This is a genomic window from Streptomyces sp. 11x1 (assembly GCF_032598905.1).
Classification (GTDB): domain Bacteria; phylum Actinomycetota; class Actinomycetes; order Streptomycetales; family Streptomycetaceae; genus Streptomyces.
Genome location: NZ_CP122459.1, coordinates 1 through 52,530, shown reverse-complemented (window position 1 = coordinate 52,530; position 52,530 = coordinate 1). Strand labels below are relative to the sequence as shown.

Here is a 52,530-nt window from a genome sequence, read left to right as displayed (position 1 = left end):
GGCGCCGAGGCCTACGGCACCAACCGGCCGAAGGTGTTCGGGTCGGCGCACGACCTGGCGGACTGGCTCGACGCCCACCCGATCAAGTAGCCGCGGTCACGCGGCTGAGGCGTCGGAGTACACCGCCACGTTCGTCTCGTTGCCCAGCCGGCCCCGGAACCTTGTCACCACGTCCGGGCCCACGGTGTCGCGCAGGTACTCGACGGTCTCTTCCGTGGCCGTACGTCCGTACAGCGTGCCCAGGATGACGGTGACGAGCCGCACCGACTCCAGGGCCGCGCGCGCCTCTCCGTCATACTCGGCGACCACGTCTCGCCAGGCGTTCGCGGCCGCCGGATAGACGTCCGGCGTCTTGGCTGCGACGAGCGGCCAGGCGTACCCAGGCCCCTTCTTCCGCGCGACCCGGAACGCCTGCCACATGTCGCTGCCGGCGTCGCCCTCCGGGAAGCCCATAGCCTTGGCCAGCGCCGCCCAGCCGTTGCCCTTGATGTAGCGGTGGCAGCGCGCGCACGCGTACCAAAGGCCGGCCTGGATCGGGAAGTCGACCGTGGCGCCGAACTCGCCCAACGGCACCTTGCGCACGGCCTCCCCGCACGGGTATGCCCACACGGCTGGCTCGTGCGTCGCTCCCACCAACCCCTCGATGCAGAAGTCACAGCTCTTACCGACCGATTCGAAGTGCATGGGCTCCGCCCGGACGTCCGCAGAGGGCGCGGGGGCGCCGAAGAGGGCTTCGAACGGAGTGCTGGGCGTCTGATCCATGCACACGAGTATGGCGGCCGCCGCAGGCGCGCACGGCCGCCATGGCTCGTTCAGACGGTTCCCGCCGGAACCAGCAGGTCCCAGTCGGGGCAGTCCCCGCCTGCGAACGGGACGGGCGGCTTGCGCTCCAGGTGGAAGGACCGACCCCAGGCGGGTCCGAAGAGGCTTACGCAGCCCGAACCGATGTCCTGGAGGCTCAGGGCGACCCTGTGCAGCCACACCTCCCGGTGGCCACTGAACGGCGGTACCGGGGACGGATCCCACAGCAGCACATCGTGCCCCCATCCCTCGTCGGTGCGGGGGAGCGCGGGGGACTCGGCGAGGGCCAGGAGGAGAGTGAACCGCTCGCCGCAGTGCGATGCGGAGTCCGGTGCAACCTGGGCGAGACCATGCACGGGAAGGTCGAGCACCGAGCCCGGCAAGGGATCGCCGGCGGCGTCGTGGCCCGTGATGCGTGCTGCGGCGAAGGTGAAGAAGCGTGTGGCCATCCGTAGGACCCCCTCTCAGGCGAGACCGGTGACGGTCATGACCGCACCGAACAGCAGGTCCTTCTGGCCGACGGCGAGCAGGTCCACCAGGTTGCTGCCCGCGCCCGCTTCGAACTTCGCCACGGGCACCGAGCCAGCCGGGGCCGTCAGAAAGATCGCTTTGCCGTGGAAGTGCGCGGCGGCCAGCCACTCGGGCGGCGGAGCCCATGGGGTCGGCGGCTGGTACCAGCGTCCGGTTCCCTGCCGCTCGATGTAGAGCAGCCCCGTACGGTCGGCCGCGATCGACCACTCCTCCAGCGGGCGGGGCGCCTCCCGGGAGAGGTCGAGCGCGGGCAGGCCGTCGGACAGCCGGTCGGCACGGAAGCCGAGCACCCCACAGCGGTGGTCGTCGCCAGGCTGCAGGTAGAACACCGGCGGGCTGTCCTCCGGCATCGTGAACACGTAGTAGTCCTCGATCGGCGTCCGGCCGCGCCGGTGTTGCCTGGGCGGCAGGTCGGCCGTGTGGACCGGCAGGTTGCGCCGGCGTCGCGCGAGGGTGAGCTGAGACCACGACCAGACGCGAGTGTGGCCGCACTGGTCGTGAGTCCAGACGGGGAACTGCAGCTCGGTGGGCTTCGGCGTGCCGGGCCGCTGGACTTCCCGGAGGGCGATGCCCACGTGCACCACTTCCTCACGGGTGACGTCGATGGGCCGGTCGCACAGGTGGCAGGTGATCGGATCGGGGGCGTCCGGCTGGCCGTCCTTCTCGGCGTGCTGAACGAGCTGCTGGACCTGGTCCAGGCCGAGGAGTTCCTGCACGCCCCACGCGATGAAGTAGCCGGTGCCCGTCACCCGAGGACGGTGCTCGTACTCGTCAGCGTAAGGGGCCTCGTCGAAGCCCATGCGCTCCTGGTCGTCGCTCGCGTCGTCGTCGCGCTGACCCTGCTCGTACTCGCGGCGAACGTGCCGCATGGCGGCCTGCAGCGACGTCTCGCCGGACTCTTCCATGTACTTGCGGGCGGCAGCCTTCAGCGCCCGGTTCTTGTCTCCCACGGTCGTCCCCTCGCAGCGCACACGGTCCCGTGACCCGGGCACGCCTGGCGTACAGGGCGAACCGGAAGCGGACTGGCCGTTCAGCGCTGGGATCCCCGCTGCGCGGGTTCAGGCGTCTTCGCCGTCCGGTCACGGGCCGGACTACTCAGCCGAGGTCGTCCACAGCACGGGCGACCAACTCAGAGCGTAGCGCAAGCAGTCGGGACCCCGGGGCCGTCCAGAGACGCGCGTCGGCAGCAGTACGCGACGCAAGCACGCGAGGACCCGCAATCTTCCCCGGCTCGCCACTCGGGCGGGCTTCTCCCCCTACGGAAGGACGTGCACCCGCATGACCAACTGGACCCCCAAGCTGACCAACGTCGCTGGCACCGATGGCACCTCCGGCTCCGGCCGGTACGTCTCCGCGAACGGCGTCTGTACCTTCACCGCGCAGATCGTCGCGAAGAAGGAGACCGTCGCGGCCGACTCCCTTGGCTTCGGCCTGACCCTGCCCGTCCCGGCCGCGGCCGGCTGCCGCTACGTCTTCCAGGCCAGCCTCGACGGGCGCAACGCGGACAACGGCGTGTGGACCGGCGAGGCGCAGGTCTACGCCGGTTCGGACGGCACGAAGATCGACCGCATCCGGGTCACCGGCACCTCGAACGGTGCCGCGCTGCAGAACATCAACCACCTGTACGGCGACGTCGAGGGGGCCACCGAGGCGGAGATCATCACGGTCACCGGCTCGTACCCGACCGCCTGATCCCAGGCACACCGCGGGGCCGACGGAGAACCTTCCGTCGGCCCCGTCGGCATGTAGGGGCCGGATACGCTGCCCTCATGAGCACCACCACAGCAAACGTCGCGGCCGAGGCCGCCCGCACGTTGGACTGCAGCACATGCGACGCCAGCGCGCCCCGGCCGCCGGTCGCGCAGTGGGCGCCCCTGTGGGACGCGGGATGGCGCTGGCTCGGCACGTGGAACCTGTACTCCTGCCCGGACTGCCCGCAGGTCATCGTCGTCGACGAGCAGGGCCGTCACAAGCTCGGCCCCGGCGCCGTCCGTGCTGAGGCTACGAAGCCTGCGCCTCTCCTGTGACCCGGGCGTTCAGCCCCTCTGCCGCATTGTCGACGGACTGATGCACCTCCGGCACCAGGGCGAGCGCCGCGGCCGCCACACTCGGCTCCGGCTGCTGATCCGCGAGAACCGCCAGGAAGGCCTCCAGCGGCTTCAACGGGACGAGCCGACGCTTCCATGCCTTCAGCGCCTCGCCGGTGGCGTAGCGGTCCGTCAGGACCTCCACGGGAGTCAACAGAGCCTCTCCGGGGTCCTTGTCACGCAGTAGCGCGGCAACTCCGTTGTCACGGACGAAGTCGGCCATCAACGTGTCCGGCGAGTGGAAGGCGCTGCTGTCGTCGTCGTACATGGCCCCGAGACGCTCGGCCATCACTTGCTCGCGCTTGTTGCGCGGCCGCGGTGCCCTCCGCCCTTGCAACCACTCCCTGATGTGCCAGGAGTTGGGGTAGTACCCCTGCTCCGGAGGCAACTCCTCGGTGGACATCGTCAGCCGGATGGTGGCCAGGGCCCACACGAAGTTGCTGTACTTGCGGAACAGCGTCGCCTCCGCCAGGACCTCAGCGTCGATGTCCTTCGCGGTCTTGGTGAGCTGGGCGACCGTGGGGCCATCCGTCCACCGGAGATACCACTTCCCTGGCCGGGTGTACTCGTCGAACTCGGCGAGCACTGTGTCCGGCGTCAGCTCGAAGTGCTCGTTGAGTGCCCGCGCCAGGGCGCGCAGCCGTTTGGCGCGGTCAGCTACCGCCATCGCCGGTCATCCCGTCCACGATCCGCACAGTTCCGCCTGCGAGTTCGGACGCGGTGTTCGTGTCACCGGCGTCAAGGGCGGCGTGGAAGTCCGCGACCCACTTCTTGGACCGGGCGATCTTCTCCTTCGCACGCTCGTTCTCCAGCTCCGCGACGGGATAGAGCTTGGGACCGATGTGCCCGCCGTACTGCTGTGCGAAGGCGATGATGAGCTGACGGGTGCGGTGGGCGTCGGCCTCGGGACGGTCGAAGACGCGCTCGGTGCCGTCGGCGGACGGGTTGCTGATGCGCCGCTCCAGATCAGTGAGGGCCCGACGTACGGACTCGATCTTCTCGAAGGCGTAGTACCAGTTGCCGTCCTCGGCAGCGCCCGCCAAGGCGGAGAGCTTGTCGAGAAGTGCCACGTAGTCCTCGGCGAGGTTCTTCTCTGTGCTGGTGCCGTCCATCAGCTCGTACACCGAGGGATCGTCGGACATATTCCGCCCTTCACGCCGGATTGCTGTGGCTGCCCAGTCTGGCAGGACTACGCTGGCCAGTAGGTCCGGATGCCGCATCCCCCGTCGGCATCCGGACCTCTACTGCGTGCGGCGCCGGGTCAGCCGCGCCCACACGGACGGCGGCGGCTGCAGCGCAGTCCGGGCGGCTTGTCCGAAGGCGGTCAGGGCCTGTTCAAAGCGAGCGTGATCGTCGATGGCGCTGGCGGCGGCCATGACCTCTTCGACGGCTTCGACCAGCCGCGCGTCTTGATGCCGCATCAGCGGAGTGGCGGCGGCGCCGAGCTGGACGGTGGACGCCTGCAGGTTGGCCAGTGCGACCTTGCGCGCGTGGATCTCGCGGCTGATGAGCTGGGCGGCATCCCGCAGGCCAGCCGCGTAGCGCCAGTTGCCCTGTGCCTCCGAGTTGGCGATCCCGCCAACGGCACCCAGGAGCACGACGGCCGTCGCGCGCCACTTCTCCTTGGGCCCCTCCCAAATCGTGTCGCTGATGTTGGCGGCAGCCCGGACGGCAACCGCTCCGGTGACGAAGGCGTCCACTTGGGCCTGCAGCGTGGCCCGATCCGCGGCGCGTTCCTGCCGGTCGCGGCCGCGGTTGGTCAGCCAGTTCGTCAGGAGAGCGACCAGGAACGCCGCGAGGATCGGCAGGAGGAGGTCGGCGTGGCGTGTGAGGGTGTCGAAGGCTCTGTGCACGTCGGCAGCTTCGGGTGCCGGGGAGGCTGCGCGGGGCGCTGTGGCGGTTCTGCAGCAGAACGAAGACCTGCCCGCGACCGGTCAGCCGGCGGCGGCCGCGCGGGTGGCGACGGTGAAGTGCGCGCCGACGAGTGCGTCCTCGAGGTTCTCGGCGTCCAGCCGTTCCCGTACGACTTGGCGCAGCCACGCGGCCGGCTCCTGGCCGTCGCGGTCGGCGGCCGCGGTGATGCGGTCCCGCTCGGCGTCGGTGAACAGCTCCATCATGGGCGCGACGGTAGCAGCGTCACCGGCGGGGGAGGAGGGCGTACGGGCGTAGAGGCACGCCGATCACCTGCATGACGAGGCTGCGGTGCGCGGCGTGCAGGGTGCGGACGGCGGCCCGGGTCAGGCCAGGCTTCGGCGGCTGGACGCCGGCGCGCTCGCGGCCGGGCTTCGTCGGGATCCACAGGTAGCCGGGGTCGGTGCCTTCCAGGGCCTTGGTGATGCCGGCGCGGACGTCGAGCCAGCGGCTCAGGATCTCCACGGTGTGCCTGTCGAGCGGGTGGTCGAATTCGGCGATCGTCACGACGGGGACCGGGCGGCGCTCCAGGTCGACGTCGGTCACGTTGAGTTCGTGGAGCCGGGGCACGGAGCGGCCTGTGGCGGCGACGAGGGCGGCCACCGCGGCGGTGCGGATGGCGGTGGCGGCGTTGGCGCCGGTGGGCCGCCGTACGGCGAGGGTGCGCAGCAGCTTGTAGGCCTGCTCGGGCTCCAGGCGGTCGCCGTGCCCGGTGAGCGGGTAGGCGCGTTGCAGCCCGGATAGGCCGAGGTGGTCGACGAAGGTGTTGTACGTCTGGATGCGGGCGCGCTGGGAGTCGTACGCCGCGGCGGCGTCCGGGCCGGTGAGGGTGTTCCGGCGCCTGGTCTCGCCGGCGTCGGCCGCGTCGAGCCAGGAGTCCGTGCGCTCGGGCTCGACGAGCTCTTCGGCGGTGAGGGAGGCGGTCTTCTCCTCATTGAGGACGTGCTCCAGGAACTCGGTGAGCAGCGTGCCGCGCAGCCGTACGGTCTCGTCGGCGTACCCGGCATTCTGCTGCGCCGTCATGAAGGCGCCGATCGCGGCGAGAGCGTCGGTGGTGCGCGGGTTCGGCTGGGGCATGGCAGACAGCGTACGTAACCCGGTTCCTGTCACTCGCCTGTTAACTCTTCCCCGAGATGGTTGCCGCCCGGTCCCGGGACGGGGAATCTGGTGAACGGCCCGAGACGAGAGCACCTCTCGAACGGGAGATCCGTTTCACACATCCCCCAAGCCGGGGTGAAGTGGTGTACGGAAATCTAGGAGCGGCTCCAAAGCGCGCGGTGAGCGCAGTGAGCTTCCTCTTCCACCAACCACTCCCGACAAGGGGCTACTTCGTCATGCCTGTGAAGCACCGTGTCTGTGTCGTCGCCTTGATTGCCGCCATCGTTCTCGGGCTCATCCTTGCCGGTTGTTCGCCCCAGGTCGCGGTGACGGTGGCGTCCGGGATCGTTCTGGTGGCACGGGAGGTGTGGTCATTCGGCGGATCGCCCCGTGAGCGAAGGCCCGAGGCACCTGCTGCGGGCAACGGAAAGGAGTCGGACCATTCTGGATAACAGCAAGAAGCGCAGCTTCTCCCCTCCCCCGGCCAGCTACAGGTCTCGTCTCGGTCCGTGTCGGACCAAATCGGTACGTGCAGGCCCGATACGGTCCTTGTGCGACCCCCGGGCGACCCGGGACGGGGCCTGAGCCCCGCGGAGACCTTCCGTGCTTCTTGCTGTTATCCGGGGTGCGTGCTTGGTCGGCGCCCGCGGGAAGCTGTCCACCAGACCCCCGGGGGCGCGTCACCCCCTACAGACGGGCCCCCTCGGCAGGCGTTACACCTCGCCTGCCGAGGGGGCCGGGCCACGACGGCGCCGGTCGTCAGCCCTGCGCTTGGGGACGGCAGTGGCTGCACGGGCTCCATCGTGGCGGTACGGCGTCGGCCGGGTAGGACAGGACGGGCGCCCCCTGCCATCCCTGGCGGAACATCTCACAGGTAGGCGAGTGGAAGAAGTCACTGGTCACGGTGGTGATGACCTCGTTCTCGTCGATGGCCCATGTGCCGGGACGCATCATCCGGCCGTACTGGTCCTTCCGGAGGCCGGCGTCGATACCGCCGTCTTTGCGTCCCCACCTCGTGGTGGTGCTGATTCCGCAGGCTTCGGCGAACTCGTAGACGTCGAAGTTGGGATCCATGTAGCCGAGCACCTGCGCGGTCACCCACATGACGTTGGTCTTCAACGTCATGGTCTCCTCCGGCTTCAGCTCCCCGACGTTGTGACTCTTGGGGTCCGTAGTCCGGTTGTGGCCTGCGCGGTCAGCCCTCCATGGGGCATCGCGCCAGTCGTGATTGCGGATCTCCGCAGCGAAATCTCGGGCGATACGAGAAAGCGGCACTTCATGTCCTTCCGTCGGACTTGATGCCCCGCCCCCCGGTTTGGGGCGGAGACATGCATTCCGACACTGTACGCCCCTTTTCTCCCCTAGGCAAGGCCCTGGCTCACTGGCTCTGCAGCTTGGCGCGGGCCTGCTCCAACTGCTCCACCGTGATGGCCCCCGTGTCCGGCAGGCCTGCTTCCGACCATGCGGCCTGCGCCCGGGGGATGGCGCCGCTGGCGTCGTCGGTGAGGATCTTCTTCGCGAGGTTCACGGCGATGGCGCCATCGCCCAGGTCCATGAGGTGGGCGAGCATACGGACCTGCTTGGTCGGGGAGGCCTTCTCGTTGTACCGGAAGACCAGCACCCAGCGGCCCTGCAGGACGCGGGCCCGCTCGATCAAGTCGCGGCCGCGGTCGGTCTCCTGCTGCTCGGTGCGGATGTGCTCGGTGTCCCCTGCCGGGTTGCGCAGGGTCAGCAGGCCTCGCCGGCTGGACTCCTCGATCTCTACCTTCTCCAGGAAGGCGACGAACCGGGATGCGCTCTCCAGGCGGCTGATGTCCTGTGCGGCCTGCTGAGCGATCAGGTGCAGGTCGACGGTGAGGGCGTGCACGCGGCGACCCCAGACGGGTTCCTCGCCGGGCGGGCAGGGGCCGGCAGCGTGCGCGGCGGCAATGACGAGGCTGTAGTCCACGCCCCCATCATGGCCGCCGCCGCTGACAGGGCTCGGTCAGCCCAGCGCCTTCAGGATTCGCCGGAACCGCAGGATCCGCAGGAGGCCGCCGCTGATGTACCAGGTGAAGGAGTCACGGGTGGGGGAAGGCGTGTTCTGCCACAGGCCGATCACGACCTTGCTCTTCTCGGAGAGCTCGTACAAGGCGGCGATCTGCGCGTCTGTGAGCGCTTTGGGGGTTGAGGAACAACCGAGTCGGATCGTGCGGCTACGGGCCCAGCGGCGCGATACCGCGGATAACAGGGCTGCTTCACGTGCCGTCCGCGGCTCGTCTCGGCAGGTGGCGCCCCGCGCTCCCGCAGATAACAGCGCATTATCTGCGGTGCGGTGATCACGGAGCGTACAGGCGCACGATCTGACGCCGATGTTCCTCAACCCCCGCTTTGTTCACCGTGTAGATGAGGCGAGGCATGGGCCAGTCCCTCCTTGTGGTCGTAGCAGCGTACGGGCGACGGACGACCAACTGGCCTTCCTGTGGCCGCGCCCGGCCCGATGAGGGTGTCGAGACCTTGCCGCCGCGGTTTCGCTTCAGGTGGTTGCTGATCTTGCTGTCGCGCGCGTACGGAAGGGGGCCCACCCGCTTCGGGTGAACCCCCTTCCACTGAGCGGAGGAGCTATCGGGACTGGGCCAGCCAGATCAGGTAGGCGGTGACGAAGCCGCCCACACCGGATCCGGCCCCGTAGGCCACCCCGAGTACGAAGCGCCGACGGATGGCCTTGCGGCTCCGGCGCCAGGAGGCTTCGGCGCGGTCCCGCTTCCGCCGCCACCAGACCACGAGGCGGTTACAGCCTCGGGCGGGGCCGCCATCCCCCTGCGACATGGGCTTAGCATGCATGGTGGTACTCCATTCATTCCGCGAGTGTCTGGAGATCGCTGGAAGGGCCCCGCCGTCAGCACGGTTTCTCAGGCCAGGTGCTGACTTTGGGGCTCTTCTGCTCTTCGAGCCTACTCGGCCTTCAGGGCGTCGAAGGTGCACGTCAAAGGAAGTTGAGGGACCGTCAGATACCTCCTCCTTCAACCTGAGCTTCTGCGAACCACATTGAGCTATGTAACGACTTCATTACAATGGCCGGAGTCCTCGACTCCGGTCGCCCGAACGGCCAATTGCCCCGTTTCGCGTTTGGTCGCACGCCCTGGCACCTCTCAACGCCCGTTGCCCGGACGACCTGTTGGGCGCGTTTCGCGTTTGATCGCATGCCCGGTAGACGGTCGACTCCCCGGAGGCGTTACACCAGCAGGCCGCCGCCGCGGCGGATGATCGGGTCCGGCTCGTACACGGCCAGGAGAACGGCCTCGGCCCGGTCGGGGCTCTTCATGCCGCGGGCGCGCATCGCCTTCTTCGACTCGATGACCGTGTGTCCGCCGCTGTTGTACTGCAGCTTCGGGGTGGTGAGCTGGATTGCGGCGTTGCGGTCGGTGCGCAGCCGGAGCCGGCCGACGCCGGTGCCCGGGTCGGGCTGCAGGAGCGCGCGGGTGGCGAGCCACATCTCGTCGCGCTTCTTGAAGGGCCGCATGACGGCGCCCGGGTCGTCGTGGCCGGGGGACTCGGAGACCATGACGCCAACGATCTCGGCGCGGTGCCGACCGTTCTCCGCCCAGGTCTTGAGCATGCCGACGGCACCGTGGCCCAGGCCGTTCTGGTCGATCTTGACGCGGACGGGGGCGGTGGAGCCGAGGGCGTCGGCCAGGCGCTGCGCCTGCTCGATCTCCTCCAAGATCCGCTGGGCGACCTTGACCTGATTGTCGTTCTCGCTGCCGCTGGAGTGATGGCGGTGTTCGATCGCGTCGCCGACGCACCGGTAGATCGTGAACTCGTCACCACCGTCGGCGGCGACGTCGACACCGAGGCGGACCCAGGCGCCCCGCTTGACGGTGTGGGTGGCGGTCTCGCCCTTCAGACCGAGGTCGCACAGGCGGACGTAGCCGGGGCCGGTGGGGTCTTCGACCTGCTGGGCGTACTCGACCCACAGCGTTGGTATCGCCTTGCCTCCGCCGCCCTTGGGGAACTTGGCGTGGACCTTGGCGATCACGTACGGATGATCTTCGCCGTACTCGCGCAGGGTGCGGTCCACCCAGTCCTGATCGGGGAGGTGGATGGCGAGGGAGTGCTTGGGAACGCCGTCGGGGCAGTCCCGGCAGTACGGGACGCGTTCGCCGGTGATGGCGGGGCTGTCGAAGGTCGCGATGGGGATGGTGATGGTGGTCGGCTCCTCGGGGTCCTCGCCTTCCTCGCACAGCAGCTCGAACCAGCTGCGCGGGTCGTCCATGGCGGGGTTGCCGATCGCCAGCATCTTCGCGTCGCCGGTCAAGAGGTTGTTGGTGCCGTTGCCCACGGTGCGGGCGATACCGCCGGCCTCGTCGACGATGATCAAGAGCTTGGGCGTGCCGTGGATGCCCTGCATGGCCGCCTCGTCGTGCTCCGGGGCGGAGAATCCGTAGGCGACCAGGACCTCGTTGCCGTAGGCGTCGGGGATCTTCCACTGGGTCGTGTCCGCGCGCCCGGGGAGCCCGGCGCGGGCGATCGTCTTTCGGATGTGTGGCCAGAGCTGGTTTCTGACCTGGCGGAATCGTGTCGCCGTGGTGACGATGACCATGGTCCCGGCGGGGTTCACGCACCCGGCCCACGCGCACAATCTCGCTGCGATCCACGTCTTGCCGACGCCGAAGCCTGCGGGGACGGCGATGCGTTTGGCGTCGAGGACCGAGTCGACGATCTGCCGCTGTTTCGACCAGATCGTTTCGCCGAGAACGTCCTCAATGAAGCCGCTGGGGGTGTCGGCCCACAGTCCGAACCGTGAGCCGACGGCCCGTTCCACTTCGCGCAGCAGGTGAGGGAGTTCAGCGACGCCGACGTGCTCTTTGAGGGCTTGGCGGCGCAGGCCGGCGGGGGCGCGAAGGAGATCGTCGGCGAGCCGGGCGGCGAGATTCGACTTCACCCCGGGTCGGCCGCCCACTGCGGCGGCCTGTGTCACGGCGGTGGGCCGGGACGGTCGGCGCGGGGCGGCGGTTCGCATGTGGCGCACCGTGCAGGCCGGAGGGGGTTTGTGTCCCGGCCCGCACGGTGCGCGACGCCCGGCGGTACGGACGGGGGAGCCGACCGGGCGGCCGGCGGGGTGTGCCGCTGCGCTCGACCAGGGGGGAGGGGTCGGGCGCCGGGCGGGTTACCGCCGGAGATTAGGCGTTCGCCGACCGGTTGGAGCGGACCGGTCGGCGAACAAGCTGGGCACTCGACGGGAGCAGTGCAGGCTCCCATGGAGATCGGTCGAGTGCTTCACATCTGGGGAGACGTGCCAGGGGCCCGGAGTGTTACACGGCCGAAGGCTCGAAATTCTCAGGAAGAATCTCGTTTCTGCACAGCGCGGACCTTGGCCCGGATCGAGTCGATGTGCAGGCCGGTCTCGTCGGCAATCCTGCGCATGTCCCAGCCGGGCCGGCCGTCGAGCTCGGCTGCGGTCTTGTTGCGGATGGCGGCCGCGGTCAGGTGGCGGGAGCGTGCGGCCGCGGCCCTGCGGGCAAGGTCGGGCAGGCGCTCGGCGGCGTCCTCGACGAAGTCGATGTCCGCGGCCTCCGCGGCGGCCTTCTTCTCGTCCTCCGCGGGCAGGCGTCCGGTCTTGCGGTCCAGGCCGAGCGCGACACGGCGCAGTTCGTCGAAGGCGTTGCGGGCGACGCCCATCGCCTTATCGACGGCGCGGGCCCGTGTGTAGAACTCCAGTGACAGGGCGCAGCGGTCGCGTTCGGCGGCGACGACAACGTGCTCCGCGTCGGCGTCCCGGGCGATGCGGGAGGCCTTCTTCAGGCGGGCGCCCAGGTCCTTGATCTCGTCGAGCGCGGCGCGGACCTCCGCGACGGCCTCGTCCTTGACGGTCTTGAAGTCGAGCCGTTCGATCTTGACGCTGTCGCCGGGGAAGAGCAGGTCGCGGACGACGCGGCGCCTCCCGAGGAGGATCGCGTGCTGGGTGGCGACCTTCGGGAGCTTGGTGGCGGCGTCCGGAACGAACGGCACGTTGGCGGCCCGGCCGTGGTCTGCCCACTCCCGCGCCGGTGGAAGGGGCGTGGCGTCGTCGAGTCCGAAGGCGGTGCGGACGGTACGCCGCTGGACGTCGCGGGTGCAGCCGGCGGCCTCGTGTACGGCCCGCGGCCGCTGGTAGATGGCGAGGGAGATCATCAGCCGGTCGCGTTCCGGCCGGACGACGGCGAGCTCATCGAGGATCTGCCGGTACAGCTCGTGGGCGTGGGCGCGGCGCTCCTGCAGGGTGGGGATGGCGTCGAGTTCGGCCTTGAGGGCGTCGGCGGCATCCTGGCGGATCTTGTCGAAGTCCGGGCGCTGAAGCTCGGGCGCGTCGGGTGCCACGGTGTTGGGCATCACGGTCTCCTTGCCTGCTGTCCCAGTAGCCGCCGGCGGGCGGGCTGGAGTCGGAGGCTGGGGAAACCCCACGCCGTACGTTTCGGTGAACCGTACAGTACGAATGCCCGGGGTGCAACGGCGGGTCAGCGCCAGCGCAGAGAGATCACCCGGGCGCCGGTTCGTACGACGATGCCGCAGCGGTGCGGATGCTGCTGTGTGCCGGTCATGAGCCATCCGGTCCGTGCCCCGCCCGAGGTCATCCACCAGGAAAAGCCGAAGGCTCGTCGGGCGCGCTCCCTGGTCTCCTGCATCCTGCGGGGCCGCTGGTCGGCCCCGGACTGCGGTGCCCGCGACGGCGCGGGCTCGAGAACGCGGACACGCCAAGTCTTCGGATGGATGTGGTTGGTATTGATCTTGTTTCCCTTCTTCTAGTTCCGTTGCGGCCTGAGGGACATCGCGAGTGCGGGTCTGGCGTGCACTGCGTCTTCGGGTACAGCGCAACTCCGGAGTGCGGCTTCACCGCAACTCCGGACTTACGCTCTACCGCAACTCCGGTGCGACCTGCGGAAACGTGGCAACTTCACGCGTTGGATGACTCGTTGAGCGGGCTACGGATGCTGCGGTCACCGCGGTTCTGGTGCCGTCGGGGAACAGGGCGTACTGGCGGCCGTCGGGGTAGAGCACGGTCATCTCCGTGGGCAGCATCGGCCGGCGAACCTTCCACCCCTCGCTGTACGACTCGCGCGGGTGGTCTTCGAACCACATGTTGCAGTCGTGGCAGGCCGTGAGCAGGTTCTGGGGGCGGTTGATCCACTCCTCGCGTGACGAGCCCATCCCGCGGTTCACCCGGTGGTGGATCGTCAGGCGGCGACCGGATCCGCAACGCACGCAGCGGTGCTTGTCCCGATCGAACACGGTGGCGCGGACGTCGTCGCTGGGACCGGTACGGCGGCGGGATGCCACGGCAGGTCTCCGTTCTGCCCGGACACGCGGCCCCGGCGGGACCTTGGGAACGGCGGGCGTGGCGGGATGCTGTGCGCGGCTGACTGCTTGCGTCACTCGCTGTCAGAACAGCGCCGTCTGGCTGTCGACCTCCGCGACCCAGGCCAGGCACTTGGGGAGGTTCTTGTCGGGCCCGAACGCCACGTAGGTGCCGTCGGCGCTGTCGCACCCGATGGACGCCGCGTACCGCAGGCGCTTCAGGGAGTTCACCCGGCCCATGTGAACGCCCATGCCCCGTCGCTTCGCCTCGGCGGCCATCTGCCGCGCCCCGGGGCCGAGTTTCCAGTCCGTGGAACCGGCCAAAAACAGCACGTCGAAGTCGTCCCAGGGGATCGGCAGGTCTTCGGCGCCGTCCTGGGCTGCAAATGCGGCCGGATAGCCGAGAGCGCGGATCCGGGGGAACCAGGGCGGCGACTCGGCGAGAGTGGCAGCCGCGTCCATCGGCACATCGGGAGCGACCGCGAACAGGCAGTCACCTGCCCGGTCGGCGAGACCGGCCAGCCAGCGGATCCACGCGGCGTGACCTGGCCAGCCCTTCCCAAAGCGGCCATTGTCCGCCGCCCATATCTGCCCCGGCGGGAGGATGTGCCCGGACGCCGGCGTGTTCATCCAGGCCAGGCCCACCCTGTCCGCCATGGCCGCCCGGACCTGGGGCCCTGACGGCGTGGTCAGGTACAGCACCGTCGCTCAGCGGGCAGCGATGAGCCGCCGGGCCCGGATGGCGCGCATGGTGAGCACCGCGGCGACCGGGACGGCGACGGCCCACGCCTTGCCAACGAGCTGTCCGGGCACCTGTGGCCACACCGGGAACCCGGCCAGGTGCAGGAACACCACGGTGTCGAGGAGGGCGCCGAACAGGGTCGCGGGTACGACCGCGCGGACCCAGCCCCGTTTACGCAGGGGGGTGTAGACGGCGGTGTCAGCGAGCTCGGAGATCAGCACGGCGCAGCCGGAGGCGAGCGCGACGGCCGGAGCACTGGTGAGCGCGGACAGCAGCGATCCGAACAGCACGGCCACGACGACGGCGTACCGGCCGAGCTGGTCTTGTACGACGTTGCGCAGCATGAGCGCGCCGCCTGCGGCGACGGTGCCGGCGGTGGCTGTCTGCCCGAAGCCGACAGGGACGAGCCCGTAGTGGGAGGTCGCCCAGTTCGCAGCGATCAGGGCGGCGACGTACCCGACGATCGCGAGGACGGCGCGGTGTAGCGCGGTCACGGTGCAGTTCTCCGTTCTGCCCGCCGCGCCGGGCCCGGGTGGGCCGTTGGGGTGCGCGGCGGGCGAGCGGGACGATGCACTCGGGCCGTGGCTTACGTCGCCGCGTCCGCCTCGTCCTCGTCCTCGTCGTCGTCCGGGGCCGGGTCCTCGTACGCGGTGCGCAGGGCGTCGAGCAGCGTCGCGATGTCGGGGGCGCTGGTGTACTCGATGCTCAGGGTGGCCAGGCCACCCGGGAGAACGGAGACTTCCCACTCGGCGGCGTTGGTCTCGTCGGTCCAGTAGTAGACGCCCTCGTCGGCCTTACGGACGCCCAGCTCAGCGCCGTCGAACCAGCCCAGTCCGAACACCTCGTCGAGAGCCTGGCCGGCGACGGACTGTGGGACGTTCTCGAACTGCAGGGTCGCCTGCATGAAGTCGTCGATGCACACGTAGCCGGAGGCCTTGCTGTCCTCGTCCTGCCAGTGCAAGCGGGTCTCGCAGCAGCCGGTGGGGCTCTGCATGACTTTCAGCGACGGGAACGCGACCTGCATCATGTCCGCGGCCGACGTCTGCAGGTCCTCGAACTCCTGCTGCCAGTCCTTGATGGCCTGTTCTACGTGGGGCAACACGGTCTCCTCCGATCCGTCCGCCCCGCTGGTGCGGGAGTGCAACCGGGAGAGCGGGGCGGAACCGGGGGAGGCTGCCGGCGGCCGCAGCCTTGCGTCGCCTCCTACCTGCGGCGCAGCATCCGCCGCAGGGTGCGGGCGGGCCTGTCGTTCGTCCGGGTGCAGGACGGGACGTTAAGCGGTCCGCCCGCCGACAGTGCGCGGCGTCCGGGGCGCAGCAAGGCGCCCCCGCCGTGAAGGAGCCCCTCTGTGGCCGCGTACCCGCCCGTCGAGCCGAAGCAGGCCCACCCGTTGAACCTGGGCTTCACGATGACGCTGATCGCGTTCTCCGTGCAGGTCATGTTCAACTGGGCTGGCGTCCCCCAGGAGCACGGGATCGGCTACTGGGCGGTGGCTTCCCTGCTCCAGTGGGGCACGTTCACGCTGGCCGGATACGGCAACAAGGCGCTGATCGTGTTCGTCCTCGTCCCGTTCTTGGCCAACTGGGCGCTGTGGGCGGCGCTGCTCCCCGCGGCCGTAATCGTCCTCGTGCGGGTCGTACGGCGTGCGCGGATGCTCGCGCAGACGGACAAGACCGCGCCGCGGCGCGGCCCCCGCCCGGGTCTGTGGACTGGGCTGCAGGCGTGGGCGGGATGGAGCCGGTGAGCGACCCGGTCCGGCTGCACCTGGTGCCCGTGCGGCAGCGGGACGCGAAGGCTTTCGTCACCGCCTGGCACCGGCACCATCGGCCGCCCGCGGGCAGCGTGTTCTGCGTCGGTGCGGCAGACGACGCCGGCGTTCTCCGCGCGGTCGCGATGGTCGGGCGGCCCGTGGCCCGCATGTACGACAACGGGCAGACCCTCGAAGTCACCCGCACCGCCACTGACGGCGTCCGCAACGCCAACAGCCTCCTGTACGGGGCCGCATGGCGCGCAGCGAAGGCGTTGGGCTACTCCCGGCTCATCACGTACACGCAGGACGGGGAGAGCGGCGCGAGCCTGCGCGGAGCGGGCTGGCAGGTCATAGCTCAGCGGCCCCCGCGCCGGGGCTGGAACTGCCCGAGCCGGCCCCGCACGTCGAACGGCAATGACCTGGTGGCCCGGACGCTGTGGGAGGCCCCAGACGCGCCGTGAGGCCGCACGCGCCGCCTACCGCCTGAACTCGTAGCGCCACGCTCCATCGTCGACGGCCCGCGCGAAGAACCCGTGCCTGTCCGTCATGGGGCCGTACGTGGCCATCGGCAGCGGCTCCAGGGGTGCCTCCTGCAGGTCCCGGTAGACCAACTCGGCTGACCAGTCGAGCGGCGGCACCAGGCGCAGCACCGGCGGCGGCTCGCTGCCCTTCGTGGTGACGCGCGCGCCGTCCAGGGGGCCGCCCACGCACTCGACAGTGCACTTTCCGGGCTGCTCAACCCACACAGGGACGTCGTCGAAGCTACGGCCGGCCATCGGGCGGCGGCCGCGGGAGGTCACGGCGTGCCGGAGCTCGGCGCGGGCACGGTCCCGGAAGCGCTCGCGGAGCTCCTCGGGGGCCGTCTCCCACAGGTCCGGCGTCACCGGCACCTGCACGAAGGCCAACTCGCGCAGGTCGGTGAGGATCTCGCAGTGCAGTGTCAGCAGGTCGCCCCAGCCCTGGCTCATGCGGCGGTGCCGCCGAAGAGCCCGCCGTTGCCCGATCCGGACGTCCCTCCGTCGCCGTCACTCGGCACGGCGGTGGGGGTGGGCATGGTGCCCCCGGTGGTGCTGCCGCTGTCGCACTCGGGGTCGAAGATGCTGCAGGCCGTACCGGTCGGGTCCGGGGGCATGGGCGGCGTCGACACCGGCGGGGTGCTCGGGTCGGCCGACTGCTCCGACGTCGGCGGGGTGTCCGGCGCCGTGGTGCTGCTGTCACTGCCGCCGAAGACCGTGAACGCGGCCAGGACGGAGCCGATGACGACCAGGGCGACGCCGACGACCAGGGCGACGGTGCGGCGGGAGGGGGCGGACTCGGCCATGGTGCGGGGTTCCTTCCGTTGGGTGATGGGGCTGCGGACCGTCTCGGGTGCGGGAGCAGGGTCGGCTGAGCGCGGCTGGGGGTTGGGGCACAGCTCGCAGCCTGCGCACAGGCCGAGGCGCCACCGGCACTCGCGGGCGGTCACCGCTTGCTCAGGGAGACCCGGGGCGGCGCGGCCGGCGCCTTCGGGACGCTGGGCGCCTTCGCAGCGGGCGCCTTCGGCTTGCTCGGGGCCTTCGGCGCGGACGGCTGCTTCGTGGCCGTCGACGAGCCGGAGTGTCCGGCGGGCGGGGTCGCGACACCATCAGCGGCGGGGGCGTGGCCCCGGGACGTCGACGTCGAGCAGCGGTGCGCCCTGTCGTCATCGTGCTCTGCGCCGATGAGGAACCCGAACAGACCGACCAGGCCCAGGAGCAGGAGGAACAGCACGAACAGCCCGACCAGGAACTGAGGGGTCGGGCGGTCGTCGTACGAGGAGCGGAACACGGCGGAGCCTTCCGTCGGCGGAGTCAGGTCGCCGGATGCTGGAGGGCCCTCACGCCTTACGTCGCGCGCTGCCTACCCTCGTAGGCGTGAGCAGCAGTGATGAGCCGGAGCAGGCGCCGCCGTGGCGGCCCGAGCACGGGCCGAAGCCGACGGTGTGGACGTGGCCGCCCGGGGACCGTCCGGGGCTGCTCGTGTGGGCGAACGGGAACTGGCGCTACGTGGCAGTGACCGCGCGCCACGACTACGCGGACGGCCGGTTCGCCTACCACATGGAGATCGACGTGGACGGGTCGACGTCGGTGAAGCACCGGGCCTACTGGTGGGACCCGGAGGGCGGCCGGATGAAGCCATTGCACGGCACGCGCGGCGCGCAGCCGAGTACCGAAGCGCAGGGGCACGGGGGTTTCCCCCGCGCCCTTCACCGGTCGGTCAAGCCGCCTGCACAAGCTCGGGAGCTGGCACGGCGCCCTTCGCGTGCTTGAGTGCCATGCGCGCCTTCACGGGGTCCGGGCACTGCGCCCAGTGCTTGTGGCATGAGACGGCGGCCGCCGCTTCCCGCAGCTCCGCCCACAGCCGGTCGTACTTGGCGGAGTCGGCCGCATCCCAGCCGTCCGTGGCCGGACGGCCGGGATGCGGCGGCCGCCCCCGATCGTCGACAGGCTCCCAACCGGGATGAGGTTCCCGGGACCACGGCAGTCGGGCCTGATGGGCGCGTAGCTGGTCCTGCAGCGTGGCGAGGCGCAACTGGGCGGCGATCAGGTCCGGCGGGAACTGCAGCGGGTCGAACGGCTCGGGCTCGGGCTGCGCGGGCGTAGCGGCGGGGTCGGGGGCGTCGGTCATGCGATCGAGCGTAATCGGCCACACCGACAGTCCCGGCGGTCACATGAGGCGCTGGTGAGGCGCGTCGTCGTGGTGCATGTCGCCGGGGAAGCGGCCCCACCGATCGGGCCATAGGACCTGCCAGACGGGCGGCTGCTCGCCCAGTGAGGCGCGCATGCCCGGGAAGTCGCTGGTGTCGCTCACGGGCCGCAGACGGACCGTGTAGCCGATCAGGACGTCGTCGAGCTCCAGGCCGTCGACGGGGTCGAGGAGATCGGTCACGAGCTGCGCGGCGGCGTTGTTCAGGACGCTGCAGGCGAGTTCGGCGGGCAGGGCGGTGCAGGCGAGTTCGTACGCGCGGCCGGGCCGGACGCCGAGCCCGACGGTGTACGCGAACGGCGGGTCGTCGCCGTCGGCGTCGAACACCCACAGCACGTCGTGACTCTGTGCGGGCACGGCGGTGCGGATGTCTTCGGGCCGGGCGTCGGGCGTGATGCGGTCCATGGGGCGTTCCTCGGGCCAGGGGGACGGGTCGGGGGCAAGACAGCCGGCCGTCGCGGCTACCGTCCACGGCTGGCCCGGGGCGCACCTACAGCAGGCGCTGCCCGTTGATGCCGTTCGAGTACGCGGGATCGTCCGGGAAAAAGCCGTTGGGGTCGGCGATGAGGACCTGCAGGGCGGGCGCCTTGTGCTCGTACAGGGCGTGCGACAGGACCAGGAACGACGAGTCGTCGGCGGGGCGCAGCTTCGCCGTGTAGCCCTGGACGTCGAGGAGGATCATGTCCGGCTGGAGAAAGGCGCCGGGGATGGACCACAGCCGGTCGGAGACGTCGTTGAGAGCTCGGGCCGCCGCGCGGGGCGGCATGCCGATGATGGCGAGTTCGTAGCCGCTGGAGCGTTCTTCGGCGTGGAAGCCGACGGTGTAGGCGGTCGTCGGGTCGACCATCAGCGGGTCGCAGTCGGCGTAGACGGCGTGCCCGCACCGCTGGATCGTGACGGCCAGGGCGGCGAGGAGACGGTCATCGACGGGCGCGGCGGTGGTCATACGGCGCACCTCCGGGGTGTGAGCGGGAGCGGGAGGGCCTACAGAAGGGGCTGTTCGTCGTCGTGCTGGTATCGCGGGTCGCCGGGGAACCGGCCGAACGCGTCCGGCAGGAGGATCTGCCAGTACGGGCAGGTGGGGGCGGCGCCGTTGCTGCTGAAGCGGCGGGCGTCCCGCACGCGGTGCAGGCGCACCAAGTCGCCGTTCACCACCTGGTCCAACTCCAGGTGCTCGGCGGGGTCTGCGAGGTCGCGTCGGAGCTGCTCGGCCGCGCGACGGATGATGACCTGGGCGAGCGGGCCGGCCACCCCGACGCAGGCGAGTTCGTAGGCGCGGCCGGGCCGGTGGGCCAGGCCGACGCTGTACGCGTGGTAGGGCCCCTTGCCGTCCATGTCGTGAACGGCGACGACGGTGAAGTCCATCACGGGCACGCTGGGGCGGTTGTCGAAGTCGAGCGGGCTCATGCGGCTTGCCTCCGGTGCTGGGCGGGGCGCGGGTGGGGAACGGACTGCAGACGCCGGGCCGGGGATGCGGGGAGCTGGCCGGCCGCCTGGTCGAGCCAGGACCGGAGCGCAGCGACGTCGCCGAGTCCGGCGGCAGCGAGAACCTGGCACGCCTCGTCGGTGGTGGCGATGCCGGGCAGGATCGTGGGCTGTCCGGGCGCCGGGCGGGTCCCGGTGGCGGCGGCCAGGTCCCGCAGGAACCAGACGGCACGGCCGTCCATGACGCGGGCGCGCACGGGGGCGTGCTGGTAGTGGAAGACGCGGGTGACCGGGAACGGCGCGGACGGCGCCGGGCGGGCCGTCACCGGGCCTGCTCGTACGGCATGGGGTGCTCCTCGGGTGCTCTCACTGCGGAAGACGTGACAGGCCGGTGATCCGCTACGCCCCGGGCGGGCCGGGAGGGGTCAGACCAGGGACCACTTGCCGGTGTGCTCGAACTCGCCGGTGGACAGATCGACGACCAAGTGGTCACCACCTGCCGGGTGGTCGGAGCGGGAGTAGTCGGCGAGCAGCGCCCGGTACCGGTCGGCCTTGGCTCGCCAGTCGTCGTCTTGGTGGTCGTCCTCCGGCCACTCGTACGGCTCGACCGTGCCGTCCGCGCGGTGAATGAAGATCTCGTCGTCGTGCCAATACACGCCGTCCTCGTATGCATCGGTGACGAACTCGACCTTCACGGCGCGCGGCTCGGGGTCGTCCGGGCCGCCGGGCTCGCACAGCCAGCGCAGCAGCTCCAGCAGTTCGGCCTTGCCCCGCCGGTCCCCCTCGTCCATGAGCACGTTGGCGAGCGCGTACAGCTGGTCCTGAGTCCAGTGGGCGACCATCGCGAGGGCGCGGCCCGGGTCGGCGAAGAACTCGGCGTCCAGACGGCCGGCCGTCGCCGTGGTGCTGGGGGCCAGGTCCATGCCGGACAGGGTGACGGCGTCGCCGGGCTGAAGCGGCGGTGTGGGGGCGGGCACTGCGGCCGGGGCGCTGCGGGTGACGGTGAAGCGCTGGACGCCGACGTCGACGGTGTTCACGGGTACCTCCGAGAGGGGGAGCGGGGCCCGGCCCGGGAGTAGGCCGGGCCGGGCGGAGCGGGAAGGGATCAGACGGACGGGCGGAGGGCGATACGCAGCGTGTCCCCGTCCTGGGGGTGCTCGAAGTCGCCGATCTCGACCAGGGCGTCAGCGACGGCCGTGCGGTCGAAGTCGACGTCGGGCAACTGGTCGACGGGGATGTCGCGGCGCTCCTCCCGCTCGGGGTCCTGGTCGTAGTGGAAGGTCGGGCCGTACGTGCTCCAGGCCGGGCCGTCGTCGAAGTCGTGCGTGATGCGGAAGCTGACCGCGCTGGGGCGGGTGTGGTCCGGGTTGTCGTCGAACCACTCGGTGAGGGCGTCCCGTAGGTCGTCGATCAGGTTCTTCGGGTACACGTACCGGCCGGGCGTGACGTCGTCGTACTGGGCTTCCGTCGGGATGAGCGCGCGGTCGGTGTGCCCGTCCTCGTCGCCGTCTGCGACCTGGCGGCGGGCCAGGTCGGCGGCCTCGTCGGCGGTCGCCGTGGGGAAGGTGGCGGCCCACCGGCCGAAGTGGTCTTCGTCGGTCTTCAGCTCGACGACGACCGCGTCGGCGTGCTCGCCGGGGAGGACTCCGGCGACGTACAGCGCGTCGCTGTGGTCGCAGCTCAGGCCGAACACGGTGAAGACGTGCTGGCCGGCCGCCACCTCGACCTGCGACGCCGGGCCGCCGACGTCCAAGCCGAGCCCCTCGAACATCTCGCCGACGGCCGTGACGAGGTCGCCGCCGTCCACCTCCCACTCCGGGTCGTCGCCGCGCAGGCGGCACCAGGTACGGAACAGGTCGGCGAGGGCGCGGCCGCTGGTGGAGATGGTCGGGTCGAAGGTGCGCATGGTCAGGGTCCTTCCTGGGGGCCGCGCCCCGTGGGTTGGGGCGCGGCGGTGCGGGAGTGGAGCGGCGCGCGGCGCCCCGGGCTGGCTGCCCCGGGGCGCGGCGGCGGTTAGGTGAGGGCGATGACGGCGATGTCGGCGGCCCGCGCTGGGGTGCCGAAGACGGTGATGGACAGGCCCGCCGGGATGTCCGCCTCGGTGGTGTCGCCCGGGATGATGCGCACGTTGTGGCTGATCACCTGGTCGGCCCACTTGGGAGGAACGTCGTCCCCGGTGACGCGGAAGCGCACGGTGCGGCGGTACGGGTCGGCGTCCTCCGGCACTGCGGGGAACAGGGCGTAGCGGGCCCGGCCGCCCGCGTCGGTCAGGGGCAGGGAGGTAAACGACTTCAGGGCCACGTCCGCCCACTTGCGGCGGGAGTCGGGCACGGAGGCGATGAGCACGTTCTCGCTGTCGCGTACGACCAGCGCGGCGTCGAAACCGGCGGCGTTGAGGCTGGACAGGGCAGCGCGGGCAAGGGTGTCGATGGCGTCGGACATGGGTTTCCCTCCGGTCGATGTGGTGGGGGCAGCCGGCCGTTCCGGGCCGGGCGGGAGCGCCCCGGGCGGTGGGGCGCTCCCGGGCGGGCGCTACTCGGCGCGCTCCTCGGCGTAGCGGTCCTCGGCGTCCCACACGGGGTACTCCCAGGCCCAGCCATAGGCCGTGGCCAGGGCGAGCAGGTCACCGACGAGGAACACCAGGGCGCGGACGTCGTCGACGACGTACGGGGGGAAGCGGCCTTCCGTGCGGGCGTGGTGCAGTTCGATCACGTCGCCCGGCTGCATGCCGTGCGCGTCGGTCGCGTGGTGGAACGCGTCGGCGATGGCGTCCGCCACGGCGGTGTGGATCATGGCGGCGGCCGTGGGAGCGTCCCAGCGATCGGCGCGGGTGAGGCGGCCGACGGCGCGCAGCGCGGCGCGGCCCGCCTTCGCGGACGGCTTCGGGGCGCGGCCCCCGGCGGGGTGGGCGCGGTTCGCGGCGATGGCGTTGACGGTGCGGGTGCCGGGGTTGTCGGCGAGGGAGTCGGCGACGTCGGCGGCGGCGTTGTACCGGCGCCACGGCTCGGCGTCGCCGATGAATCCGTGCTCCCAGATGTCGAGGTAGGCGGCGCGCGCGGCCTCTTCGGCGGCGACGGCTTGGGCGTGGGTGATGACAGGGCTCATGGTGTGCTGCTCCGTGCGCATGTCGTGGTCGTGAGGGTGTGGAGGGTGCGGGGCGGGAGCGGCTTGTGGCGCGCGCTCCCGCCCGGCGGCACGGGTCAGCGGTAGGCGCGGGGGACGTACTGAACGGTCATCGAGCCGGGGAAGGCGGGGACGCCCGGTGCGAGGGTCACGTAGCCATCCGGGTGGATCTGCGGGGTGGTGACGTCGAGCGTTGCCCGGTACCAGAGGGCGTAGGTGAAGGCGGTTGCGGTGGGGTTGGTGCAGATGGCCTTGGCGCTCGCGTACGTGATGGCGGAGTGACCGCCGACGATCAGGTCCCCGTGGGCCATCTCGGCGAGGGTGCTGAAGCGAACGGTGGAGGGGTCAACGCCGGTGGGGATCGGCGGGTTGGAGTCGTCGTCGTGGGTGACGATGACCGGGATGAACGCGGCAGCAATGCGCATGGGTGTGCTCCTTGTTCGTGTGTGGTGATCGGCGATTCGCTGTGTTCGCCTCATAAGGAAAACCATACAGCACGAACGGGCGAGGGTGGAATACCCCCGGACAACTTCCTGCACCCCCGCCCGTCCTGCTGGCCCGTCAGCCCGTCACGTCCCGGCCGGCCGCCTCCTCGCGTGCCCGCAGCCGGGCTTCCGCCCAGTCCCGGATGAGCGCGGCCCCCGCCTGCCCGGCGGCCTCCCCCGGCTGCGCCCCGTCCTCCAGCGCCTTCAGGTACCGGGCGGCGGTCACCTCCACGGCCACGGGCCGAGTGAACGCCTCCACTTTCATGGCGGGGTGGTGCCTTTCTGGTGTTGGGGCGGGAGGGGCTAGAAGAGGCCGTCCTGGTCGACGGGGGCGGCCGGGCGGCGCTCCGGTCCCCGGTGGCGGGGTACGGCCGTCTCGTCGCCGAACAGCGGCGCCGTGCCGAACTCGTCGGGCACGGCCGGGATGACGGCCGGCCCGGCGTCTACGTCCAGGCGCAGTGCGGCGTTCCGGTCGAAGTCGTCGGGGGTCATGCGCGTCCAGTCGCGCCCGTGCTGCTCGCTCATGAGCGGGTGGCTCCTCGGTGCGGGCCCGGGGCGCGGCGGCCCCGGGCGGGCTCTACAGGGGCAGGAGAGGGACGGTCAGGACGTCACCGGGCTCCGGGTGTTCGTCGCTGCCCTGGACCAGCTCCATCAGCTCGTCGTCGACGGTGGTCCCCGCGAAGTCGACGGTCTGCTCGAAGCCGTCGGCGTACCGGATCGTGGCGGTGGTCTCGTCCCACCCCGGGCCGTCGGGGTGCTTGGTGGTGACGGTGAACGTCGCGGCGACGGCCGGCTGTCCGTCGTGGTCGTACAGGCCGGACTCGCGCAGATGCCAGCGCAGTGCGTCGGTGAGCGCGATGTACGCGCGCGCCTGCAACTCCCGGTCGATGTCCTCGCGCAACTCCCACAAGGCGTGATCGGCGAGCGGGCGAAGGGCGTCGGCCGGGGTGAGGTACTGGGGGACATCCGTACCGGGCGGGTCCGGTAGCCGGGATCGGGCGAGGCGCAGCGCGGCGCGGGTGTGGGCGGTCATGCGGGGCTACTTCCTGGTGCGTGACGTACGGGCGGGCGCGCTGAGGATGGGAGGCCAGGCGGGCTTGCGTCCGCCCGGCGGAGGAATGGCCAGCTGCGACGTCAGCCGCTCGCGCACGGGCAGCGGGTCAAGCGCTCCCAGGGCACGCGCGGGTGCCAGTCGACGGTCCTCCCGTCGGCCAGGGCGTGAAGGTCTACCGGAGCGATCCACGAGAGGTCTTGGTACGCCAGCAGGGCAACGCGCAGACCGCCAATCACGTCGTAGCCGAAGGTGATCACTCGTTCGTTGAGAGTGTGCCGATTCTCGGGGGTGTCCGGCATGTAGGCCGTGGGCGCGAACAATCCACGGATCTCCAGGAAAGTGCCGTTCAGGAACCCCTCGTTCAGGCCCTGATGCTCGGCGAGCTTTGCCAGCATGGCGGCCCGGTCGCGGGCTATCTCGGCGTCGATGTCTCGCAGAATCTTCCGGTGCTGCTCGGGTGACATGGCTGAGGCCCTTCGGTGCTGGGGCCGGGGAGCGGCGGGCGCTCCCCGGCGGCGGGAGCGGGTATCAGGCGGCGGCAGGGAGCGGCGCGACGGGGCGCAGGTCGCGGACGCGCACGTCACTGGGCGGCTCGGTCTCCCACACGACGTAGGCCGTCAGCACGTTGCCCAGGTCGCGCCACAGGTCGACGACCGTCCCTCGGACTGCCGGCCGCCACGGCAGGGTCACCGTGTCGCCGTGGGCGAAGCCGTACGCCTTGCGGTCGTCCTCCACAAACTCGGCTTCAACGTGCCGGACGTGCGTGGCGGGGAGGGTGGTGGGCAGCCACTCGGCATCGAACCGCACGGTCACGGTGCCGTCGTCGGCGTCGATCACGGCCCCGTGGTGCGCGTAGCGGCGGGGCGCTGCCGAACCGTCGAGGATGCGTTCGGCGATCCGCTCGACGCGGTCACCGGGCCTGTACGTCTCCGGCGCCAGCCCTGCGGGGACGATGAGCACCAGGTCGTGGGGCGACCACTGGAACAGTTCGCCGTCGAGGCTGAGCACCTCCCAGCCCTGCGGGTGCGTTGCGGGCAGAGCGCGGTAGCAGACCTCTCCGACGTACCCCTTCGGCATCCAGCGGCCGCCGGGGTGCCCGTCGACGTAGCCGACGACGAGATCACCGGCGCGCACGTCGGCGGCAGGGGCGACGCGGACACGACCCGGGTCGACGCCGTTGGGTAGGGGGCCGAGGGGCTTGCCGGTGACGATGACGTCCCACAGGGGGAGGCTGACGGCGGTGGTCATGGGGGGCAGGGCGACGCCCATGGCGAGGTGTTCCTCTCGGGTCTGGGGCGGGGCGCAGCGCGCGGGGTGGCTGCGCCCCAGTGGGGTGGCCGGCCGTCCGGCCGGGGGCGGTGCGGTCAGCGGTGCGCGCGGGCGGGCGCAGACCCGTACGCCCCGACGGTGTCGTCCCGGTCGGCGTTGACGCGGACGGTCACGGCGGGTCGCTGCTGCGGGGCGGGGGCCGAACGGAGCGCGCCGAGAGACGCGGCGAGCGCGAGGAAGGTGAGGGCGAGCAGGCCGGCCAGCACGGCGGCGGCCTGTACGCGGGCGAGGATGCGGCGGGCGCGGGTGCGGTAGTGAGACATCACGGTTGGCTCCTGTCGCGGGAACGCGGGTGTGTGGTGCCGGGCGATTCGCTGTGATCGCCCAACACGGAAAACCATACAGTGCGAACGGAGCTGAGGGAAGGGCGCAGAGAAGTGCCGCCGCGCCCTGGGCCCGTGTCGGTCCGTCAGTCGATCTCGTCCGCCGGGACGCCGTCGACGCTGACCAGCTCCGCCCCGTCGGCCTCCCCGAGCGTGATGTGCCCGATGACGTGACCGTCGCGGGTGCGCAGGTCCACGTCGAAGTCCTCGTACTCGATCACCTCCAGCGCGTCACGCGCGGCGCTCTCGTCGGCGGCGTCCACGTGCACGGTGACTGTGCCGTCCAGGCGCAGCGCGAACCGGTGCCTGGCGGCCGGCCGCTCCGGCTCCCCGTGCGCCGTGACGACTGCCTTGACGTCGTCGCTGAGGGCAGTGGCAGACAGACCCTCGGCGCTCGTGTCGACCAGCGGTTGAGGCCCTTTGAGGGTGACCCACGGCTGTTCCGCGCCGAGCAGTTCGACGTGGTCGGGGAACAGCGAGGAGGCCGCGCTGGCGGGCAGGGGGTCACCGGTGTCGATGAACCACGCCCAGCCGTGCGCCGACTCGCCTTCGTCGTCGCGATCGGCGGTGACCGCGATGACCGTGCGCCCGTCGGCGGCCACGGCCCGGGTGAGCCAGTCTAGGGCGGCGGACACCTCCGCCGGGCTGAAGTGCATGTGGTAGTCGTCGCCGAGTCGGCCGGTGACGGCCAGGCTGGATCCGGTGGTCAGGTGCACGGCGATCGTCATGCGCGGGTCGTCCTCGAACACGGAGTTGAACGCGCCGACGAACAGGGCTGCGGCAACGGTCTCGGGCGCGACGGTGGGAGCGGGGGCGGTGGTCATGGCGGGGCCTTTCACAGTGCGGGAATCGGGCGGGGCGCGGCGAAGAGTGCCGCGCCCCGGGGGTTAGGGGCGAGCCGGCCGTTTCGTGGCCGGGCGGGGCCTACAGGTGGCCGACGGTGCGCAGCCGCTCGCACAGGTCGTGGGCCTGCGCGCGGGCGCCCTCCCACGTGTCCGCGAGCACGGGCAGCACGTAGTAGGTGCGCGGGGCCTCCAGCCGGTGCCGGGAGTCCTCCCAGTAGCCGACCTGGTTCCAGGCGTGCGCCTGAGCGCCCTTGCACGTCACGTAGTTGCGTCGGGCGGGGTCCAGGGGCGTGTCGGCGCAGCGCTCGCAGTCGGCGCTCTCCTGGTAGCCGTTGGCGCCGTCGAAGCGGCCCCGGTCGTCCAGGATGGCGGCGACCCACCAGCGGCGCGCGTCCGGCTCGGGTGCCTCCACGGTGGCGTCCTGGGTGCGGGCGAAGTCGACGGACAGCCCCATCGTGTAGGGCTTGAGGATGCCCCGGGCGTCAGCGTGGGAGAGGGCGGCGACGGTGAGGGACTGCCGGAGCCAGCAGTGCGGGGCGTCGCCGTATCGGGCGTTGAGGACGAGGTAGCGCGCGCCGCCGTTGTGGAAGACGTCGCCGGGCTTCACAGCCAGGCGCTGAACGGTCATCGGGGCGGTGCGGGAGGCGAGGACGGTCGACGCGAAGTCGGTGCAGGTGGCGGTGGCGGTCATGGGAAGTCTCCGTTCGTGCGTGCGGTGAAGGGTGCGGGCCGGGCGGGCGGCGGGGGGAGGCCGACCCGCCCGGCGACCTGAGGGCCGGACGGCCGCGCCCCGGGGGAGGGGGCGGGCGCGACCGTCCGGCCGGACCGTGGGGCGTAGCGGTGGCTTGTGGCTACGCGGCGGGGGCGTAGAGCCCCTGCACGAACGGGGCGGTGCGCTTGTAGGACGCGCACCCGGTGATCAGGGCGGGGTCGGTGATCCGGTAGACGTTCACCTTGATCCAGCGACCCTCGGGGTAGCCCTTACACGGCTTGGTGCGCTTGCGGGTCTTGCGCGGGTCGTGGCCGAAGTTGGCGGCCCGGTACGCGTTCACGATGTGCTTCCCGGCCCAAGAGCCGTAGCGGTCAATGTCCGTCTCCTCCATGCCGAGCACGGTCAGGTAGTCGCTCACCTTCACGCGCTGCGTCATGTCGCGGTGCGCCCGGTTCTCGCGACGCCGGTCACGGAGAACGGCGGCGGTGCGGCGGGCGCGGTGCGTACGGGCCTTGGGCATTCGGATGCTCCCTGATGTGTGTGGGCAAGGGAGGCGTTCGCTGTGCCGCTTCCCTCGCGGTGTGCCACCACCGTATCACGCGATCCAGAAAATCGTACAGAGCGAACGCCCTGAGATTCGATCACCCCTGATTCGAGCGGGGGGGGGTTGACAGGGTGGGACATCCGCACTGTACGTTTCTCGTGTTCCAACCGAACGGCGGAACGCAACGGCCCGGCATGCACACAGCGAGGCAGCCGGCCACCACACACACCCAGGGAGCACCCCATGGCCGAAACGGTCGTCACCCCGCTGCGCCTGTTCCACGTTGTCGCCATCGCAGGCAGCAAGAGCACCATCCCGGTCGTCATCCGCACCGACCGCGCCGGAGCGCACACCATCGAGCGGCTGCACGCGTTCGCCGCCCGGCGCGGCGGGTTCGTCACCACCGTCTACGCCACCGGCACCGCCGCCGCCCGCCGCTCCGTCCGGACGCACGCGGACACCGCATACGCCACGCTGCACGGACGGCACGCCACCCTGGCGAAGGACACCGCAGAGCGCGCCGTCGTCTTCCGCAAGACGTCGTTCGACACCACCGGGGACCTGGACGTCGTCACCGTCACCCGCGAGCCCGCGTGCATGTACGCCGGACGCGTCTGGACCGACTACCTCAGCTCCCTGGGCTACGACCGGTACGCCATCAGCGCCCCGTCCGACGGCGCAGCGCTGTGCACCGCCCGGGAACTGTTCCTGGACGAGCTGTACGCGTCCTTCACCGCCTGACGCACCCCGCGCCCCGGTCGCCCCGCACTCCCCCGGCGGGGCGGCCGGCCCACCCCGCGCCATTACCCGCGCCCGCGCGTGAACCTGCGCAAGTCGCGCAACAACCCGTCGTTTCCGCCCGTTTTGCATGCCTCTTTGGGAGTCCAGCCGTGACCCTGTCGTCTCGCCCGTCCACCCGCTTCCCCGCCATACCCGCGCAGGAGCTGATGCGCCTGTACGCCGCCTTCTGCGCGTCCGAGGACAGTAAGGCCGCGTTCATGGACGCCGTTCGGGACAAGGCGGTGCCCGACCCGCACGGCCCGGCACTCCCGGCCGTCCGGAAGCCGTTCCGTCCCACGCGGCACGACGTCCTTCGGGCCCACGAGATGGAACAGATGGCGTGGCGGGCGCTGCTGCTGCACTTCGGCGACATGGCCGACATGCACGTCCTGTCGAGCGGCGGAGACATGCTCTTTCGTCAGCCGGGCGTGGCGTACGCCGTGCACGACCTTCGGCACTGTGGCCGTGTCGTCGCCATGTGGGACGAGGGTGCCGACCGTCCGGTGTTCCAGCTGCGCGCCGCGTGCCTAGAGCCGCTGGTCGCCCGCCGGATCATCAACGCCGTTCAGCTCTTGGGCGGCCCCAGCATCCTGCGCCCGCTTCACGTTGTCGACCGCTGGTCCGGCGGGTGGGCGCGCGACGCGGCCCTGTACCGGCCGGAGCGCTGCGCCGCATTCCGCCGGGACCGTGACGGCTACTTGCGGCTCTACACGCGCCCCCTGACCGCTGCTGAGTTGGCGTTGGTGCTGGAGTCCGCTGCGCCGGAGGTCCGCAAGTTCCTGGCGGTGCGCCGCAAGGGCCTGGAGCGCCTGTACGGCACCGCCGGCCGTTCCTGACCCCGGTTCCGCTCCCCGGCCATGACGACCGCGCACCGGCCGGGGAGCGGGCCGGCCATCCCCCCCATCTGTCGTGCCCGCATCGGGCCGCGCCCGCTCTTGTCGCGGCCCGATGCGGGGATGCACGAGCGCCCCACCCATCTACGACCCCCATGGAGGTCAGCTCATGAAGGACAACGCCGAGCCGAAGAAGACGGTTTCGATCGAAGAGCGCTGGTTGAGGATGGCGACCCCGATCACCATCCTCCTCATGCTGTCGCTCATCATCCACGGCATGTTGGTCGTGGTCGCCGCGACGGTCATCGCAAGGGGCTAGCGACCTCTTCGGGCCGGGGCGTTCGCTCTCTCGCCGCCCCGGCCCCCGCCCCCTGCCGCTTCCCGCACTCGCCCGTGCCGCCCGTCTGCTGCGGCCGTGTGCAGGACGCGCCATACCCGGGCGGCCCTTTCACTTCGCCCACTCTTGGAGGCACCACATGTCCATGTCCGCCCCGACCACCAGCCACATCCGCGACGCGGAGGCCGTACTGTCCGCTGCCGGGCTGACCGTCATCGACGACGCCATGACGTCGCTCACCGGCGTGATCGTCTACCCCGCGAAGTACGCCATGGACGCCGTACGGGTCGTTCCCGTCGTGCACGGTCAGGAGAGGCGCCCCGACGACCGTCCAGGGTTCTACGAGCAGCGTGTTGAGTGGGGGCGCCTCATGGCGGCCGCCCGTGACGCGCTGGTGGCCGCTGGGTGGGAGCGTCACGGGCAAGGCCCGACCGGCGGTGAGTTCGTCGCGCACACTCCGGCAGTGCGGATGGCGCGCACCGTGTTGGCGGCCGCCGGTATCCCGCTTCTGCCTAGGGGCTACCCGGACGGTCGGGGGGTCCACGTTCACCCGGCCGACGGCAAGCACCGCAACGCGCGCATCGTCGTCCACGCGGGAGGCCACCGGCATAAGCCGTACGACCCCAAGGCGGAGGGTGCGGGGGAGTGGCGCGCGCTCGCAGGGAAGTGCCTTGAGGTCATGGAGGCGTCCGGCTGGACGCTCACCCACACGTACATCCACGACGAGGCGGAGTTCAGCGCTCACCCTGACGTCTTCGTCCCGGAGCGGCCGGCCATCCCCGTCGTTCTCGGGTGCGACCCGGAAGCCGACGAGTTCGTTCAGCACGTGGCGAAGATCCTTCGGGAGCGCGGCTACATCCCTCGCGCGGCGGTCCAGGGCCGGGCGGAAAAGGTGTGGGGTTTCGCGGTGTCTGCGCCAACGCTCGCGTCCGACCACGTGATGGTGACGTACGACCACAACCAGCCGGGCCCCGCGGGTGTGGTCGCCCCGCGCAAGCCGGAGGAGCGGCGCACGTTCTTCGGCGTGCTGGCGGCGATCGAGCGGACGCTGACCCGTCACGGGCTGACCATCACCAGCACCGAGCGGGGCCGGACCACAGTGTGGGTGCAGCGGCCGGAGCGCAGCCTGCGGGCCCGCATCGTACTCGCCGACGATTCCGGGTTCGCGTGGGTGCCCGAGCTGGCCGCCACGTACCGGGCGGAGTGCCGCACGGCGCTCGACGAGGAGTGGGAGGAGGGGCCGCGGGAGACGCAGGACCAAGTGCTGTGGGCCGTTGAGTTCCTGCTGCGGCGGGGTCTCGCGACGGCGGAGGCGGAGGGCCGCACCATCTACGTCTCCGCCACCGGCGAGCCGGAGCACATGGCGCGTTACTCCCGCTACACCCCGCTCGACGAGGCCTGACCCTAGCCGCGGGGGCCCGTCACGCTGGCCGGCCCCCGCACCCTGCCCGTTCGCCGTCTCCGCACGCGCCCGTGCCGCCCCCACCCCGTCACGGCCGTGTGCCGGGCCTGCGACCGCAGCGCCCCGCCCGCCCACGCAACACCGGAGTCACCCCATGCAGATCAGCCAGCCCCTGGCCGACGAGTTCAACCGTGCCGCCAGCTTCCTGCCCCAGGTCGACGACGACACGAAGCCGTGCATCGTGATCGGCGGCGCGCAGGTCTACGCGTACGTCGAGCCGGGCGTCGGCATCGTCGTCTCGCTCCACGTGGACACGGGCGAGATCCCCGCCGCGCTCCTCAGCCCGCAGGAGACCGTGCCCGTCCGCATCACCGTCAACGGCAGCGACGTCTACAGCGCGGCCTGACCACCCACACACCCCTGGAGCGATCACCATGAGCCAGACCCGCCGCCACTACCTCCCGATCGCCGCACCGTGGCGAGAGTTCACCCCCGACGACCGTGACACGCTGCGCTCCCCCGCGTACCTCATGGTCGGGCACGGAGAGACCCGCGCGCCGATCGGCGTCCTGTCCCGCGCCGCCGTGCTCGCCACCACCAGGCACTACGCGTTCGCCCTCGGAGGTGAGGCGGTCTACGACGAGGAGACCGACACGCTGCGCCAGCGCGCGCCGGGACGGCAGAGCGACACCTTCGACCACATCCCGGTACCGCTCCCGGCCTGGGAAGCCGAGTGCACGACGTGCGGCATGTGGGCGCGCGAGCACCGGTGGCCGCTGAACATGTCGTGCCGGAACTACCAGCACCCGGCCGTGGCCAAGGCCGTTGCTGCTCTGTCCGAGGCGTTCCCCGAGCACGTGGAGGGCGAGCGGGACGGCTGGCGGATCATCTACCGCAACGACGCCCCGGCCGTGGTGTGGGACCTGGCCGTGAAGATCGCCGCCGACACCCCGCAGCAGGAGGCCAAGCGGCACGAGCTGGGTGCAGCTCTCGCAGCGGCCGGCATCGCCGTGACGTTCCCGGGGGACATGTTCATGGTGTTCTTCGCCGAGCGGCCCGCGGACTGGTCGGGCCCGCGCTACTCGGTGGTGGGGCAGGACTCCGCCATCGGTGCTCTGTTCGGCGGTTCGCAGTTGGTGATGGACGGGTTCACGGGCGTGCACGTGTTGGGCGTACAGACCCCTACTGAGGCGGGGCGACTGTGCCAGCGGCTCAACGAGGTGTACGAGCAGCAGAAGGCGCGCATCGCCGCCGGTGAGGAGCAGGCCGGCGCGGTGATGCGGGTCGACCTGGCCGAGCCCGCATAGCCGGTCCGCTCGGCGGCCGGGCCCCCTGGACTCTCGACCGTTCGCACTGTAGGATTTTCCGTGTGGGGCGATCACAGCGAATCGCCCCACACCCCACACGTTTGGAGGAGCACCACCATGCCCGCAGCACCCGCCACGACGGTCCGTAAGCCGTCCGCCCCCTACGCGTCCCGACTGCTCAGCGACTACCCCGACTTGGGCATCACCCGAGCGCTCAACGCCCGTTCCATCGGCTACGTCGTCAAGGGCGTGGCCAAAGAGCAGGAGCAGCACGGCGGCCCGGTCACCGTGCGCTGGAACCAGCCGGACCGCGACCCGGCCGAGGCCCGGCTGATCGCCCACGGGCGGCAGACGCTCATGCGGCAACTCCTCGAAGACTCCGGTCTCGCGGTCGCCGTGCACCACGGCGGCTACCTCGTCCTGCTCGACCCGGAGGACGTCGACGCGCACCGGGAGGCAGAGCAGGCGGCCGGCATGCTGCTCGGCGACGGCGCCGAGTTCTGGCGGGAGGAGTCGGGCGCGCTGCTCGGCGACGACGTCCCCGTGACGACCGTGCCCCGCGCCACCGCCGTGGCGGAGGTGGCGTTGGCGCTGCGCACCGGCCGCGCCCCGTACGAGCAACTCAGCACCGTGTTCATGGACGGCGACATCACTGTGACGCTCACGCCCGTCCCCGACGACGAGCGGGAGGAGCGGCCGGAGTCCCCGTTGGGGGAAGCTCGGCGCATCTTCCGGCAGTCGGGCGAAACGGTGCTCGACGACCAGGACGCGCAGAAGGGCACCGGTGTGTGGGTGCGGGCGTCCCTGGTGCCCGGTGAGGTCCTGGTGCTGCGCAAGGACGACGGCATGCGTGCGTCCGGCTTCGGCCCGGCCGCGCGTCGCTGGGAGCGCTGCATGGAGTTCTACCGCCGTCTCCTGGAAGACGCCGGGTGGGCCATGACCGGGCGGGGCGACCTCGGTTGGAGCTTCCGACGGCCGACGGCCGACGACGCACTGACCCGCGCGGAGAAGGTGTTGGGGGCTCTGTGGCCGCACCACAGGCTCGGGGAGCGGTCCGGATGGGTCACCGGCCGGCACGAGGGGGAGCACTGGCAGGTGCGTTGGCGCAGCGAGAACGAGGACGCCGAGCGGTGCGAGGCTGCCGAGACGGCGATGCTGCCGTACCTGGCCGATGCGCTGCGCCGGGTCGGACTGTCGACGACCATGCCCGACTACCTTCCCCGTCTGCCCGACGAGCCGCCCTACGCGCCCGGCGTGTACTTCGCGGAGCCGCCAGCCGACCGGTCGAAGCCGCGGTTCCAGACCGGTTGGCTTCGGGAGGGGTGGACGATGGACACCCACACCGGATGCTTCCGGCGCCACGGGGAGACCGATGAGCACGCCGAACGCCTCGCACTCTTCGACAACCAGGACGACGAGACGAACCGTCGGCTCGGCCGCGTCAGTCACGGCCTGCCCGGTCTGACGTCGGACCTGGCCGAGGTGCCGGAGTTCCGCATGGTCGCGGCCGAACTCGCGGCGGCCGGGTTCCTGCCCGCCCACCGCTGGGAGGACCGCAGCCGCCGCCAGGACGGGTTCCTCATGTGCCTGGACGACAAGGGCATCCAGGTCAACCACCTGAGCACGCAGCCGGACGGCATGCACCGGATCACCCGCCCCGTCGACGAGGAGCAGGCGCACGAGTTCGAGAGCTACCTGCTCGGCTACGCGGAAGCGTTGGATGCCCCCGGGCGGATCGTGACGCTCAGGGCTGATCACCTGGTGGTGTACGCGGCAGAGGAGCGGCGCCGCAGGCCGCAGATCCCGGACGGTCAGCTCTTCGACGCGGCCGTGACGTACCGAGTGGACCATGGGGCGCCGCGCACGTCGATGTTCGTGCTGTCGTCGTGGGCGGTCGACCCGTACGGGGACGGCGAGCCGCAGCGTCACCGAGTGGCCGAGTCGGTGGCGGCCGGCCGGGACGTCGACCGCATCGTGATCGACGATGTGCACCCGTTCGCGGAGCGCGGGACGCGGCGGCACCGGGCGCAGATGGCGGCCGCCGAGATGCTGGCGAGGGTACTGGGGCCGGACGCGGTGTGGTGCGTCGAAATCGACTGGCTTGCCGCGACGCATCCGGAGGTGCCGCGCACCCCGGAGGAGGGCGTGTTGCTGCTCTCCGTGCCGGACAACGCCCCGGCGGGAAGCGTCGAGCGGATCCGGGGCGCGGCGGAAGAGCTGGGCTGGTCGTCGGCTGTGCTGTCACCGTCGGTGGCGTGGGTGCAGGTGCCGGCGGGGGGTGAGGCGATGGTGTAGCCGGTGATCGTGGGGCGGGTGCGAAGTGTGGCGCACCCGCCCCTTTCGCATGTCTGGGCGGGAGTTGGTGGGCGAGACCCTATGGACTCAGAGCCGTTCGTCCTGTATTCTTTTCTGTGTAAGGCGAACATAGCGAATCGCCGAACACCACACTGACCAGGGAGTTTCCGTGTCTCTCATGACCACGCGCCGTGACGCGTTCGCCGAGATGGTGACCGCGACAGCGAAGCTGCTGCCCGAGTGGCAGACCTACCTCCACCGTGCCGGCGAACCCGAAGCCCACTTCTCCGACGAGATCGGCCGAGACGTCGACGTCCGCTTGGTGGACGGCGGCCACACGACCGTCACCAACTGGCTCCCCGACGGCACCCAGCGGGATGAACCGCTCGCCGACGTGTCGCCCAACGGTCTCGTGACCGCGATCGGCCGGGCCGCGCAGGCGTACGACGCCGCCGACCCCGCTGGCGCATTCCTCACCCAGACTCTGAACGTCATCGCCGAGCCGCGCACCGCCCGGTGGCGCGACCGATCCGCGTGTGTCGACTGGCCCCTTGCCGGTAATGGGTACGGCTCCCTGTCGATCGGCCGCACGCGCACCGGGCAGCACGTGCGAGCCCTGGTGCACCTGCGCTTCCGGAACCTGTCGGTCGAGACCGCGACACCGATCGTGGTCGCGGCAACGGTCGGTCACCCCGCCGGGGAAGCCGACGGCGCCGGTAGGGCCGCGCAGCCGCTCATCACGGCCGCACCCGCACTGTGGCTCTCCGAGACCCTGACGGACCAGGACACGGGAGCCGTCGAGCGCGCCGACCTGAACGTCGACGACGTGCACGTCACCGTGACCACCGGCCGCGCCGGACGCCCCGCCACCGTCGACGTCAACGTGACGTCGTGGGTCGGGCTGGACCGCATCGTCACCATCGTCGCCGCCGCCCCCCGCGCGTAACCACAGCCAGTCCGCCGGGCGCGGCCCAACCACCGCGCCCGGCCCGCCCCGAGAGGCGACCCATGCCTTCCCTCGACCTTCCCACCACCGCCACGGCTGCCGAGATCATCACCGCGGCGCTCGCCGAGCGGGACATCACCGCCGAGTTCATGGACGAGCCCCTGATCGGCGCCGGCACGAACACGTGGCTGGACATCAGCTCCGACCAAACCGCCACTGACGTGGACTACTCCCGCCCGTACGTCTCGCTCTACGTCTACACCGAACAGACCGACGACGCGTCGGTGGACCGGCCCATCGAAAGCCGCTTCGACTCCTGGCGCGTCGTCGTCGGCGACGGCACCGGCAGGGAGCGCCTCGCCTTCACCGCTCCCGCCCCCGAGGTCGACCCGGTCGTCGAGTACATCGCCAACTGGCTCACCGCCCCGCAGAACTGACCGATCCGCCGGCGGGGCCGCGACGCTACGCCGCCCCGCCGCGCACCATCCCGCCCACTCCAGCATGAGGAGCAATCACCCATGTCCAGCAGCGCCCGAGCCGCATCCCTGCTCGCTTCCGCGATGGACGTCGCCTACGCCGGTGACGACGAGATGGCCATCACCGTGCACAACACGAACGGTTCCGCGTTCACCGTCGCCGGTGGCACCAGCGTCGAGACGCGTCACGCCGAGGACGTCCCGGAGAGGGACCCCATCGACTTCGACCCGAAGGACCTTGGGACGCTGCTCGACTACCTCGCCCGGCTGCTCACCACGCCCAAGCCGAAGGGCGCCATCTCCGTGCGGGTGCCCGACCCCGAGCGCGGCGGCCACATCACGTGGGTGTGGAGCCTGGCCACCTTCGCGCCCCTCCGGTTCGAGGAGGCGGTGAAGGACTTCCCGGGCATCGACGTGCCCTCCACCCTCCGCGCGTACGGCTGCATCACCGACGACGGCGCCCCGACGCCGCTCACGCCGATCACCGACCGCGTCGTCATGACGCTCGTGCCGCGCCACTACTGACCACCCGCCCGTACACGCCCCTTGGAGCACACCACCATGACCACCGCCACCGCCGCCCGCCGGGTCACCGTCAAGGCCGGCAAGGAGCCCACCGCCTACCAGCGGAAGAAGATGCTCGAAGCTCTGTCCGCGCCCCACTACCGGCTCCCCGGAGACACCAACGGCCGCTCCCTGGACGTGATGCGTGCCGAGCGATGGATCGCCGCCCACACCGCCGACGGGCGGCCGGCTGGACTGGCGATAGCCGCCGGATACCAGGGTTTCACTCACTTCCGCCTGACCAAGCGCGGCCGCATGGCCCTGCTCACGGACGCCAAGCGGGCCGCGCTGGACGCAGTCGACACGCGGGGCTCGCTCGCTTCCTCGGTGCCGTGGCCGACCCTGACGGCTTTGGTCAACGACGGATTCGTGCAGCTGCTCAACGACCACGGCCGCCCGGACCCGAACGGCACGGCCTACATCACCAACTTGGGGCGGCGCCTCATGAGTTTGCCGGAGGTCGACGAGACGCCCGCGGCCAACATCCTGATCGCGGAGCTCGCGAAGTGGGACGTCACGGCGGAGATCGAGGACAGCGAGCACGGCGACCAGGTCGTCTACCGGGCGGGGCCCGTGGAGGCCGTGTTCTACCGTCCGTTCGGCAAGAAGTGGCAGCACTCGGCAACGCACCCAGCATGGATGCACGACTCCTCGTGGTGCCTGACCGTCTACGTCGGCGCGGATGAGTTGCAGATGTGGGGCCCCGAGGGCGACGGCGCGCGCACCGACAGCGCGGCCACGGCCGTGACGTTCGCCGAGTGGCTGACCAAGCCCGCCGAGACTGCCGGCACGCTCCTCCTGGCCGCGCTCGCGGAGGCCGGAGTGCACGCCGTGCGCGACCTGCTGAGCTATGCCGTCGCGCTGACGCCCGGCACCCCGAACGACGAGGTGATGGACGGGCTGAACATCAAGATCGCCGACAGCGCGCCGGACGTCGACCACGCCCCGGACGAGCACAGCGGTTGGCACGCGTGGCTGTGCGACAGCGACGGCACCCCCGTCGAGGAATTCTACGACGGCACCGCTGACGGCGCCCCCGTCGACTGCGCCACCGACTCGGCGGCCGCCGCCCGCGCCATCGCCGACCGCATCGCAGCGTCCGCTGCCTGACGACCTGCGGGGGCCGGAAGCGTCCGGCCCCCGCACAACGAGCACCTCACCATGCAGTGCTCGGCATCTGACCCCCGCAATCCCGCCCACCGTGCGCCCGCCCGGCGGGCCCTATCCGAGGAGAACACTCGATGACCCGCATATTCGCCAACTACGTCCGCCCGATCACCGGAGACCCGTTCACCCGGCTCATGGACACAGCCCCGCTCACCTCCTGGTCGTGGGAGAAGGGGAGCACGTGGAACCAGACGCACGACCTGGCACGCATGGGGGTCGGCGACGTCCTGCTGATCGGCGCCGCCGTTCTTCCCGAGCGCCCGAACTTCACCCACCGTCCGAAGTACGAGTTGGTGCGCTTCGCGCGGGTCACCGGCATCGAGACGACCAACCGCGGGACCGATGTGCAACTGCACCAGACGCATGCGTTCACGAACACCGCACTGCATCTCGGGCCAGCCGTGAACCTGGCGATGGCGTCGTCCCGCGATGACCGGTGCACTCCGCACATCGTCGAGGTCGGTTTCGACATGGGACTGCTCGTCCCCGGCTGGAGGCAGGAGAAGCACCCGCTGCCCAATCGGCTGCGGTTCTCCCGCCGGATCTACCTCGACAAGGAGTTCCTGCCGAGGTTCCCGAGCGTGCCCGGCACCGTGTCGGTCGGACTCCACGACGACGCCGGCCGTGACTACTACGCCGTCAACGCCGACATGTCCGTCGATGCCGTCCGCGAGAACCCGTTCCTCCGAGAGCACGTGTGGCCGTACCTGCCGCTCACCGTCGACGGGGACCTTGATCGAGCGCACCCGTCGGTGAAGACCGAGCACGAGATCCGCCGCGACCTGGAGGCGTACTTCGCGGCCGACGCCCGACCGGACAAGATTCTGTACGCCAACCATGGCGCGCAGGACGTACTGCGGCTTCACGCTTTCTGGGGCCACGACTGGAACCGGATGCCCGACACCATCCCGACGTGGGCGGAGGACCTGAAAGCGCTGCGCGTGCGCGCCGGCAACCCGGCCATGCCGAAGCAGGAGAGCACCGAACACCACGCCCTCGAGGACGCCCGATACAACCGGGCGATGCACGAGGCCCTGATCGCGCTCGGCGCCGGGTGAGCACCAGCCGACCTCTGCCGGGCGGCGCCCGTCGCCCGGCCCTTCTTGCATCCCCTACGGGAGAGGAACCCATGAGTACCGACTACACGTCCATCGCGGAGACCGTGGAGCGCGCGGAGCGGCTCGCCGAGGACGGCGCGTCCGTGGGCGTGCGCATGCTCCTGCTGGAGGCCCGTGGGATGATCGATGGTGCCCTTCAACGGGGTGAGCCGGGCCAACAGAGCCAGCCGACCATCGCGCCGCTGCTCGCCGCGATGGTCGCGGGGTCCAAGAGGCTGTCGGACGACCTGACGCTGACCGGCCGCGACCTTCTGGAAGCCCGAGCCAAGGACGCTGCGCGAGAGGTGGCGCACCGCCTCGTCGGGGTGCTTCTGCCGGCGGACACTTCCGAGGAGCAGGCCAACAAGATCGCCGACGAGATCGCGGCCCCGCTGGTCCAGTGGCTCCGGCAGTACCACCAGGCCAACGAGTACGGCGCCAACGTGCGCAACCACTTCGGAACCCGCGTCGGCGTCGCTGAGCGGAAGCTGGAGCGCATCCAGGAGCAGGCCGCTTCCTTGGGTCTGCCGGAAAGCGCTGCGGAGGAGCTGCGGTGCATCCTGGCGTCCGAGGACGGTCGCACGTTCTGACCCCTGCTGCAGAGAGGGGCCCCAGGTGATCCTGGGGCCCCTCTTCCTTTAGCCGCTGAGCGCTTCTCGCTCGGTCGTGGCGAGCGGAGGGCCATCGAGGTGAGGGCGCTTCTTGCCCCAGAACATCTGGTAGATCATGCCGGGGGAGAACAGGTGCGTTGGCGGCTTCTGCATGCTCATGACCCCCAGCAGGTAGCGCTGGGCGTGCGGGCTGCGCGCGCCCGCGTCTACGGCCCGGTCGACGAGCGCGGAGCCGAATCGGTCGGCGGCGGTGGGGCCTTCCGCAGTGGCGCCGGGGTAGAGCACGTCCTGGCCGACAGCGAGGTTCCACGCGTTGCCCACGGGCCGGGCTACGGCCTTCTGGAGGCGTCGGGATAGGTCGGCGGAGTGGAGGCCGTGGTTGTGCACTACCTCGTCGATGGCGACCGCGCACTGGGCTGACGCGCTGAGTCCGTGGCCGTAGACCGGGTTGTAGGCGGCGACGGCGTCACCGACTACGACGAATCCTTCCGGCCACTTGGCCGCTTTCTCGAAGTAGCGGCGGGTGTTGGCGGTGCTGCGGGAGAGCACCGGGTCGGTCAGCGGTTCGGCGTGCTCGATGAGTTCGCCGATGATCGGGTGGCTGAGGCTCTTGGCGAAGGTGACGAAGGCGTCGGGGTCGGTGGTCGGTTCGCCACCGCGGGTGCCGGAGAGGGTGACGAGCCAGCGGCCATCCTCGATCGGCAGGATGATGCCGCCTCGTCCTGGGGCCTGGCTCGGGTCGGCCTGCACGTTGACGATGGGGAACTTGTCGCCGGTGGAGCCGGGTGCTTTGAACAGGCGGCTGGCGTAGACGACGCCGGCGTCGACGGTCCGTTCGGTCACCGGCGGGATACCGAGCTCCTTCAGCCACACGGTCGCGCGGCTGCTGCGGCCGCTGGCGTCCACGACGATGTGGGCCGGGATTGACTGGATGGCGCCGTCGATGTGGGCTACAACGCCGGTGATGCGGGATGCCGTGCCCTGCAGGCCGACTACCGCGGCTCGTCCGCGCACGGTGATGCGCTCGTCTCGGAGGACCTCTTTACGGACGGTGGCGTCGAGGAGGTCCCGGGAGCATACGAGGTTGACGGTGGGCGTGGTGAAGCGTCGGAACCACTGCCCGGACGGTGCTTTGGAGACCAGGTCGTTCATGATTCCGGCACGCCATGCGCCCTTCTCGACGAGCTTGTCACCGATGCCGGGGATGAGCTGTTCGAGGGCGGCGACCCCGCCGGCCCACAGGAGGTGGGCGTGCCGAGCCTGAGGGAGACCCTTGCGTGGTTCCGGTTCGATGGGCAGTTCGTCGCGTTCGATGACGGTGACGTCGGCGAAGCGGGCGAGGACGGAGGCTGTCAGCATTCCGGTCATCCCGCCGCCTATGACGACGGCGGAGCTGCGGCCGTTGGGAGTGTCAGGCACGTTGGGTTGCGCTTTCTCGGCTTGCCGCCTGGTGGCGGAGGGCGTCTACGGTCCGCCTGCGGCGCAGGCCGCGGGCCATGGAGATGAGCGTGGGGAGATCGTTCGGCATGGCCCGCGCTTCTCCGCTCTCCTCGTCGGGGGCTTGTCGGTACTCGTCGATGGCGGTGAGGAGGGCAGCAGCACGCGCTACGGCGTCGGCGCGGTCCTGGCCGTTGCCGGCCTGGGCGGCTGCCTGGTGAACATGGGCGCGCAGCGTGTCGTCGTAGTAGGGGCCGAGACGCAACAGGCCGTCGTGGATGTCCTTCTTGCGGTGCATCACGCGGCGGGACAGGGTGTCGGTGATCCGGATGTGTACGGCTGCGGGCGACAGGTTGAGAGGGCGCAGTGTTCGCCAGAGTGGCCTCAGTCGCCAGAAGGTGACCAGGTCGCGGCACCAGTCGGTCAGGGGAGGACCGATCTGGGGCAGGATGAATCCGAGCGCGACGAGGACGGCGTCCAGGAGCGCGAACGGCGGGGCAAGGTTGGTGCTGAGGAAGTCCCAGTCGCTGTCTGCCCAGCGCGCACCGATCGCTGTGAACTTGGCGAGGTCGAACAGCAGGCCGAACGAGTAGCCGAGCTGCAGGAAGACGAGACCGGTGCGGAGCCAGGGGGCGGCGACCTTACCGATCCACGTCCAGATCATGCCTGCGGCGACCACGCCGGACACCATGTGCGCCATGAGGTAGAGCAGGATGTGCTCCCGCATCCACGGCGTGTTCGCGTAGTAGGTGTCGATGTCGTAGATCCGCTCGTCGGGGACTTCGGCGAGCGAGAACGTGATCCAGAGTGCAGCGATGATGCTGGCGTAGATCGCCCAGATGCTGCGGAGCACGCGCAGGCGGCGCGCGGAGGGTTCTTCCTTCCAGCTGATCGTCATCGTCAGGCAGGAGGCGAAGAAGGCCGTCAGCAGGCTGTACGCGAGGGGGGCCGCGAAGTTCGGCACCCCGGTGGCGTCGTTGATCCGCTCAATGTTGGCCGGCGTGATAGAGAAGAATACCGCGACGGCGAGGAACAGCAGCAGCACAGTTGCCCGGACGTCGGTGTCACGCCAGGCCCGCATGAACGTGGGGAACTTGACGATGAACGCCAGGATGAGCAGGACGATGGGCAGCGTGTAGGGGATGTGCAGGGAGCTCAGGTCCACGGATCACAGTCCAGTGCGCGGGTTGAGGCAGGCGCCTATTCGACCCTCTACGGTGGCTTGGGTGACGGGGCCGCTGGCGTAGGGCCCGGTCAGCCAGTGCCTGAACTTCACAGACAGCAGCAAGCCGAAGTCGTCAGCGTCTGCTTCGTCAGTGTTGTGGGAGGGGGACCGGGCCACCATGGAGAACAGCTTGTCCCAGGGCAGCTCATCGTCGGCAGCGAGCGCGCGGGCGGCGACGATTAGACCGTCGGCGGCATGTCCGCAGTGGCCGTGCTGCAGGTGCCACAGCTCGTGTCCGAGGATGACGAGCTGGTGTTCAGAGTCGGTCCGCTCCTCGACGAGGACCAGGGCCCGGCCGTCTTCGAAGTTGATCGTGAGGCCGGAGGCTCCGGAGGCATGCGGGAACGCCACGATCTTCAGGTCGACCGGCCTGTCCAGCCGCTCACTCATGATCGAGCACAACGCCCGCATTAGAACCTGGGGTTCTGTCGGCCGGCTCAGGCGGTCGGAGGCCGCGGCGGTCAGCGCGTTGAGGAACTTCTTCATCTGGCTGCGCTTGGCCATTACCGTTCCGCCTCGTCGGGGGTCACCACTGCGCGGATGAACTCGGCCAGCGCTACTCGCTGCCGGGTCGACATGTCTGCCGCCCGGTGGTCGACGCTGCGGACCTGCAGCTCGGCCAGGACGGCTTCCAGCGGATCGTGGCCGCCGAGGCACTCAATGACAGGTTGCAGCGCCCTGGAGAGGGCCTCATCCGCAGGCGCAGTGAAGAACTTCTCGTCGATCTCGAAGGGCAGGCCCTTCTGCAGGTACCCACGCACTGCCACGAAGTTCGGCACGCTCGGCATGCTCTGGCCGGCAAGGAGCAGCCGCGCCCACTCGGGAGAGCGTCCCACCGTGGCGGCGATCTCTCGGCGGACGTCGGCGGCCCGCTTGCCGGTGGTCTCGATGTAGGCCGTGCCGACAGCTGCTATGCGTGCACACACGCGTTGTTCCAGCTCGTCTTCTGGCGCTGACTCCCGGTTGAGCAGGGCCTGGACGGTGTCTTTCGGGAGAGCTGTCCTGTAGGCCAGGTCGTCGACATTCAACTCCTCGTCCCTGTCGGCCTGCTTCTTCTGCAGGAGTCTGTCGATGCGGTCGAGGGTGCTGGACAGGGACGGGAGATTTCCCACCTGTACTCCCGGTGGTCGAAGGCGGGGTCATGGTTGGCGGGTGAAGCGTACGGTGCCGCCGAGACGATCAGCAACGAAACTTGGCGATTCCGCAACATTACTTGCCAGTTAGCCAAGGATACTTGCCTAACCCACAAAGATTCTTGACACTAGTGGACCGTCCGAAGCAAGATCCGCTCGGGAACGTGCGTACCGTCACCGCCCCCTGACTGGCAGACACTGCCGAGGTCACGAGAGAACGGCTCTATGAAGTACCGCGCGCACAACCTGGAGACCCTTCTGGCGACCTCAGCCGCCGCGATAGCAGGCCACTTCGTAGCCGTGCTGACCGCTGGGGCGTCCGGGACAGTCGCGCTCCAGCCTCGCCCCAGGGGGAACCCGTGATCATTCCGGACCAGCAAGGCCATCAGCGGGTTCGCGCAACCGACCTGCCCACCGCACGGGAACTTGAGCACCCCACAGCAGGCGAAGGCCGCCTACCCGAAGCCAGCTCAGTGGTTCGGCGGACGCGGTTCACTTTCTCTCCAGGGCCGGACTGCGCGCGGGGCTGCTCAGATCAAGTCCGCGAGGTGATGGACCTGCTGCTCCCGGAGCTCAGCCCCGCGGATTCTCTTGTGGACTGGGCCGCAGTAACAGCAGGCGAGTTCGTGAAGCACCTGCTGCATGCCGTCAAAGGGAAGATGACGTGCGAACTGCGGATCGACGGCGAGCACTTGTACGTGTCGGTTGAGGCCCTCGACCGATGCGGGGGCGCATGCATGGTTCCAGGCGCTGGCCGCAGGCTGGTGGACTTGATCAGCGCCGACGCCGGTTCCTACTCAACCGACAATGGGAAGCGCGTCATGTGGGCCGCCGCCGAGATTATCCCCGTGATGGGCGTGGCTGCAGCATGATCACGGCTGACTGGCGGGGACGGACTCCAGCCGGTTAGACTCTTAACGAATACCAGACACACGTAGGGCCCCCGCTGATGCGGGGGCCCTACGTGGTTTCGTCAGTGAGCTGAGCTACGGCCTCCCACGCCTGCGGCGGTGCGCCGCGAGGTCGGTGGGAGGCTTGGGCGGGGCTTGGCGCACCTCGGCCTTCCGCTTCAGCTCCTCCTGGTGGGCAGCCACCGTGTCCTGGTAACGCTCCTCGAAGTCGTCGACATCGAGGTAGTCTTCCGCGCCCAGACGGCGGACCGCTTCGTCAGCCTCAGCCGGCGTGCTGAACGCCGCGATCTGCGGGTGCAGGGTGTAGACGCCCCGCTGGAGCATGGTGACCATGCGGGCGAACTGCAGGTGCTGCAGTGCGAGACCGACCGCCGAGCGCTGGAGGCCGACCGCATCGGCAATGGCCTGCTGGGTGATGACGATGCGCCCTCCCGGCTCTTGGGCTCCCAGCAGGAAGAGCAGGACCCGCAGCGCGGGGCCGGGCACGCTTGGGACGAACGCGAACACGTTGGGGGATACCCAGAGATCGGGTGCGGGTGCGTGTTCTTCGACCGGCTGTGCTGTCATCTATCCCTCCGCCTTCGGCTGCCGTGGCTCCCTACCCGGCAGCATGAGCTGTTTGAACTCGGTGGGGATCGTGGGGTCCTCGTCGAGGTCCGCGATCAGCTCCAACTGGTCGACCCTCCTGGTCGCCGGTTTCCGGTGAGCCGGGCGACCAGCTTCTTCTACCTCGATGGTGCCACCCCGGAGCGATGCTTGGGGGTTGAGCTGATAGACGCCGCGGTCGACCATGTGCACCAGGCCCAGGGCGTATACCCGCCCCATCGCCCGGTTGACGTGCACGCGGTTCAGTTGCAGGCCTGAAGCGATCTCCCTCTGCGTGGCCCTGATGGTGCCTCCGGGTTCCTGTGTCCCCATGAGGAAGAGCAGGACTCGTAGAGCCGCGATGTCGTCGTGAAAGTAGACGGCCATCCACTTGAGGAATTCCAGGCTGTCCATGCTGAAGCCGCCGCCGATGAACCCCACGCTGGTGGGGTTCCGTTCGACGATCGCTCTGTGCCCCTCGGGCAGCTTGACGACAGTGACCGGCTTCGGCCGGGGACGGCGGGAACGACGGTAGTCACTGGGAGCTGGCGCGGTCCGCTTCGACGGCGCGGGCTCCCCGGAGGGTGCCCGCTGGCGACGCGGGTCCTCAGAGGGTTGTGCTGACACGGGGTCATACGCTCCTCAAGATCGAATACCAGACGAGGAGCACCCTACTACCGGAGGCAACTATAGACGGCACAAGTGCAATGAATAGTGGCACTCGGCGTGTCGAAGGTAGCCCCTGACGTACGTCGAGGAGTCGGTGAATCGGTATGTCTACAGCTTGAGCTTCATCGTGTGCCCGACATGAACGCTCGGGGCAGGCCTGGAAGTTGTGCAACTATACGTTGCATTCAGGCTTCTGTTGTGGCGTCAGGGGCAACGTCAAACGGCTCGAAGGTTGCCTCTGGCGTACCTTACTAGCAAGTAACAAGCCTCTGGCCAGGTACTTTGCAGAGCCTCACTTCTTATATCGTGCGCGCGCGCGTGATACCTGACCCCCCGCTCTAACGCAAGCACAAACGGCGCCGCACAGAGCCCGGTGGTACCAGGGGCCTTCGCCGGCCCCTGGACCCCGCTCCCCCGGCGCTCGCCAGCGCGAACCCGTCTCGTAGTTGCGCGCACCGCTCGCGCTGCCGAGCGCCGGGGCCCTGTGTGGTCACCTGCAGCTTCATCTCCCACCTGTGCTCTCGTTGCTGCCCCTCTTGGACCTCAGCCACCGAAAGTCAGCCACGACGGCGCAGTCAGCCGAAGGAATCAGGCGCGCGTATGCCTCCAGCAACCACTTCGAGGGAGCAACCACGCCTCCTCCTTGCGGTCTGCACCACTTCAGGCCTGCGCGCCCGGCATCCGGCGAAGCGAAGGCAGTAGGTTCGGGATTGAGGCGCTTGCGCCGAAGTCAGGCGCGGGTCCAGCGCCACGGGGCCGGCGGGGGGTTGGGGGCTCAGAGCCCTCTGCCGCGTTGTGCGCGATGAACCAGAACAAGGCGCGAGAAGCTCCGTCGATCAGTGCCTCTACGGACCAGGAAAGTTGGGAGGCTCCTCCCCAGGCCGAAGTTCGAGAACCGACGAGTTCTCCTGCGACGTTGCCCACCAGTGCATGAGCTGGTACGTGGTGCGCAGCCCCAGCTTGGTGCGCAAATCGACGAGATGGTTGGACAAAGTCTTGTCGCTGATCTGCAGGCGCCCCGCGATCTGCTTCTGGTCGAAGCCAGCCACTAGCTCCCGGAGGATGGCCCGCTGAATCGGGCTGGTGACGTGGCCAGAGTGGTCCAGGGGCTGCGACCAGGTATCGGCGCGGGCCCAGTAGAGGTCAAAGATCATTGAGATCCACTCGACGACGGGCCGGTCGGTCACGTACCAACCCGCGTTCGGTGGTGCGCCATCGATGACCAGATCCTCAATGAACGCGTGCCTCCGGTCGACGATGATCATGCGGGGGAATGGGATGGAGAGCGTGCGTACGGCGGCGCCCTGTTTGGCCATCTGCCTCATCCACTTCGGTTCCACGACTCCGACCCTGGCGCTGTAGGGGTACAACGTGCGCATGGTGCATCCGCGTTCGAGCAGGGCGACGTCTCGGGGCATTGCCATCGTGAGCAGAGACTTTGACCTCTTGCGGGGCTGTGCAGTCAACAGCTCTTCGGTTGCCCCTGCCATGATCTTGTCGAGTTGTGCGTTGATCTGGTCGGGGTCGTCGAAGTACTTGCTGCCAACACCGTCGCGCCACTTACCGCGGTCGTGCTCCACGGCCAGCACTTCGGTGATCTTAGGCACCTTGGCGAGGCGGTTGAGGATGCCAGTTACCTCCGTGATGCCGTTCCACAACAGGTTGTGTGCAGTTTGCTGCGGGTCGAGCAGGATCCAGTGCCCCGGGCTATGAGTGTTGGGCACAACCGCGTGCATGTCGACGAGTTCCTGTAAACCGTGATCGCCGTCGGCTATCGGCTCGTCGTCGACGATGTGCTTGAGCGACCGGAGGGCCTGCTCAGAAAGGCCCGGTTTGTTGGCCTGTGCTGCGCTATCAGACTGTTCGGACACTGTTGCGCCTTCGGAAATCGGAATTACGGGTTTCGGTAACCGGTTTGAACTTGCACTTGCCTTTGGCAACGTCCAGCGTGTTCGTGTTGATCCTTAACTACGGATCTCAGTGCAAATTCCGTCAACGTGGCCGAGCAACGTGCCACAGCGGAAATTGATCTTGCACGGTTCTGGGTCGACTGAGTCATAAAGGGCCGGACGCCGACCGGGGAGCGGGCGCAGCGGTCGTCCCTGCATAAATCAAAGGGGAACCACAGACCATGATCACGTCGCGTATGAAGCTCAGCACGATCGCATCGTCGCTGCTTCTCGCCTGCTCCCTCGCCTTTGCCGGTGCCGCTCTCGCGAACTCGGCGCAGGACGGTCACAGCCGCGCTGATTCTGCGTGGGGGCGGCATGTGGTGGCCGAAGACGGCACCACGGCAGAGGAACCGCCCCCGGCCGTCGAGCCCGATGTGCAGGTGTTGATGCCGGCCGACTCCGCGTGGGGCTGAGCAGGCATCGCGGCGAGCACGGGCGGCTGGAGGTCAGGCCGTCGCCCGTCTCTCGGGCCGCATCACCTGGTTAAGGGCGTTGGTCCGCAACTGCCCGCGGCGCTGGAGGCTGCGCACCACCGACTCGATGTAGTCCGGGTCGTGGTCGACGCCGGCGCGGGTGAGGACCGCGGCCATGTCGGTGAGCGACAGCCACGACCCTTGCGGCATCCGTGAGAGCACGAAACGGGCTGGGGGCTTCGGCTTGGGGGGCGTTGTGGGCATGAGGCTCCTCTTCTCGTGAGCGGAGTCGGTCGCTGTGCGACCCCGGCTGATTGGTGCGATTCAGCGGAAGCGTACAGTGCGAATGGGGTGGAATGTCGAGTTCCGCTCTCTCCTCGCTGGATCTGAGGCGCAATCTGCCGCGAGATGCACGCGAGACAAACAGATGCTCGAATTACAGGGGGGCGGCACGGGGTGAACACGGGAACGCCGGGCACTCGGACGGCGGAGGACATCGCGGGAGAAGTCGAACGGCTGGTCTCCGTGATGCTGGAAAGCGACGACGACCATGCAGTCGACGGCGCCTACAGGCACCTGTACCGCCTCACCCTCCCCAGACTCACGGCCTGGCTCGCGCGCCGGGAATCGAACGAACACATCCGTGAGGAGTTGCTCCAAGAGATCTGGTTCAAGGCACTCCGCCACCTGTACGCCGACCGGTACACACCCCGGGAGAACGGCAGCTTCCTGGCCTGGCTCTTCTCGATCGCTGGCAGCGTCCACACCGACTACCTGCGCCGATGCAAGGTCCGAGCGAACGACCACCTGACCGCGGACATGCTCATGCTGGACCGTGCCAGCGAACAAATGGGGCCAGAAGACGCAGCGGAAACCCGCCAAGTCGCCGAAGCCGTTGCCCAGTTGCTCGCCACCCTGCCGCAGGGGCAGCAGGACGTCCTCAAGCTGCGGTTTTTCGAGGGTCTGTCTACAGGTGAGGTAGCTGTAAAGCTGGGCAAGAGGGAAGGTAATATCCGGACTTTGCAGCACCGTGGACTGTCGAAGCTCGCTGCGGTCATTCCCTCACCATCGTCAGGGAAGCCAGTTGTCGAGTACCTTCTGACGGTTGCCGCAGGAGCTCACCGCGTGATCTCCGGGCCGGGGGAGACCAACACATTGAGGGAGAAGGTCGAGCATGCTCGTACCCGCTAGCGCCGCCACACGTCTGGCGCGCTGCCTTGACGGCGAGGTCCCCACCCCGCACGACAGCCAGACCTTCCGGGCCGTCCTCGCGGCCGCTGCCCTCGCGCCGGCGCCTTCCATATCAGATGAGGCGGCCGCCCGCGTCGAGAGGGCCTCGCTCGCCCAGCTCCGCCGTCTGCGCTCTGCTCGCAAAGCAGCCTCCGCTGACGCTGGTAGCCGCGACGGCCTTGCCGTCGGCGGCAGCGCCGTCGTCATCACCACCGCGGACGGGCGCACCGTCCGCGCCGTCTCGTCGATCGACGCGCTCGACGAGCAGAGCGTCCTTGACGACATTGCGAAGGCCAAGCAGGACGAACGCTCGCAAGGACACATGTGAACGACCCCTTGGCCGACGTTGATCCGGCTTCGGGCATACGAGTACACGTCACCGACCTCAAGTCGTCGGCGGACGCGCTCTACTTCGAAGATGAAGCCGGCGAGCCCGTTCTGCTGATCCGCCGGATCCAGTCCTTCCCCTCCGCGGTCGAAGGCGTCCGGGACGCCATGGAGATCACCGAGGAGCAGGCGCGGGCCATCGTCCGCTTTCACCACCCCGAAGCCGCTGTATGGGGTGAAAAGGACGCGTCCGAGCTCATAGTCGAGCCGTCGGTACGCCCCGCTCGGCCCGTTCGAAAGAAGCAGCCCTCAGCCGAGCCCGGAGCGAAGCCAGCCCGTCACCTACGGCTCCTCCCGCGCTGGACAGTGACCGCCATCGCCGCGGTGGCAGCCCTCGGCGCGGGCTACCAGTTGGCGGGTCAGCAGGGGGTCCCTCAGACGTCCCCCGGCACCACTGACGGGATCGAACTGGCGGACGCCCAGCCGTACGCGTCGGCCGCTTTCAAGGACTTCGCCAGCGACGGCGAGATGGCGTGCACACCCGCTGGGCCGCTCGAAGCGAAGTGCGTCGACGTCGACGGCAAGGTGATGTACTCCGAGGCGTCCGTCGGCTCCGATTGGACTCAGTTCAGCTTCACCTACGACGAAGGCGACAAGCACATCGGGCTGCGGGTGTTCTCCAACGGAGCCGCCGCGACGCTGTGGGTGCATGAGGACGGGATGCGAGAGAGCGTCCGCAACCTCGTGCAGTACGGGCGATACGCCTTGTGGGGCAACGACACCAAGCGCCTGAACGAGTACCTGAAGTTGCTGAAGGACCAGGACGAGCCGAGTACTGCCCTGGAATCGCGGGCCAGCGGCCGCCACGCAGGCAACGCCGAGCACGTCACCTTGGCAGCAGCGGAGTTGGCACGCCCCAAGCCTCACCAGCCGAAGCACGCCAAGAGCAGTAAGACCAGCAAGAAGGCAACCTCCCTCTTGGCGACCAGCACCGCCGTGCACGTCGAGGCACCGGCCGTGAGCCGACACCGTACGGTGGCCGCCCGCGGGCACCAACGCATGGAACACTCGGAGACAGGCGGGCACGTAGAGACGGTGCAGGCCACTCCGATGCCGCGCCGCCTGGCCGTGCTGGCACTCGGCACCCTGGGGATCGACCCGGCGAAACCGCCCACCCTGGAGCAGGCGAACACCCTGCGGGAGATGGGCACCCTGGTGGCGGTCAGCATCGTCATGGGCGTCGATCCGGCGGACACGGGTTTGCCCGTCCACGAGATCCCAGGGTTGGACGAGGACGCGACGACCGTGGTCGTCACGGCCCCTTCCAGGCCCGAAGAGGTGCTGCAGGTCGGCAGGCTTGAGACGAGCCCCGTGGTCCCCGCCGTACCGGGGACGGACATCGCGGTGACGCCCAGCCCCACGATGCCGTCTGCGCCCGTCGAGAAGCCGCCGACCGCTTCCCTGACTCCACAGCCGGAGGAACCGACCGCGCCCACGACTCCCGCGACGCCGCCGCAGCCGGAGCCCACCGTCCCGGTGTCGTCGCCGGCCGCCCCACCTCCTGCTACAGAGGAGCCGGCCCCGGTTGAGATCGAGCCGACGACGCCGGACACGGAGCCCGTGCTCGAGGACCCGCCCGTCGACCCGGAACAGCCCCAGGACGAGGATCAGGGCCAGGACGTCAACGAGGGCTTGGCCAACGACCGGACGCCTACGGCAGACGACAGCGCCCCCGTGCCGGTCGAGGACTCGGAGGCGGGGGCGGAGTTGCTGACCATTCCGCCTGCCTGGCACAGCGACCAGGCGGCACAGCCTTAGAACGGCGGCGGGTCGGCCCCGCCCGCCCCGGTGTTCCACTGGTCACCGCCGCGGGCCGGGCCGCTCGCTGCCGTCCGGCTCGTCTTGGTGACCTTCACCGTGGCGTTCGACAGCGCGGCGCCGACCTCTTCGACGTCCAGCTCGAACACGGTGCGCTTCACGCCTTCCCGGTCCTCGTAGGACCGCTGCTTCAACCGGCCCTGCACGATGACGCGTG

Annotated in this window: 73 protein-coding genes (1 of these 73 only partly in view); 24 read left to right on the top strand and 49 right to left on the bottom strand. The window is 69.9% G+C overall.

Features of this window, described 5'->3' with window-relative positions; genetic code table 11:
* Positions 1–90, top strand: partial view of a hypothetical protein gene (locus P8T65_RS46775; protein WP_316732053.1) — the 3' end only. It extends 363 nt beyond the left edge of the window; 90 of the gene's 453 nt are visible here — the last part of the coding sequence; its start codon lies beyond the left edge, outside the window; the stop codon is at positions 88–90.
* 6 nt (positions 91–96) lie between these two features.
* Here the strand turns inward: P8T65_RS46775 and P8T65_RS46770 are convergent, their stop codons facing one another.
* The 3 genes from P8T65_RS46770 to P8T65_RS46760 are packed head-to-tail and all read right to left on the bottom strand — an operon-like array spanning position 97 to position 2,282.
* On the bottom strand, positions 97–762 hold the full coding sequence (locus P8T65_RS46770; protein WP_316732052.1) for a hypothetical protein: 666 nt from the start codon (positions 760–762) through the stop codon (positions 97–99).
* A 50-nt stretch (positions 763–812) separates the two neighbouring features.
* Positions 813–1,250 carry a hypothetical protein gene (locus P8T65_RS46765; RefSeq protein ID WP_316732051.1) on the bottom strand — a complete coding sequence of 146 codons (438 nt, stop codon included), beginning with the start codon at positions 1,248–1,250 and terminating at the stop codon, positions 813–815.
* Between the two features lie 15 nt (positions 1,251–1,265).
* Positions 1,266–2,282, bottom strand: a complete 1,017-nt coding sequence (locus P8T65_RS46760; protein ID WP_316732050.1) for a hypothetical protein — start codon at positions 2,280–2,282, stop codon at positions 1,266–1,268.
* A 328-nt stretch (positions 2,283–2,610) separates the two neighbouring features.
* Here P8T65_RS46760 and P8T65_RS46755 point away from each other — a divergent pair, with 328 nt between their 5' ends.
* Together P8T65_RS46755 and P8T65_RS46750 are read left to right on the top strand one after the other, a co-directional pair.
* Positions 2,611–3,024, top strand: coding sequence for a hypothetical protein (locus P8T65_RS46755; protein WP_316732049.1), 414 nt, complete (start codon positions 2,611–2,613; stop codon positions 3,022–3,024).
* Positions 3,025–3,101: 77 nt separating this feature from the next.
* Complete coding sequence (locus P8T65_RS46750) at positions 3,102–3,359, top strand: hypothetical protein (protein ID WP_316732048.1); 258 nt, start codon at positions 3,102–3,104, stop codon at positions 3,357–3,359.
* On the opposite strand, the gene P8T65_RS46745 is transcribed toward P8T65_RS46750, so the two are convergent.
* From P8T65_RS46745 to P8T65_RS46675, 15 genes are all read right to left on the bottom strand, one after another.
* Complete coding sequence (locus tag P8T65_RS46745; protein WP_316732047.1) at positions 3,334–4,086, bottom strand: hypothetical protein; 753 nt, start codon at positions 4,084–4,086, stop codon at positions 3,334–3,336. The genes P8T65_RS46750 and P8T65_RS46745 overlap by 26 nt on opposite strands.
* Positions 4,073–4,561: a hypothetical protein gene (locus P8T65_RS46740; protein ID WP_316732046.1), complete on the bottom strand. Its 489-nt coding sequence runs from the start codon at positions 4,559–4,561 to the stop codon at positions 4,073–4,075. Before P8T65_RS46740 ends, P8T65_RS46745 begins: the two co-directional genes overlap by 14 nt.
* Before the next feature lie 99 nt (positions 4,562–4,660).
* Positions 4,661–5,272, bottom strand: a complete 612-nt coding sequence (locus P8T65_RS46735) for a hypothetical protein (RefSeq protein WP_316732045.1) — start codon at positions 5,270–5,272, stop codon at positions 4,661–4,663.
* A gap of 81 nt (positions 5,273–5,353) precedes the next feature.
* On the bottom strand, positions 5,354–5,536 hold the full coding sequence (locus P8T65_RS46730) for a hypothetical protein (RefSeq protein ID WP_316732044.1): 183 nt from the start codon (positions 5,534–5,536) through the stop codon (positions 5,354–5,356).
* A gap of 19 nt (positions 5,537–5,555) precedes the next feature.
* Positions 5,556–6,407, bottom strand: coding sequence for a hypothetical protein (locus P8T65_RS46725; RefSeq protein WP_316732043.1), 852 nt, complete (start codon positions 6,405–6,407; stop codon positions 5,556–5,558).
* A gap of 780 nt (positions 6,408–7,187) precedes the next feature.
* Entirely contained in the window at positions 7,188–7,553 is a 366-nt protein-coding gene (locus P8T65_RS46720) for a hypothetical protein (RefSeq protein ID WP_316732042.1), read from the bottom strand.
* Between the two features lie 253 nt (positions 7,554–7,806).
* Positions 7,807–8,376, bottom strand: a complete 570-nt coding sequence (locus P8T65_RS46715) for a hypothetical protein (protein ID WP_316732041.1) — start codon at positions 8,374–8,376, stop codon at positions 7,807–7,809.
* 36 nt (positions 8,377–8,412) lie between these two features.
* The gene (locus P8T65_RS46710; protein WP_316732040.1) at positions 8,413–8,559 is read right to left on the bottom strand and encodes a hypothetical protein; all 147 of its coding nucleotides are present in this window, start codon (positions 8,557–8,559) and stop codon (positions 8,413–8,415) included.
* Positions 8,560–9,029: 470 nt separating this feature from the next.
* The gene (locus tag P8T65_RS46705) at positions 9,030–9,236 is read right to left on the bottom strand and encodes a hypothetical protein (protein ID WP_316732039.1); all 207 of its coding nucleotides are present in this window, start codon (positions 9,234–9,236) and stop codon (positions 9,030–9,032) included.
* Positions 9,237–9,642: 406 nt separating this feature from the next.
* Positions 9,643–11,430 carry a hypothetical protein gene (locus tag P8T65_RS46700; RefSeq protein ID WP_316732038.1) on the bottom strand — a complete coding sequence of 596 codons (1,788 nt, stop codon included), beginning with the start codon at positions 11,428–11,430 and terminating at the stop codon, positions 9,643–9,645.
* A gap of 317 nt (positions 11,431–11,747) precedes the next feature.
* Positions 11,748–12,779, bottom strand: coding sequence for a hypothetical protein (locus P8T65_RS46695; RefSeq protein ID WP_316732037.1), 1,032 nt, complete (start codon positions 12,777–12,779; stop codon positions 11,748–11,750).
* 522 nt (positions 12,780–13,301) lie between these two features.
* Positions 13,302–13,724 (bottom strand): hypothetical protein, encoded by a 423-nt coding sequence (locus P8T65_RS46690; protein WP_316732036.1) that lies wholly within the window; start codon positions 13,722–13,724, stop codon positions 13,302–13,304.
* Positions 13,725–13,826: 102 nt separating this feature from the next.
* Positions 13,827–14,399 carry a hypothetical protein gene (locus P8T65_RS46685; protein WP_316732035.1) on the bottom strand — a complete coding sequence of 191 codons (573 nt, stop codon included), beginning with the start codon at positions 14,397–14,399 and terminating at the stop codon, positions 13,827–13,829.
* Positions 14,400–14,450: 51 nt separating this feature from the next.
* Positions 14,451–14,978, bottom strand: a complete 528-nt coding sequence (locus P8T65_RS46680; RefSeq protein WP_316732034.1) for a VUT family protein — start codon at positions 14,976–14,978, stop codon at positions 14,451–14,453.
* 92 nt (positions 14,979–15,070) lie between these two features.
* The gene (locus P8T65_RS46675) at positions 15,071–15,583 is read right to left on the bottom strand and encodes a hypothetical protein (protein WP_316732033.1); all 513 of its coding nucleotides are present in this window, start codon (positions 15,581–15,583) and stop codon (positions 15,071–15,073) included.
* A 249-nt stretch (positions 15,584–15,832) separates the two neighbouring features.
* Here P8T65_RS46675 and P8T65_RS46670 point away from each other — a divergent pair, with 249 nt between their 5' ends.
* The gene (locus tag P8T65_RS46670; RefSeq protein ID WP_316732032.1) at positions 15,833–16,228 is read left to right on the top strand and encodes a hypothetical protein; all 396 of its coding nucleotides are present in this window, start codon (positions 15,833–15,835) and stop codon (positions 16,226–16,228) included.
* Positions 16,216–16,695 (top strand): XF1762 family protein, encoded by a 480-nt coding sequence (locus tag P8T65_RS46665; RefSeq protein ID WP_316732031.1) that lies wholly within the window; start codon positions 16,216–16,218, stop codon positions 16,693–16,695. The genes P8T65_RS46670 and P8T65_RS46665 overlap by 13 nt, the downstream gene beginning before the upstream one ends.
* A gap of 15 nt (positions 16,696–16,710) precedes the next feature.
* Here P8T65_RS46665 and P8T65_RS46660 read toward each other — a convergent pair whose 3' ends face one another.
* The 3 genes from P8T65_RS46660 to P8T65_RS46650 form a co-directional block, all read right to left on the bottom strand.
* A complete protein-coding gene (locus P8T65_RS46660; RefSeq protein ID WP_316732030.1) occupies positions 16,711–17,202 on the bottom strand; it encodes a hypothetical protein in 492 nt (163 codons plus the stop codon).
* Positions 17,199–17,555, bottom strand: coding sequence for a hypothetical protein (locus P8T65_RS46655; protein ID WP_316732029.1), 357 nt, complete (start codon positions 17,553–17,555; stop codon positions 17,199–17,201). Before P8T65_RS46655 ends, P8T65_RS46660 begins: the two co-directional genes overlap by 4 nt.
* A gap of 140 nt (positions 17,556–17,695) precedes the next feature.
* Positions 17,696–18,040 carry a hypothetical protein gene (locus tag P8T65_RS46650; protein ID WP_316732028.1) on the bottom strand — a complete coding sequence of 115 codons (345 nt, stop codon included), beginning with the start codon at positions 18,038–18,040 and terminating at the stop codon, positions 17,696–17,698.
* An 86-nt stretch (positions 18,041–18,126) separates the two neighbouring features.
* On the opposite strand from P8T65_RS46650, the gene P8T65_RS46645 reads away from it, so the two are divergent.
* The gene (locus tag P8T65_RS46645; protein ID WP_316732027.1) at positions 18,127–18,522 is read left to right on the top strand and encodes a hypothetical protein; all 396 of its coding nucleotides are present in this window, start codon (positions 18,127–18,129) and stop codon (positions 18,520–18,522) included.
* Here the strand turns inward: P8T65_RS46645 and P8T65_RS46640 are convergent.
* The 19 genes from P8T65_RS46640 to P8T65_RS46550 form a co-directional block, all read right to left on the bottom strand.
* Complete coding sequence (locus P8T65_RS46640) at positions 18,470–18,880, bottom strand: hypothetical protein (RefSeq protein ID WP_316732026.1); 411 nt, start codon at positions 18,878–18,880, stop codon at positions 18,470–18,472. The two genes, P8T65_RS46645 and P8T65_RS46640, sit on opposite strands and share 53 nt — an antisense overlap.
* Before the next feature lie 39 nt (positions 18,881–18,919).
* A complete protein-coding gene (locus P8T65_RS46635; RefSeq protein WP_316732025.1) occupies positions 18,920–19,363 on the bottom strand; it encodes a DUF4262 domain-containing protein in 444 nt (147 codons plus the stop codon).
* A gap of 85 nt (positions 19,364–19,448) precedes the next feature.
* Positions 19,449–19,904 carry a DUF4262 domain-containing protein gene (locus P8T65_RS46630; RefSeq protein WP_316732024.1) on the bottom strand — a complete coding sequence of 152 codons (456 nt, stop codon included), beginning with the start codon at positions 19,902–19,904 and terminating at the stop codon, positions 19,449–19,451.
* Positions 19,905–19,942: 38 nt separating this feature from the next.
* On the bottom strand, positions 19,943–20,365 hold the full coding sequence (locus P8T65_RS46625; protein WP_316732023.1) for a DUF4262 domain-containing protein: 423 nt from the start codon (positions 20,363–20,365) through the stop codon (positions 19,943–19,945).
* The gene (locus tag P8T65_RS46620) at positions 20,362–20,709 is read right to left on the bottom strand and encodes a hypothetical protein (RefSeq protein WP_316732022.1); all 348 of its coding nucleotides are present in this window, start codon (positions 20,707–20,709) and stop codon (positions 20,362–20,364) included. Before P8T65_RS46620 ends, P8T65_RS46625 begins: the two co-directional genes overlap by 4 nt.
* A 99-nt stretch (positions 20,710–20,808) precedes the next feature.
* Entirely contained in the window at positions 20,809–21,420 is a 612-nt protein-coding gene (locus tag P8T65_RS46615; protein WP_316732021.1) for a hypothetical protein, read from the bottom strand.
* Positions 21,421–21,488: 68 nt separating this feature from the next.
* Positions 21,489–22,289: a hypothetical protein gene (locus P8T65_RS46610; protein ID WP_316732020.1), complete on the bottom strand. Its 801-nt coding sequence runs from the start codon at positions 22,287–22,289 to the stop codon at positions 21,489–21,491.
* 107 nt (positions 22,290–22,396) lie between these two features.
* Positions 22,397–22,825, bottom strand: coding sequence for a hypothetical protein (locus P8T65_RS46605; RefSeq protein ID WP_316732019.1), 429 nt, complete (start codon positions 22,823–22,825; stop codon positions 22,397–22,399).
* A gap of 90 nt (positions 22,826–22,915) precedes the next feature.
* Positions 22,916–23,488: a hypothetical protein gene (locus P8T65_RS46600; RefSeq protein ID WP_316732018.1), complete on the bottom strand. Its 573-nt coding sequence runs from the start codon at positions 23,486–23,488 to the stop codon at positions 22,916–22,918.
* Positions 23,489–23,583: 95 nt separating this feature from the next.
* Positions 23,584–23,931, bottom strand: a complete 348-nt coding sequence (locus P8T65_RS46595; protein WP_316732017.1) for a hypothetical protein — start codon at positions 23,929–23,931, stop codon at positions 23,584–23,586.
* A 136-nt stretch (positions 23,932–24,067) separates the two neighbouring features.
* Positions 24,068–24,256 (bottom strand): hypothetical protein, encoded by a 189-nt coding sequence (locus P8T65_RS46590; protein WP_316732016.1) that lies wholly within the window; start codon positions 24,254–24,256, stop codon positions 24,068–24,070.
* Positions 24,257–24,294: 38 nt separating this feature from the next.
* Complete coding sequence (locus P8T65_RS46585) at positions 24,295–24,516, bottom strand: hypothetical protein (protein ID WP_316732015.1); 222 nt, start codon at positions 24,514–24,516, stop codon at positions 24,295–24,297.
* Positions 24,517–24,568: 52 nt separating this feature from the next.
* A complete protein-coding gene (locus P8T65_RS46580; RefSeq protein ID WP_316732014.1) occupies positions 24,569–25,024 on the bottom strand; it encodes a hypothetical protein in 456 nt (151 codons plus the stop codon).
* Positions 25,025–25,125: 101 nt separating this feature from the next.
* Positions 25,126–25,509: a hypothetical protein gene (locus tag P8T65_RS46575; RefSeq protein ID WP_316732013.1), complete on the bottom strand. Its 384-nt coding sequence runs from the start codon at positions 25,507–25,509 to the stop codon at positions 25,126–25,128.
* A gap of 64 nt (positions 25,510–25,573) precedes the next feature.
* Entirely contained in the window at positions 25,574–26,293 is a 720-nt protein-coding gene (locus P8T65_RS46570) for a hypothetical protein (protein ID WP_316732012.1), read from the bottom strand.
* 116 nt (positions 26,294–26,409) lie between these two features.
* Positions 26,410–26,637 carry a hypothetical protein gene (locus P8T65_RS46565; protein ID WP_316732011.1) on the bottom strand — a complete coding sequence of 76 codons (228 nt, stop codon included), beginning with the start codon at positions 26,635–26,637 and terminating at the stop codon, positions 26,410–26,412.
* Positions 26,638–26,783: 146 nt separating this feature from the next.
* Positions 26,784–27,521, bottom strand: a complete 738-nt coding sequence (locus tag P8T65_RS46560; protein WP_316732010.1) for a hypothetical protein — start codon at positions 27,519–27,521, stop codon at positions 26,784–26,786.
* 100 nt (positions 27,522–27,621) lie between these two features.
* Positions 27,622–28,233 carry a hypothetical protein gene (locus P8T65_RS46555; protein ID WP_316732009.1) on the bottom strand — a complete coding sequence of 204 codons (612 nt, stop codon included), beginning with the start codon at positions 28,231–28,233 and terminating at the stop codon, positions 27,622–27,624.
* A 160-nt stretch (positions 28,234–28,393) separates the two neighbouring features.
* Positions 28,394–28,774, bottom strand: a complete 381-nt coding sequence (locus P8T65_RS46550) for a hypothetical protein (RefSeq protein WP_316732008.1) — start codon at positions 28,772–28,774, stop codon at positions 28,394–28,396.
* Between the two features lie 267 nt (positions 28,775–29,041).
* On the opposite strand from P8T65_RS46550, the gene P8T65_RS46545 reads away from it, so the two are divergent.
* The 13 genes from P8T65_RS46545 (at position 29,042) to P8T65_RS46485 (ending at position 40,592) form a co-directional block, all read left to right on the top strand.
* A complete protein-coding gene (locus tag P8T65_RS46545) occupies positions 29,042–29,539 on the top strand; it encodes a hypothetical protein (RefSeq protein ID WP_316732007.1) in 498 nt (165 codons plus the stop codon).
* A gap of 149 nt (positions 29,540–29,688) precedes the next feature.
* Complete coding sequence (locus tag P8T65_RS46540) at positions 29,689–30,414, top strand: hypothetical protein (protein ID WP_316732006.1); 726 nt, start codon at positions 29,689–29,691, stop codon at positions 30,412–30,414.
* 166 nt (positions 30,415–30,580) lie between these two features.
* Positions 30,581–30,730 (top strand): hypothetical protein, encoded by a 150-nt coding sequence (locus P8T65_RS46535; protein WP_316732005.1) that lies wholly within the window; start codon positions 30,581–30,583, stop codon positions 30,728–30,730.
* A 157-nt stretch (positions 30,731–30,887) separates the two neighbouring features.
* Positions 30,888–32,150, top strand: coding sequence for a hypothetical protein (locus P8T65_RS46530; protein ID WP_316732004.1), 1,263 nt, complete (start codon positions 30,888–30,890; stop codon positions 32,148–32,150).
* A 154-nt stretch (positions 32,151–32,304) separates the two neighbouring features.
* A complete protein-coding gene (locus P8T65_RS46525; protein WP_316732003.1) occupies positions 32,305–32,556 on the top strand; it encodes a hypothetical protein in 252 nt (83 codons plus the stop codon).
* A gap of 28 nt (positions 32,557–32,584) precedes the next feature.
* Positions 32,585–33,457, top strand: coding sequence for a hypothetical protein (locus P8T65_RS46520; RefSeq protein ID WP_316732002.1), 873 nt, complete (start codon positions 32,585–32,587; stop codon positions 33,455–33,457).
* 117 nt (positions 33,458–33,574) lie between these two features.
* Positions 33,575–35,752 carry a hypothetical protein gene (locus P8T65_RS46515; protein WP_316732001.1) on the top strand — a complete coding sequence of 726 codons (2,178 nt, stop codon included), beginning with the start codon at positions 33,575–33,577 and terminating at the stop codon, positions 35,750–35,752.
* Between the two features lie 178 nt (positions 35,753–35,930).
* Complete coding sequence (locus tag P8T65_RS46510) at positions 35,931–36,698, top strand: hypothetical protein (RefSeq protein ID WP_316732000.1); 768 nt, start codon at positions 35,931–35,933, stop codon at positions 36,696–36,698.
* A gap of 62 nt (positions 36,699–36,760) precedes the next feature.
* Positions 36,761–37,135 (top strand): hypothetical protein, encoded by a 375-nt coding sequence (locus P8T65_RS46505; protein ID WP_316731999.1) that lies wholly within the window; start codon positions 36,761–36,763, stop codon positions 37,133–37,135.
* 81 nt (positions 37,136–37,216) lie between these two features.
* Positions 37,217–37,699 (top strand): hypothetical protein, encoded by a 483-nt coding sequence (locus P8T65_RS46500; RefSeq protein WP_316731998.1) that lies wholly within the window; start codon positions 37,217–37,219, stop codon positions 37,697–37,699.
* A gap of 36 nt (positions 37,700–37,735) precedes the next feature.
* A complete protein-coding gene (locus P8T65_RS46495; RefSeq protein ID WP_316731996.1) occupies positions 37,736–38,848 on the top strand; it encodes a hypothetical protein in 1,113 nt (370 codons plus the stop codon).
* A 131-nt stretch (positions 38,849–38,979) separates the two neighbouring features.
* Positions 38,980–39,963 carry a hypothetical protein gene (locus P8T65_RS46490; protein WP_316731995.1) on the top strand — a complete coding sequence of 328 codons (984 nt, stop codon included), beginning with the start codon at positions 38,980–38,982 and terminating at the stop codon, positions 39,961–39,963.
* A gap of 71 nt (positions 39,964–40,034) precedes the next feature.
* A complete protein-coding gene (locus P8T65_RS46485; protein WP_316731994.1) occupies positions 40,035–40,592 on the top strand; it encodes a hypothetical protein in 558 nt (185 codons plus the stop codon).
* Between the two features lie 48 nt (positions 40,593–40,640).
* On the opposite strand, the gene P8T65_RS46480 is transcribed toward P8T65_RS46485, so the two are convergent.
* The 4 genes from P8T65_RS46480 to P8T65_RS46465 are packed head-to-tail and all read right to left on the bottom strand — an operon-like array spanning position 40,641 to position 44,387.
* A complete protein-coding gene (locus P8T65_RS46480; protein ID WP_316731993.1) occupies positions 40,641–42,032 on the bottom strand; it encodes an FAD-dependent monooxygenase in 1,392 nt (463 codons plus the stop codon).
* Complete coding sequence (locus tag P8T65_RS46475) at positions 42,025–43,215, bottom strand: MAB_1171c family putative transporter (RefSeq protein WP_316731992.1); 1,191 nt, start codon at positions 43,213–43,215, stop codon at positions 42,025–42,027. The genes P8T65_RS46480 and P8T65_RS46475 overlap by 8 nt, the downstream gene beginning before the upstream one ends.
* Before the next feature lie 3 nt (positions 43,216–43,218).
* Positions 43,219–43,779 (bottom strand): toxin, encoded by a 561-nt coding sequence (locus tag P8T65_RS46470; protein ID WP_316731991.1) that lies wholly within the window; start codon positions 43,777–43,779, stop codon positions 43,219–43,221.
* Positions 43,779–44,387 (bottom strand): hypothetical protein, encoded by a 609-nt coding sequence (locus tag P8T65_RS46465; RefSeq protein WP_316731990.1) that lies wholly within the window; start codon positions 44,385–44,387, stop codon positions 43,779–43,781. The genes P8T65_RS46470 and P8T65_RS46465 overlap by 1 nt, the downstream gene beginning before the upstream one ends.
* A 569-nt stretch (positions 44,388–44,956) precedes the next feature.
* On the opposite strand from P8T65_RS46465, the gene P8T65_RS46460 reads away from it, so the two are divergent.
* The gene (locus P8T65_RS46460) at positions 44,957–45,280 is read left to right on the top strand and encodes a hypothetical protein (protein ID WP_316731989.1); all 324 of its coding nucleotides are present in this window, start codon (positions 44,957–44,959) and stop codon (positions 45,278–45,280) included.
* Between the two features lie 114 nt (positions 45,281–45,394).
* On the opposite strand, the gene P8T65_RS46455 is transcribed toward P8T65_RS46460, so the two are convergent.
* From P8T65_RS46455 to P8T65_RS46445, 3 genes are all read right to left on the bottom strand, one after another.
* The gene (locus P8T65_RS46455) at positions 45,395–45,886 is read right to left on the bottom strand and encodes a hypothetical protein (protein WP_316731988.1); all 492 of its coding nucleotides are present in this window, start codon (positions 45,884–45,886) and stop codon (positions 45,395–45,397) included.
* Positions 45,887–46,345, bottom strand: a complete 459-nt coding sequence (locus P8T65_RS46450; protein WP_316731987.1) for a helix-turn-helix domain-containing protein — start codon at positions 46,343–46,345, stop codon at positions 45,887–45,889.
* 1,073 nt (positions 46,346–47,418) lie between these two features.
* A complete protein-coding gene (locus P8T65_RS46445; RefSeq protein WP_316731986.1) occupies positions 47,419–48,444 on the bottom strand; it encodes a LuxR C-terminal-related transcriptional regulator in 1,026 nt (341 codons plus the stop codon).
* A gap of 275 nt (positions 48,445–48,719) precedes the next feature.
* Here P8T65_RS46445 and P8T65_RS46440 point away from each other — a divergent pair, with 275 nt between their 5' ends.
* Positions 48,720–48,938 (top strand): hypothetical protein, encoded by a 219-nt coding sequence (locus P8T65_RS46440; RefSeq protein ID WP_316731985.1) that lies wholly within the window; start codon positions 48,720–48,722, stop codon positions 48,936–48,938.
* A gap of 33 nt (positions 48,939–48,971) precedes the next feature.
* On the opposite strand, the gene P8T65_RS46435 is transcribed toward P8T65_RS46440, so the two are convergent.
* Entirely contained in the window at positions 48,972–49,202 is a 231-nt protein-coding gene (locus tag P8T65_RS46435; protein ID WP_316731984.1) for a hypothetical protein, read from the bottom strand.
* Positions 49,203–49,394: 192 nt separating this feature from the next.
* Here P8T65_RS46435 and P8T65_RS46430 point away from each other — a divergent pair, with 192 nt between their 5' ends.
* Genes P8T65_RS46430 through P8T65_RS46420 form a run of 3 tightly spaced genes read left to right on the top strand, consistent with a single transcriptional unit; the run spans position 49,395 to position 52,313 of the window.
* Positions 49,395–50,129: an RNA polymerase sigma factor gene (locus P8T65_RS46430; RefSeq protein WP_316731983.1), complete on the top strand. Its 735-nt coding sequence runs from the start codon at positions 49,395–49,397 to the stop codon at positions 50,127–50,129.
* Positions 50,113–50,496, top strand: a complete 384-nt coding sequence (locus P8T65_RS46425) for a hypothetical protein (protein ID WP_316731982.1) — start codon at positions 50,113–50,115, stop codon at positions 50,494–50,496. The genes P8T65_RS46430 and P8T65_RS46425 overlap by 17 nt, the downstream gene beginning before the upstream one ends.
* The gene (locus P8T65_RS46420) at positions 50,493–52,313 is read left to right on the top strand and encodes a hypothetical protein (protein ID WP_316731981.1); all 1,821 of its coding nucleotides are present in this window, start codon (positions 50,493–50,495) and stop codon (positions 52,311–52,313) included. The genes P8T65_RS46425 and P8T65_RS46420 overlap by 4 nt, the downstream gene beginning before the upstream one ends.
* Here P8T65_RS46420 and P8T65_RS46415 read toward each other — a convergent pair.
* Positions 52,310–52,530, bottom strand: a 221-nt coding sequence (locus tag P8T65_RS46415; RefSeq protein ID WP_316731980.1) for a single-stranded DNA-binding protein, incomplete at its 5' end; no start/stop codon positions are given. The genes P8T65_RS46420 and P8T65_RS46415 overlap by 4 nt on opposite strands.

Excerpts from the sequence above, each read along its gene's own strand:
- P8T65_RS46595 (WP_316732017.1), bottom strand. The coding sequence starts at position 23,931 with ATGCGCATTGCTGCCGCGTTCATCCCGGTCATCGTCACCCACGACGAC.
- P8T65_RS46590 (WP_316732016.1), bottom strand. The coding sequence starts at position 24,256 with ATGAAAGTGGAGGCGTTCACTCGGCCCGTGGCCGTGGAGGTGACCGCC.
- P8T65_RS46605 (WP_316732019.1), bottom strand. The coding sequence starts at position 22,825 with ATGTCCGACGCCATCGACACCCTTGCCCGCGCTGCCCTGTCCAGCCTC.
- P8T65_RS46720 (WP_316732042.1), bottom strand. The coding sequence starts at position 7,553 with ATGACGTTGAAGACCAACGTCATGTGGGTGACCGCGCAGGTGCTCGGC.
- P8T65_RS46565 (WP_316732011.1), bottom strand. The coding sequence starts at position 26,637 with ATGTCTCACTACCGCACCCGCGCCCGCCGCATCCTCGCCCGCGTACAG.
- P8T65_RS46495 (WP_316731996.1), top strand. The coding sequence starts at position 37,736 with ATGACCACCGCCACCGCCGCCCGCCGGGTCACCGTCAAGGCCGGCAAG.
- P8T65_RS46490 (WP_316731995.1), top strand. The coding sequence starts at position 38,980 with ATGACCCGCATATTCGCCAACTACGTCCGCCCGATCACCGGAGACCCG.
- P8T65_RS46725 (WP_316732043.1), bottom strand. The coding sequence starts at position 6,407 with ATGCCCCAGCCGAACCCGCGCACCACCGACGCTCTCGCCGCGATCGGC.
- P8T65_RS46515 (WP_316732001.1), top strand. The coding sequence starts at position 33,575 with ATGCCCGCAGCACCCGCCACGACGGTCCGTAAGCCGTCCGCCCCCTAC.
- P8T65_RS46500 (WP_316731998.1), top strand. The coding sequence starts at position 37,217 with ATGTCCAGCAGCGCCCGAGCCGCATCCCTGCTCGCTTCCGCGATGGAC.
- P8T65_RS46535 (WP_316732005.1), top strand. The coding sequence starts at position 30,581 with ATGAAGGACAACGCCGAGCCGAAGAAGACGGTTTCGATCGAAGAGCGC.
- P8T65_RS46425 (WP_316731982.1), top strand. The coding sequence starts at position 50,113 with ATGCTCGTACCCGCTAGCGCCGCCACACGTCTGGCGCGCTGCCTTGAC.
- P8T65_RS46765 (WP_316732051.1), bottom strand. The coding sequence starts at position 1,250 with ATGGCCACACGCTTCTTCACCTTCGCCGCAGCACGCATCACGGGCCAC.
- P8T65_RS46600 (WP_316732018.1), bottom strand. The coding sequence starts at position 23,488 with ATGAGCCCTGTCATCACCCACGCCCAAGCCGTCGCCGCCGAAGAGGCC.
- P8T65_RS46655 (WP_316732029.1), bottom strand. The coding sequence starts at position 17,555 with ATGGCCGAGTCCGCCCCCTCCCGCCGCACCGTCGCCCTGGTCGTCGGC.
- P8T65_RS46555 (WP_316732009.1), bottom strand. The coding sequence starts at position 28,233 with ATGACCGCCACCGCCACCTGCACCGACTTCGCGTCGACCGTCCTCGCC.
- P8T65_RS46580 (WP_316732014.1), bottom strand. The coding sequence starts at position 25,024 with ATGACCGCCCACACCCGCGCCGCGCTGCGCCTCGCCCGATCCCGGCTA.
- P8T65_RS46530 (WP_316732004.1), top strand. The coding sequence starts at position 30,888 with ATGTCCATGTCCGCCCCGACCACCAGCCACATCCGCGACGCGGAGGCC.
- P8T65_RS46770 (WP_316732052.1), bottom strand. The coding sequence starts at position 762 with ATGGATCAGACGCCCAGCACTCCGTTCGAAGCCCTCTTCGGCGCCCCC.
- P8T65_RS46525 (WP_316732003.1), top strand. The coding sequence starts at position 32,305 with ATGCAGATCAGCCAGCCCCTGGCCGACGAGTTCAACCGTGCCGCCAGC.
- P8T65_RS46550 (WP_316732008.1), bottom strand. The coding sequence starts at position 28,774 with ATGCCCAAGGCCCGTACGCACCGCGCCCGCCGCACCGCCGCCGTTCTC.
- P8T65_RS46440 (WP_316731985.1), top strand. The coding sequence starts at position 48,720 with ATGAAGCTCAGCACGATCGCATCGTCGCTGCTTCTCGCCTGCTCCCTC.
- P8T65_RS46435 (WP_316731984.1), bottom strand. The coding sequence starts at position 49,202 with ATGCCCACAACGCCCCCCAAGCCGAAGCCCCCAGCCCGTTTCGTGCTC.
- P8T65_RS46570 (WP_316732012.1), bottom strand. The coding sequence starts at position 26,293 with ATGACCACCGCCGTCAGCCTCCCCCTGTGGGACGTCATCGTCACCGGC.
- P8T65_RS46520 (WP_316732002.1), top strand. The coding sequence starts at position 32,585 with ATGAGCCAGACCCGCCGCCACTACCTCCCGATCGCCGCACCGTGGCGA.
- P8T65_RS46625 (WP_316732023.1), bottom strand. The coding sequence starts at position 20,365 with ATGAGCCCGCTCGACTTCGACAACCGCCCCAGCGTGCCCGTGATGGAC.
- P8T65_RS46545 (WP_316732007.1), top strand. The coding sequence starts at position 29,042 with ATGGCCGAAACGGTCGTCACCCCGCTGCGCCTGTTCCACGTTGTCGCC.
- P8T65_RS46470 (WP_316731991.1), bottom strand. The coding sequence starts at position 43,779 with ATGGCCAAGCGCAGCCAGATGAAGAAGTTCCTCAACGCGCTGACCGCC.
- P8T65_RS46745 (WP_316732047.1), bottom strand. The coding sequence starts at position 4,086 with ATGGCGGTAGCTGACCGCGCCAAACGGCTGCGCGCCCTGGCGCGGGCA.
- P8T65_RS46700 (WP_316732038.1), bottom strand. The coding sequence starts at position 11,430 with ATGCGAACCGCCGCCCCGCGCCGACCGTCCCGGCCCACCGCCGTGACA.
- P8T65_RS46665 (WP_316732031.1), top strand. The coding sequence starts at position 16,216 with ATGGAGCCGGTGAGCGACCCGGTCCGGCTGCACCTGGTGCCCGTGCGG.
- P8T65_RS46660 (WP_316732030.1), bottom strand. The coding sequence starts at position 17,202 with ATGAGCCAGGGCTGGGGCGACCTGCTGACACTGCACTGCGAGATCCTC.
- P8T65_RS46685 (WP_316732035.1), bottom strand. The coding sequence starts at position 14,399 with ATGGCGGACAGGGTGGGCCTGGCCTGGATGAACACGCCGGCGTCCGGG.
- P8T65_RS46705 (WP_316732039.1), bottom strand. The coding sequence starts at position 9,236 with ATGTCGCAGGGGGATGGCGGCCCCGCCCGAGGCTGTAACCGCCTCGTG.
- P8T65_RS46730 (WP_316732044.1), bottom strand. The coding sequence starts at position 5,536 with ATGATGGAGCTGTTCACCGACGCCGAGCGGGACCGCATCACCGCGGCC.
- P8T65_RS46505 (WP_316731999.1), top strand. The coding sequence starts at position 36,761 with ATGCCTTCCCTCGACCTTCCCACCACCGCCACGGCTGCCGAGATCATC.
- P8T65_RS46695 (WP_316732037.1), bottom strand. The coding sequence starts at position 12,779 with ATGCCCAACACCGTGGCACCCGACGCGCCCGAGCTTCAGCGCCCGGAC.
- P8T65_RS46740 (WP_316732046.1), bottom strand. The coding sequence starts at position 4,561 with ATGTCCGACGATCCCTCGGTGTACGAGCTGATGGACGGCACCAGCACA.
- P8T65_RS46750 (WP_316732048.1), top strand. The coding sequence starts at position 3,102 with ATGAGCACCACCACAGCAAACGTCGCGGCCGAGGCCGCCCGCACGTTG.
- P8T65_RS46640 (WP_316732026.1), bottom strand. The coding sequence starts at position 18,880 with ATGACCGACGCCCCCGACCCCGCCGCTACGCCCGCGCAGCCCGAGCCC.
- P8T65_RS46630 (WP_316732024.1), bottom strand. The coding sequence starts at position 19,904 with ATGACCACCGCCGCGCCCGTCGATGACCGTCTCCTCGCCGCCCTGGCC.
- P8T65_RS46585 (WP_316732015.1), bottom strand. The coding sequence starts at position 24,516 with ATGAGCGAGCAGCACGGGCGCGACTGGACGCGCATGACCCCCGACGAC.
- P8T65_RS46560 (WP_316732010.1), bottom strand. The coding sequence starts at position 27,521 with ATGACCACCGCCCCCGCTCCCACCGTCGCGCCCGAGACCGTTGCCGCA.
- P8T65_RS46455 (WP_316731988.1), bottom strand. The coding sequence starts at position 45,886 with ATGACAGCACAGCCGGTCGAAGAACACGCACCCGCACCCGATCTCTGG.
- P8T65_RS46610 (WP_316732020.1), bottom strand. The coding sequence starts at position 22,289 with ATGCGCACCTTCGACCCGACCATCTCCACCAGCGGCCGCGCCCTCGCC.
- P8T65_RS46575 (WP_316732013.1), bottom strand. The coding sequence starts at position 25,509 with ATGTCACCCGAGCAGCACCGGAAGATTCTGCGAGACATCGACGCCGAG.
- P8T65_RS46755 (WP_316732049.1), top strand. The coding sequence starts at position 2,611 with ATGACCAACTGGACCCCCAAGCTGACCAACGTCGCTGGCACCGATGGC.
- P8T65_RS46485 (WP_316731994.1), top strand. The coding sequence starts at position 40,035 with ATGAGTACCGACTACACGTCCATCGCGGAGACCGTGGAGCGCGCGGAG.
- P8T65_RS46635 (WP_316732025.1), bottom strand. The coding sequence starts at position 19,363 with ATGGACCGCATCACGCCCGACGCCCGGCCCGAAGACATCCGCACCGCC.
- P8T65_RS46510 (WP_316732000.1), top strand. The coding sequence starts at position 35,931 with ATGACCACGCGCCGTGACGCGTTCGCCGAGATGGTGACCGCGACAGCG.